This is a genomic window from Microcoleus sp. Pol1C5 (assembly GCF_036701115.1).
In the GTDB taxonomy this organism is placed as follows: Bacteria; Cyanobacteriota; Cyanobacteriia; order Cyanobacteriales; family Microcoleaceae; genus Microcoleus.
The window spans coordinates 1-57671 of record NZ_JAUBQE010000026.1 but is presented as its reverse complement, the minus strand read 5'-3'; the positions used below and the strand labels follow the sequence as shown (position 1 = coordinate 57671).

Genomic DNA, 57671 nt, shown 5'->3' with positions numbered 1-57671 from the left:
AAATTTCCTGATCGTGGTATTTTCATTGACCGAAAGCATCCAGGATACAAGCCGCCGGATTCATCCGTAGAGAAATAAAAAACCTGTATCCGATAAACAAGGCCCCGAATTGATCCGTGGGGTCAATGCTTCAATTCTTTAATCTCAAATCTCAAATCTCAAATCGATTGACCTCCTGCCGAATACCTCCTGCCTTCACAAGGGTCAATCTCAGGTAAAATTCATGATTAAGTCGATCGCTCAACGGTTAACCAATAACCGTTAACCGCCATCTGTCAGGAGTATACAGAAAATGGGTCTTAAGATTATTGAAAGCTACGATAGCAGTTTTGTCCTCGAACCAGATGCTAAAACTGCACTGTTCGGTTTGTTAACCGGTGAAAGCTTTGTCAAACAAGTAGCGCTACAATTGCAATGCTCGCGCATTGAGTTTGCCGAGTTACTTTTTCAGCCAGTCCCTTACAGCAGCGAGACGCCGAAGGGAATGCCTGCGGAATTTGAAAAGTATCACGAATCGAGCGATTTTGCGATCGTCAACGTCCCGCCTAATTTCATGTTCCAAGCCAAAATATTTAAACCCAGCCGCCTCTGTGCAATTTATCGAGTTTTTAAGAGTTAGGTAAAGGCTGGTTAATCTGTGGTTTAATCTAAAATCTAAAATCTAAAATCTAAAATCGGATGACAGAAGACATTCAATCTCTCGCCAGCTTAGAATTCATTCCCTACATAGACTCCGAGGGAAAATTGCCCGATTTTGTCCAGGGAAAAATCGGCGTTTACGCGATTTTTGACAACGAAAAAGTCCTGCAATTTGTCGGCTATTCTCGCGACATTTACCTCAGCCTTAAACAGCATTTGGTACGCCAAACCCAATATTGCTACTGGCTGAAAGTCCAAACTATTGACAAGCCCAGCCGCACTATTCTAGAAAGCATTAGAGAAAGTTGGATTGCCGAAAACGGTTCCCAACCCCAGGGTAACGGTGCCGATGCTGCCAAGTGGAACGATCCCATCGACACAAAAACAGTAATGACGGCCCAAGAAACGGCAAGTTATGAAGGTATCTTCGCCGATGAAATTGCCAAAGATAAATTGTTGAAAAATGTCGCGCGGCGCGTGGAAAATGAAATTTTTGCGCTGCTGAAAGCTCGCGGCGTAACTGAAGAAATCCGGTTTAATCCGAAGCTAAAAACTAGCGGATTGCTGGATTTAAAGTAAATACGCTCTCTGGTCACTTCCCCACAATCAGCCCCTGTTTGTAATGAGGAATCCTATCAAATCCGATAGCATCGGAATTAATTAATATTACCCACAGCTTTCAAGACGGCGCCATGCCCATTGGTCTCAACTTAAGCTTTTAGTCCGCCAGTCCTCCCGCTCACCGGGCTGTCTGCCAGGAAAGGAATTCCACGGGGCTTATAGCGAAAGTCCTCTACAAGAGGACTGGATAATTTATTAGTCCTATGCAAGAGGAATTTCGCTTTGAGGCTCTTGTTTCAACCCCTGACGGACTGACAGACTATCAGTTTTCCCTTAAGTGGACACCAATAGCCCTTGCCCTGTCCATAATCCCCACGCCGGAAACGGCACTGCCGTTTCCCTACAGATGCTCGCGTACAATCTATCTGATATCATGTCCGGTTGAATAGTTATAATACTTTTGTCCCATCATGCCCGATGCCCGATGCCCGATGCCCGTATAGGATTTATAAGTAATTAACCGGGCTTGATATGATATATCCTCTGGGTCTGTTAAATTTTAAACTGAACTTCCCCCGGCAAATATACTTACACAGGCTCAAAAGCATCTCATCACAAAGGTTTCAATTGTTGAGTAAAAAATTGTGTACCCATGTAGATGATTGATATCTGTTTGTGATCTGCAATTATATTGAATCTACAACAATTGAGCGCGAGATCCTGCGTCAGCTATTGCTGATAAATGGGTACAATTTTTCAGCTCAACAGTTGCATCCATTGTTGACTAATAGTTTGAGGACTGTTAGTACATTTCTATGGGGGAAGTCCAGGTTAAAACAGCCCAAAGCTAGACTGGGCATGGGTTTGAAGCACTTTGGTTGCTACAGGGTATTTTCCGCGCCACAAAGCAGTGAAGTTCAGGGCTATCGATAAACCACTGTTCTTCTGTAAGCGGTTCGAGATAGTTTCGTTAGCCATTTGATTACTGTATTAGCTTTTCTTACAAAATACTGTAACTTTATCGGAATACTTTACTAGAAGATCAAGCAGAATCTTCTCATAATCAATTGCAAAAAGCAAGCTAATTTTTATTTAGTTCCGAAAAAGTGAAATAATCGAAGCCGGGTACTAAACTTTTGATGTTCTTGATAAATAGCGCTAATGCCTAAAATTTTCCATCTAGCAATACGTCTTTAGTTAGAAAAAATAGACTTATTTCGGAAAAATCTCGGAGTTTATATCAGTCTTTTGTTAGTTACTACTGTAACTCGATAGGTTTACCGTATTTTAATGATTACGAAAACTGTATAGGAGATTAGCTGAGCAATCACGTATATCAACCTGACTTTTCAAGCGGCAGGCGCACCGTTACTTTATGTTGCCAGTTTGCCTCATAATCCGAAGGGTCAAGCAAATTTGAGTTCAAAGGTTTTTTCAGTTCAAACTATTACTGACTTAAAAGGCAAAAAGTTTGCGATGTGAAGTAATGGCAACCGCCTAGATAACCCAGTGTTACTCAAGCTGCCGATGGAGTAGCCAAAGCCTGCTCCAGAGGTAAGTTTTCTTAACTTCCTATACAGAATGCTCTAGTGTAAACACCTACCTAACTACCTAATCAGGAGATGTCATGAGCCAAAAAAATAATTCAATAGATAGCAGTTTGGGTACCACCTTCAACGCTGCACAAGCTGAATCTAACAAAACTAAAAAAGCGGCAGCCCAGGCCACAAGCGACTTTGCCGAAGAGATGGCACCTGAGAAAATCGTAGTGGAGGAGCCACCACCCAAACCAGATTATCCCCGCTATCGGGTTCACCCTGGACAGCCCATCAGTTTAGCAACTCTAGATCCTAACGCCTCTGAGAATTACAAGAAAAAGAAGTCTGTTGAAGAAGAACTGGAACAACAGCGCCAGCGTTTGCAAAATTTACAAGAGCGATTGTATGCCGAACACAAACGCAGTTTGCTAGTTGTGCTGCAAGCGATGGACACGGGTGGTAAAGATGGCACCATTAAACATGTATTTGGTGGTCTCAATCCGCAAGGTTGCCAAGTTTGGTCTTTTAAAAAGCCTAGCGATGAAGAATTGAACCACGATTTTCTGTGGCGCTACCACCAGCGAACACCTCAGCGGGGTATGATTTCGATCTTCAATCGTTCGCATTACGAAGATGTGTTGGTTGTGCGCGTGAAACAGCTAGTACCAGAGAGCGTTTGGCGGGAACGTTATCACTTAATTAACGAGTTCGAGCATATGCTCACTCTGAACAACATCGCTGTTATTAAGTTCTTCTTACATATTTCTAAAGACGAACAAAAACGGCGATTGGAAAGTCGGCTACAAGACCCAGATAAGCATTGGAAATTTTCCAGCAACGACTTGAAAGAGCGCCTGTTTTGGGATGACTATCAAGCAGCGTTTGAGGATATGATAAACAATTGCTCAACTGCTCATGCCCCTTGGTACGTGGTACCTGCTAACAATAAGTGGTACCGCAATTTAGTGGTTGCGCGGACGATCGCAGATACTTTAGAGGCTATGAACTCACAATATCCTCCAGCAGAAAGTGGTTTAGAAAATATTGTGGTTCCCGATTAAACGGGACTTCCCCCATAGAAATGTACTAACAGTCCTCAAACTATTAGTCAACAATGGATGCAACTGTTGAGCTGAAAAATTGTACCCATTTATCAGCAATAGCTGACGCAGGATCTCGCGCTCAATTGTTGTAGATTCAATATAATTGCAGATCACAAACAGATATCAATCATCTACATGGGTACACAATTTTTTACTCAACAATTGAAACCTTTGTGATGAGATGCTTTTGAGCCTGTGTAAGTATATTTGCCGGGGAAGTTCAGTTTAAAATTTTGAAATTTATTAAAATTTAACAGATATCGGAATCTGCACAATTAATTTGGTTCCTAGGCCCGGAGCAGAAATACAACTGATTTGACCTCGATGTTTTTCCACTACAATATCGTGACTGATTGCCAACCCTAATCCAGTACCGCGGCCTACAGGCTTCGTAGTAAAAAATGGGTCAAATATCTGGTGGCGCACTTCCTCACTCATCCCACAACCGTTATCGGCAATGTTAATCACAACGGATTGATTGTTTGGAGTGGCTAATATTGAATCGTGATTGTGCAGCGCAGCTTCTGACTCAAAATCTACTGAAGTGCTGATGGTAATTTTTCGGGGAGAAGGTTGAGTTTCCAGGGCATCAATAGCATTACTTAGCAGGTTCATGAACACCTGATTTAACTCACTGGCGTAACAAGTGACTCTTGGCAGTTGGCTGTAGTTTTTAATGACCTCTATCTCACCAGCTTTGTTTGCTCCCTTCAACCGATGCTGCAAAATAACTAAAGTATTGTCAATGCCTTCATGAATATCCACTGGTTTGTACTTTTGTTCGCCAAGGCGGGAGAAGTTCCGCAAAGACATGACAATTTCGCTAATCCGAGAAGCACCTTCTGTCATCGAATTCAGCAGTTTTGGATAATCCTCTGCGATGAATTCGGGTTGAATCTCGTCCAATTCCCCAATAATTTCTGCAACGGGGTGGGGGTAGTAATGTCGGTACAATTCAACGAGGCGAAGCAAATCTCGCGCATACTCCGCTGCTAGAGCAATATTGCCGTAGATAAAGCTGACGGGATTGTTGATTTCGTGAGCAATTCCTGCCGCTAGCTGACCTAAAGAAGCCATTTTTTCCTTCTGTATTAACTGAGCTTGAGTTTTCTTGAGTTCAGTTACGGTTTGTTCGAGTTCTTTGGCATAGGATTGTGTTTGTTGGAACAACTGGCGTTGCACGAGTTGATTTGAGACGCGGGCGAGAACTTCTTGTTCGTGAAACGGTTTTGTAATATAATCTATACCACCAACTTCAAATGCTTTGACTTTATCTAATACTTCATTCAAAGCACTGATAAAAATAACTGGAATATCTTTGGTTGTGGGAGAAGCTTTCAATGCTTCGCAGACTTTGTAGCCGTCCATACCGGGCATCATGATGTCGAGCAAAATCAAGTCAGGAGGAGTTAACTCGATCGACCGCAGCGCTAGTTTGCCGTCGGGTGCTGTGCGTGTTTTGTACCCTTGCTTCGAGAGTATTTGAGCTAAAAGTTGCAAATTAGCCGGAATATCATCAACAATTAAAATATTCCCTTTTAAGACGGGAGTTGGTTCGGAATTCATATTTAGTTCGGTAAAATAACCTTTATAGGTTTGTAGTGAGTACGATCGCCAGATGGGGTTTTATGAGGACGATCGTACTCACTACAAACCTATCTCATATCCTTATTATTTTGGTTCGGGATGGATGAGATCTAGTATTTGATTGAACTGAAACTCGTTAGCCAATGTGGCTAGAGCGCTAGCTAAAGCGTCATTGCGATCGCGAATTTGCTCAATGTGGATCAGAATTAACTCTAAATCGCACTCAATTGTGGCTTTCTCTAAAGCTGCCAGCCAATCTGCGGGTAAAACTGCCAGAGTCTCTGGAGTAGGAGCCTCGATTTGATTTGACGCGGGAACACTCTCCGGTTCATCGTAAATGTAACGCACTCCCAGATGTTTGTGCAGGGTGGCAAAAATTTCTGTATCTCGGAAGGGTTTGTGGATAAAGTCATCGCAATCATCTGATACAGTAACGCTTTGCGCTTCCTCGGCGTTACCGGCACTCACGGCAATAATTGCCGTAGCTTGACCTTTAACGGTGGCTTTAATGCGTTTGGTTGCTTCATGTCCATCCATCACGGGCATCCACATATCCATAAAAATTAAGTGTGGCTCAAAACTCGACCACATTTCAATAGCTTCCATGCCATTGCTGGCTTCTTGGAGTTCAAAGTTAAAGCCACCGAGGAGTTTGATCAGCAGTTGGCGGTTGTCCGATTGATCGTCCACAATCAAAATACGATAGCGTGGCTGGTTGCGTTCCATGGCTATCACTCGACGCGGTGGCTCTACGGGTTGAGTCGCCGGGGCACCAACGGCACTGACGGGGATATCAAACGCAAAGGTGGTGCCGCGTCCTACTTCACTGCGTACAGTAATCACGCCGCCCATCAGCTTGACAAACTGTTGGCTGATAGCCAGCCCCAAGCCTGTTCCTTGCTGAGATTTGGTTCCTGTTTTGGTTTGCACAAAGGCTTGAAAAAGCTTATCTAACTCATCAGGATCCATGCCGGAGCCAGTGTCTTCTATTTCAAAATGTAATTGGTAATTACTGATTGGTATTTGCTGATTTTCACTCTCCCTCACCGCACTTACTCTTACCGCAATACTTCCTTGTTTGGTAAACTTGATCGCGTTAGAAAGCAGATTAATTAAAACTTGACGCAACTTAAGTTGATCGGTTTGCACGTAGTCGGGAACTTCGCTAGAGCAGTCAAATATTAACTGCAATTGTTGCTCCATTGCCTGGAGTTGAAACATCTCTTTCAGATCGTTCAACAGGCTGCTTAATTGAAAGTCTGTTGGGTTGATTGTAATGCGCCCCGCCTCTATTTTGGCTAAATCTAATATTTGATTGATTAGAGCGAGCAAGTGTTCTCCGCTGCGGTTGATAATGCGGATATTTTCCTGTTGTTCGCGAGTGAGGTTGGTAGAGCGCTGCATCAATTGGGAGAATCCCAGAATTGCGTTTAGCGGGGTGCGAAGTTCGTGGCTCATATTTGCTAGGAAAGTGCTTTTGGCAAGGTTGGCGGCTTCTGCGGCCCAGGCGGCTTGTTGAAGCTGTACTGCTTGCTGTTGAGTGGCTTCGAGCAATTGAGCTTGTTGTAAGGCGACTCCCAATTGGGTGCTAATTTGCAGCCCAATATTGATTTCTGCTTCGCGCCAAGTGCGGGGTCCAGAATTTTGATAGCTGGCGAGCAAACCCCAAAGTTGACTGCCGCAAAATATGGGGAAAATAGCGTAGGCTTGAGCTTGAAATTGTTTTAACAGTTCTAGGTAACAAGGACTCAAGCCAGCGCTGTATATGTCTTCAATTATGCGGTAAGGAACGCCTCTAGCGTACATACCGCCTTGATTTTTTTGTAGATAGGTATCCAGGACTGGTGTACCGCCGGCTTGGATAGTTTTCACGGTACAGCGAGAGTCTTCGACGAGAGTGTTTGGCACATTAAAATCGTCAGGTTGCATCAGAGATATCCAGCCGGCAGCCATTGATTCGGCAACAAATTCCCCGCTCCAATCAGGATTAAAGCGATAGATACCGACACGATCGCATTTTAGGGTTTGTCGCAGTTCCGAGGTTGTGGTTTTGAATATTGTGTCAATATCTAAGGATTGACGGATGCGATCGATCGATCGGGCGATGGCTTGTTCTCCCAGGGCGCTTTCTCGCAAAGCTGACTCGGCTTGTTTGCGATCGCTAATATCCAAGACAGTGCCGAACCAACGGAGCAACTGCCCTTTTTCATCATAAACAGGTTTCCCTCGAACTTCAATGTAACTGAGCGAGCCATCTCTTCGGATCAGCCGCAGATCAATTTCAAAGCTTTGCCCCGACATAGCTTGAGCGCGCACCATTGCCAAATAGCGCGATCGATCTTCTGGATGAAAACGTTCGATTAATTGTTCGGTTGGCAGCGGTTTTTGAGTAGGATCGAGCTGATAAATGCGATATAGTTCCTCACTCCAAGTAGTTCTTTTTGTGGCGATATCGTGTTCCCAACTGCCAATACGGGCAATTTTTTGGGCTTCCAGCAGTCGGGCTTCCGCCAACTGGCGATCGCTAATGTCGCGCGCTACCCAAACCGCAGAGCTATCCGACAGCGGCGAAATTTTAGCAGCAAACCAAACTTCTTGGTTATTAATCTGCAGACTGTAATCAAAACTAATAGTTTGTTGAGCTTCCAATGCCTGTAGAACTTGAGCGAAATAAATCTCCTCGCTTTCCTCATCAAAAAATTGTTCGATGATGGAGTCGATCTGATTCGTGTGATAGTTGTATTGAAAAATCCCTTTTGTAGGTATAATTTGGATAGTTTTTTCTTGCACATTAAAAATCAATACAATATCTGTAATAGACTCAAATATTTTCACAAATTGCTCAGTAGAACTGTAAAGTTTTTGTTCGAGCAATTTGCGATATGCAATTTCAGATTGTAATATTTCGTTAGCACCAGCTAAGGCGTAGCTACGTTCGGCAACTTCGGTTTCTAAAGTGCGATTGCAGTCGCTTAAGATTTTTTCATATTGTTTGCGCTGTGTGATGTTATAAAAAGCATTGATGGCATAAATAATGTTTCCGCCTTCGTCGAAAATGGGTGTGGCGCGCACCTCAAAAGGAATAAATTTCCCCTCTCGATAAAGTTCTATATCTTCAAGGAATACCGTTTCGCCGCGCAGTGCTCGGAATGCGGGCAGTTCTTCAATTGGATACGGCTGGTTTTGGCGGTACATTTGATAAACTTCTACGGCTTCTTCTAAAGTCGCATCGGGGATAGTTTCTACGCCGAGCCAATGCTTGGCAGTTTCGTTGAAGTACACGACTTTACCGGAGGCATCGTGAATAGATACCCCTGCTGGTATGGCTTCGATAAATTGCTTGAGTTGGCTCTCGCTGTGCGCTAAAGCTTCATTTAAAGATTTTTGGTCTGCAAAAGCCTGTTGCAGTTGCGCTGCCATAAGATTGAAGGAATTGGCGAGTTCTCCGACTTCATCCAAGCGTTTAATTTCTAAAGGTCGATCCCATTCTCCTTTTGCAACATTTTTGGCAGCGGTATTCAAACGCATAATTGGCTTTGTCACCCAACGGGAAGTCAACAATCCGGTCGCGATCGCCAGCGGCAGTGTACCGGCCAATAACCACAATCTGTTGCGCGTATTTGCTTGAATCGGAGCCATGAAATCAGACTCTGGCACAACCACCACAATCAACCAATCCAAACCACGGACATCTCGATAGGGAGTGAGGCGGACAAACTGCCTATCGCCCTTGTTCGCCAGGGTCAATTTCTCGGTTGTTTGCAACGTGCGGAAGTTGCCAAAGCGGTTGGTGAGTTGTCGAGCAATATCTCGCGTTCGGGCATCCTTGCTGTTGGTGGCTAGTAATGGCGCCGGTTGCTTTTTTGCAGGCGTCACCAAGGGTGTTTCTAGTGTGGATGTGGCAATCAGATTACCCGATCGATCCATAATAAAAGTTTGTCCCGATGCAGAGAAGTGCAGCCCAGCCAGAAAGGTATTGATTGCCGACAGTCCGTTATTATCGGTGAGGCGATCGCTAATTCGCTCTCCTACTTGTTCGATTAACTGATGCGCTACATCTTCGACTGATTCCTGACTACTTTTGAAAGAAAGATAGCCCACTAGCCCAACTACACTTACCGTTTGCAAAACTAACGGAACAATCAGAACCGTTCGCAGCGGAAGCTTGCTGAAAAATTTGGCGGTTAGGCGGTTGAAGTGATAAATGGGCATGGGCGTAAACCAATTGCGCTGATAATCGTATTTTAACTTCTGTAGCGTGCCTTTCCCAGCAATTGGCGCGCCCTAAAAACTTGGAAAATTGCCGCCCGGTTCAATACAGCCAACTACTAGCGAAGATTGGACGCGGATGGGAAAATTTGCTTCTGTTAGTTCTGTTTCTAGCTGTTGGAAATTTGATTCATTTTTACTGGCAAAAACTGTGATAAGTTTTCTAATTGCTTTGTGTGTATCGGTCATCATGTTGTTAATAAAAAGCCAGCGGTGGCGGGTTTATAAGATTGTAGATTATGGGCAATTATTATTGGTGAACCCACCCCTACAAGATTTAACATCATACAAATCCGCATCAAACAGAAACGATCTTATTTGTGCGTTCATCGAACCCGATCGCCCTAATGCAAATTTGTTAACTTGGCTAAAACGGTGGCTAAGAGAGCGGGTTCGATCGGCTTTGTTAAGTGTTCGTTGTAACCAGTGGCGATCGCCCGATCGCGGTCTTCTTCGCTAGCATAAGCTGTTAGTGCCACGGCCGGCAAGCGCTTGATTTGGTCTGATGCGGACGATCGCACTTTGCGGATCAGCGAGTAGCCGTCCTCAACGGGCATACCGATATCGCTGACTAAAATATCCGGCGGCGACTGCTGTAAAATGTCGATCGCCTCCGCAGCCGAAGCAACCGCCGTCGCAGTCGCCCCGCACTGTTCGAGGGCAACCATCAAAAACTCGCGGTTGTCGGGTTCGTCGTCAACTACCAACACCTTTAAACCAGCCAAAATACCCGCAGGCGTTGGATGGAATTTCCTTTCTCCTCTCAACTGCGGCTGCTTACTACGAGGCTGTTTGAATGGCAGTGTCACCGTAAATGTCGCACCCTGGTCTTTACCGGGACTTTCCGCAGTCACAGTGCCCCCGTGAAGTTGCACCAAATGCTCAACGATCGCCAATCCCAGTCCCAAACCGCCCTCAGCCTTAGTTTTCGAGGCGTCTGCTTGTCGGAAGCGATCGAACACGTAGGGCAGAAAATCAGCAGGAATGCCCTTTCCGGTATCGCTGACAGTAATTTGCACGTAATTGGGTGATGAGGAATCGCTAACAGCCACCGCAGACAAGCGCAGTTCGACATTTCCCCCCGAAGGCGTAAACTTCACGGCGTTAATCAGCAAATTCCACACTACCTGCTGCAACCTCTGGGCGTCGCCCCACATCAAGCCGACTGCGGGGTCAAGTTCTAACGAAACGGTGATAGACTTGGTTTCGGCTGCCGAACGAACTGAATTATGAGCCGCCTCGATCGTCCTTACCATGTAGAACCAGCCGGGTTTCAGGGCCAGCTTGCCTTGAATAATCCGGGAAACGTCGAGCAAATCTTCCACTAGCTGGATCTGCACCTTCGACTGACGCTCGATGGCTTCCAAACCCGAAGCTAATTTATCTTGGTTGTACGGGTGGCCGCGCAGGATCTGTGCCCACCCCTGAATCACATTTATAGGCGTTCGCAATTCGTGGGAAAGAGAGTCTAGAAACTCGTCTTTCCGGCGGCTGATCGCTTCTGCTTCCGCCCGCGCGGCCTGTTCGCGATCGAGCAACTGAGCGCGTTGGGCCTCGACTTGCTTGCGATCGCTGATGTCGGCGACGATCGACATACAGTTGATGTTGCCGTTGCTGTCGCGGACTGGAGTTGCCCACAAACTGATGTCGATCGAGCTGCCGTCTTTCCTTTGGCGGTGGGTTTCCATGCCGGCGATCGCGTGTCCTTCGCGAATTTTTTTCAAATTAGCGGTGAATTCCTCCCGCTTGTCTGCGGGAACGCAGGGCACAAATTGACCTACCGCTTCTGATTCATGCCAGCCAAAAATCCTCTCGGCGGCTGGGTTCCACATTTTCACAGTCCCGTCGTCGCAGTCCAAAACGGTAATTGCTAGGGGACAAGCCTGAATCAAGGCTTCTAAAGTTTGATGGATGTGAGATCGCGCGGCTTCTGCTTGTTTGCGATCGCTGATATCGACGTTCACCCCGATCATCCGCGCAGGCAAACCCCGATCGTCCTGAAACACCTTCGCCCTGCAAGCAATCCAGCCCACGCTTTTGTCCGGGCGGCAAATGCGAAACTCTATGTTTAATTCCTCCCCGGACACCGCCGCAGCTTTTACCTGCTGTTGAGTCAAAGCGCGATCGTCTGGATGCAGCATTTCCACCCAACTTTGATAGCTGTCGATACCACCGGCCGGCAGCCCGTACAAAGCCTCTAACTCCCGCGTACACGCGATCTCGCCGGTTTGGATGTTCCATTCAAAAGTTCCGATTTTCCCTGCTTGCTGAGCGATTTGCAGCCGTTCTTGATTGTGTTTCAGTTCTGCTTCCACCCGCGATATCTCAGTCAAGTCGATGTAGAATGCGACGAGCGTCTCTGGTTCGCGATCGTCCGGGCACAGAGTGGTTCCGCCGATCAGAACCGGCACGCGGCTGCCATCTTTGCGGATGTACTCTTTCTTGAAAGGAGTTGCGACTCCCTTAGCCCGCAGTTCTTGCGCCGCCTGGGCATCTAGGTGCAGGTATTCGGGGGGGGTCATAATGTCCCACCGCATTTGACCGGAGAGCAGGTCTGAGCGGGTGTAGCCGACCATGTTGAGCAGGGATTGGTTGGCGTAGGCGATGCGGCCGCTAAAATCGCCGATCGCGACTCCGAAAATATTTGACTCGAACAGCCGCCGGAATATCGCTTCGCTTTGCTGCATTACCCGTTTTGCTTGTTTGCGATCGGTGATTTCGGCAACCACCGTGCTAACTCCCAGCAGTGTTCCTGATTCATCGCTTACTGGGTAAAAGCTGATTTGCCAATCCCGCAAAACTCCCGGCTGTTGCTTGGTTTCGGCCTTAATTTCCAAGTCGAGTACGGGGGTTTGCGTCGCCAGCACTTGGCGGTAAATCGGCTCTACCATATCGGCAATTTCGGGAATCACTTCTCTGAGGGTGCGCCCGATGTGATCTGCGATCGCGCGGCCGTTGATCGCAGCAAGGCATTGGTTCATGCGGATGTAGCGCAAATTGGTATCGAGAAAGCACAGCCCGACTGGTGTTGTGTTGTAAACTAAGTCGAGTTCTGCTAGTTGGCGGCGAATGCGTATTTCGTTTTCTCGAAGTTGGTTTTGAGCTTGTTTGCGATCGGTGATATCGAGTACGAAGAATGCTCCTTTGTCTGTGCATCCTTGGAAGCTTCCGCCGCCGACTAAAACGGGGAAGCGCGTGCTGTTTTTGCGGATCAATTCTTTTTCATAAGGCGCGCAACTTCCTGATGCTGCGACTTGCGCGAGGGCGATGCGATCTAGTTCTAGATATTCCGGCGCCGTAAATTCGTTCCAGCGAATCTGTCCCGAAACTAATTCTTCTCTCGTATATCCGATCATTTCCAGCAAGGCGTCGTTAGCGTCCCTAACTTCGCCGCTGGCATCCCAGAAACCGATGCCCATCATGTTAGATTCTACCACGCTGCGGCAGCGCATTTCGCTTTCCCGCAAAGCTAATTCGGTTTGTTTGGCTGCGGTAATATCTGTGATAATTAGGCCGACTCCGATTATTTCTTCTCTTTCATTTTTCACTGGGTAGTAGTTGGCGAGCCAGTAGCCAAAGTCTCCCGCTTTTCCCGGAGGTTCGCCGCTAATTTCTAGGTTTAAAACAGGCTGACCAGTTTCTAAGACTTGCTGAATTATTGGGGCGAATTGGGCGGCGCATTCTGGCAACAATTCCCGGAAGTCTTTACCAATATGCTGTTCTGCGGGCAAACCGTGGAGTTCGGCTAAAACTTGATTGATACGGATGAAGCGCATTTCGATATCGAGAAAGCAAATTGCTAAGGGAGATGCTTCTAATAGCGAATCAATTAAGGCAAAGGATTGCGAAGTTTGAGATAGTGCTTCCTGCGCTTCTGTGTAAAGTCTGGCGTTGTCTAGGGCGATCGCCACGCGATATGCTAAATCTTCTAGCATTGCCAAGTCTTCTGCACTGTAGCGGCGGCCAAACTTTGACGTAAAGCAAGTGATGGAACCCATTACTCGCCCGCGGGCTTTCAGCGGTACGCAAGCGTGAGATCCGATATTGAGCGATCGCAATATTTCCATTTCTGCGGAATTTTCCGCTCCTGCTGCTAGAATCTCCTCATCCACTTCGGTAATTAGTTCGGATTTCCCGCTGCGGATTACCAGCGGATAGCCGTTAACAGCATTGTCGGCGCTCAAACTTCTGATTCTCAAGTTATTCAGAGTATCAACTATAGAGGCTTCTGCGTGAGCCGCAGCGACTCGACGCACTTTTGAGTCGGTTTCGGTCAAATGAATGCAGCACCCGTCGGCGATCGAATTTATTGCTAATTCTGCTACCTTTTGCAGCACCGTTTCCCCGTCAAACGCATCAGCCAGCATTTTGCTGACTTCTGCTAAAAATGCCGAGCGCTGCTGTTCTATTTCCGCTTTTTCCCTTGCTGTTTGCTCGATTGTTAACTGCAATCTTTGAGTTTCTGCAAGTTTTATTTCTGTGATATCGCGGGCGACAATTAAGGCCGATTCTGGTACGCCATTTTTGTCCAATTCTGGAACTACGCGGGATTGGTAACTTCGGATGCCGTTAGTTGAGAAAGCCTGAAATTCGACAATTTCTTCTTGACCTGTTTCTAACACTTTGTGCAGGGTTTCATCCCACATCTGGCACATTTCTGGCGACATTCCTATTTCTTGACAGGTTTTACCCAGGAAGAATGAAAGCGGTTTTCCTTGGCTTCTTTCAACTGCTTGATTGACATAAATATAACGCTGTTCTTTGTCAGCGCGGATAATGATGTCTGGCGTATTTTCTAGCAGCCTTCTCAGTTGCTGTTCGCTGCTTGCCAATGCTGCTTGCGCTTGTTGTCTTTCCGTGACATCTCTCACCGTGCCCACGTATCCGATGAGTTCGCCGGAGTCCGAGTACATCGGCGAGGAACAAACGTTAATCCAGCGCACAATCCCCTGTGGTGTTTGCAGGCGATACTCGATCGCATATTCCCCACCTTGCCGAGTATAATCCAGCCATCGGCTCAACACGCGATCGCTGTCTTCCGGGTGAATGCAATTCTCCCAACCGTCTCCTAAAAGTTGTGTCAAACTTAAGCCGCAAATAGCCTGACAGCGAGGGTTTGCATAGGTGTAGCGCCCCTCAAAATCTGCCATAAAAATGCCGACAGGCGAACAGGAACTTAAACAGCGAAATCGTTCTTCTTGAGCTTGCAGCGCTTCTTTAGCTACTGTTAGTTCTGCTGTGCGTTGTTTGACGCGGCTTTCTAGCTTAGTGTAGGATAAAGCTAGGGCTATTTCTGCTTCTTTGCGCTCAGTAATATCAATGCCAGTTGCTATCACATATTCTACCACCCCCTCGCCATCTGTCGTCACAGTATTCGACCAATAAATTAAGCGCTTCTCGCCGTTTTTAGTACGCCAATAGTTTTGATATTCGCTGTTATAATTTTCGACTTTTAGCTTGGTAAAAACAGTTTTAACTGGAGCTATTTCTTCGGGGATTAAGAACAAATCCCACACATATTTATTGATTACTTCTTCTGTCGAGTAGCCTGTAGTTTTTTCGCAAGCTTGGTTAAAGCGGACAATCCGTCCTTGGCTGTCGAGAACTACAATTAAGCAAGCCGTCGTGTCAATTACTTTGGAAATAATATTACGTTCTATTTCTAGTTCTTGTGCTGCGGACTTTAAGCCAGCATACCAAGCGCTAACCATTGCAGCGGCCAAAAGTAATATTGCAGGAGCTGCCTGGAAGGAAAACAGTAACAGAGTTGTCAGCAGTAAAGCGGTGCCGGCACTAAATGTAGCAATACTGTAAGATTTAATGGGTAAGGGCAAGACCTCAAACTCGCTCATTTTTGTTGACCTGTAGCGATGGCGCGATCGCACTATTGCTGATGTCGATGAAACAACCTGGTTAAAACTTAGTTAAAACTAAGTATTTATTTTCTCTATACAAAACCACATTTGTCGGTCCTCTGCCATCTTCCCAGAGACAGATTGGCAGGGGGATTTCTGCTGAATCAACTGCTATCATAAGATTCAGGGAAAAATTAGATAATCTAATTTCTAGGAGCAATAAGCGAGTGAATCACAAGCTGGCAAAAATTATCGGGTTATTTTTCGCAGCGGCCACCCTCTTTGGATTCGTCGGTTACGCGCTGCAAAATCCCAACTTCGCCAGCAACTCAGCGATATCGATCGGCTTCCCCAATCTTACCACGCTGGCCGCCGGGGCGATCGACAACAAACGATCCCAAATCTATCTCAACGGAACTTGGCAATTTGTCCCCGCAGTTGGCAACCCCCAAAACCCCCCCGTCTCCCCAAATTGGGGTTCCATCCAAGTACCCGGAGACTGGCAAAAAGAAAACAACGAATCCGTACCCGGAATCATCACTCGCGGCAGCGGCAAAGATTGGGAAAACTTCAACAGTAAACAACTATCAAAAGCTTGGTATCAGAGAAATATAGACATTCCCGGCGACTGGACAAACCGCCGAATTTTTCTCGACTTAGCCAGAGTCAGCACCGATGCAGTCATCTTTGTCAACGACATTAGCTGCGGTGAAATCCCCTGGCCCTACGGCACTATTGAAATTACCAAAGTAGCAAAACCAGGTCAAAACACCCTATCTATTTTAGTGGTGGCAGTATCCGATGAAAAGGAAAAAGCCGTCATCATGGGCCCCACAGAAATCTACACAGAAAAAGCCAACTTGCAATCGCGGGGAATTATCGGCGAGGTACGACTTCTGAGCCTTCCCCCCGGCCCGCTGATTAGCGACGTATTCGTCCAAACTTCCACCCGAAAAAAGCAAGTTAAATTAGATGTAGAACTCAAAGACGTTGCCCAAAACGGTCAAGTTGAATTAATCGCGGAAATGCTCGACGAAAAAGGCAAAGTACAACAAAAATTCACCGCAAATGCCAAGGTTCAAGCTAAACCCATTCAAACCCTACAAGTTCAGTGGAATTGGCCAAATCCCCGTCTTTGGGATGTCGGGCAACCAAACCTTTACACCCTGCAATTAGAAGTAAAAGGCAGCGGCATAGACACGCAATACCACCAACCTTTTGGCTTCCGCGAATTTTGGATAGAAGGGCGCGAATTTTTCTTAAACGGAACTAAATTTCGGCTGCGACCAATCTTGCACTCGGATACTTGGCAAGGCGGGACATTAGAAGTTGCTGATAGCCTAATTGACAGCTACGTCAAAGCCGGTTTTAACATAACAGAAATGTGGCCTTGGAATCACGACGAACGGGGTAAGTGGCACTTCCGAGAGTTATTTTCCGAAAGAGCAGACCTCAAAGGTTTTCCCATTATGGCTCCCGCTTTAGACATTAGTCCTATCGCTTGGAACGGCAAGTGGAAGAATCCCCTCTGGAAAAACCGCTGGAAAGACCGAATGGTGACTGAAATGCGTCGCTACCGCAATCATCCATCAGTATTAATGTGGGCGACAAGTCCTAATTTTTTCGGCAACGCTGACGACCTAAATCCCCGTCGCATCGGCAAAAGCAAAGTAGAAGGAACTCTCAGTCCCTCCGAAAACCAGCGTTTGCGGGTCAACACTCCCCTAGGAAATGACGCTATAGCTGCGATTAAATCGGCCGACCCAACCAGGCCTGTGATGGTACACCAAGGCGCACACTTCGGCGATGTTTATGCGCTGAATTCTTATTTAAATATAATTCCCTTGCAAGAACGGGAAGAGTGGATTTCTGAGTGGAGTAAAACCGGCGAAAGGCCCTACATGGCAGTCGAGTTTGGGACTCCTCTGCACGCAACGATGATGCGGGCCCGCAAAGGTTTCGGTCAGGCGATTGTCAGCGAACCTTGGATGACTGAGTTTACGGCAATTTATTTGGGCAAGCAGGCTTACGAGTTGGAAACGGCGGCTTATAAATCTAAAATTCGGGAGCAGTTTGTCAAGGGTCAGGAGTATCAAAACTGGCATTTAAAAAAAGAGTTGGATTTTGCACCAGCTTTTCAAAAGTTGCAGCAGTTATTCAGTACAAATACTTGGCGGAGTTGGCGGACTTTTGGAATGTCTGGGGGGATGATTCCTTGGAATGACGGACATGGTTGGGAAGTTTCGGAAGCTGGCAAAAAAAAGGTAGATATTTGGGCATTTCAACCGGGGCGCCGGGGAGTTTATTTGAAGCAAGTCTCGAATAATCTTTTGAATTATTTGCAGCCCGAAGCTTACACTGTTCATCCTGGGGGCGAGGCAATTATGAATAATAATAGCTCGACTTTGGCTTGGATTGCTGGTGCTAGCCCGGTTTTTACTGCGAAAGATCACAATTTGTTGGTGGGCGGAAAACTGGCAAAGCAAGTAGTGTTAATTAACGATTCGCGGGCGGCGCAAGAATTTTCGTTGGATTGGCGGGTTTTGGTGGGGGGGAAAGAAGTAAAAAAAGGCGATAACAAAGGGATAATTGCTCCGGCAGCCACGCTGTTTTTCCCAATAGACGTAAATTTGCCAAATACCATTTCTAGCAAGGCTGACGGCGAAATACGCTTGACTGCACGGGTGGGCGAGCGATCGCATTCTGATACATTTGCTTTCCGGGTTTTTCCCAAACAATCTAACATCAAAGATACGCTGACAATCTTCGATCCAGCGGGCAAAACATCGGCTATGTTAAAACAATTAGGTTATCAGCTTGTACCGTGGAATGGTTCGCAAGTTTCATCGCTATTAATTATTGGTAGGGAAGCGTTTTCTAGCGGGGAAAACTTGCCGGGAAGTTTAGAAAGTTTTGTCCGAAACGGTGGCAAAGCAATTGTGTTTCCTCAGCGCAGGGAATGGCTGCAAAATACGGGTTTCCGGGTTGCTGCCCACGTCAGCCGCCGCGCTTATCCAGTTGACAGCAACCATCCGGCAATTAGCGGTTTAGACAGTGAAGATTTGCGGGATTGGGTTGGGGAAAGCACGCTGGTTGAAGCTTATCCAGATACGATCAAAACTGGCCCTAATTTGAGTCCGGCAAATAAACCTTGGTACGGCTGGCGTTGGGGAAATCGTGGCGGTGTCAGTAGCGCTTCAATTGAGAAACCGCACCGCAGCGGTTGGCGTCCCATTTTGGAATCTGAGTTTGATTTAGCTTATTCGCCGCTGATGGAATTGGATTACGGAAAAGGGCGCCTGATTTTAAACGAGTTGGATTTGGAAGACCATTATTCTGTAGATGCTGGGGCGGCGCAGTTAGTGCAACAAATTGTGAGTTACGGCATAAATTCTCCGGTGGTTGGAAAGCCGGATCAAGTGGTTTTAATTGGGGGAGATGAGGATGCCCAAAAGTTGGACAGTTTGGGGGTAATTTATCAGCGCGCTAGTTCGCTTTCTAATGATGTTGGTTTGGTCATTGTGGGGAGAGAAGCGAATCTGAAAGATGCAGATTTGCGCGGTTATTTGAATGCTGGTGGGAAGGCGTTTTTCTTGCCGCGTCAAGTGCCTGCTGCGGGTTTGGGCGTGGGTTTGCAGCAAGCGCAGGATTTTGGTGGTTCGCTGGCGGTTCCGAGTTGGGATGAGGTGAAGGGGGTTAGCGCCTCAGATTTGCGATCGCGCTCTTTTTATGATACTTGGTTGATTAAGTCTGGCGGAGAAATCGGTGCTGACGGTTTGTTAAGTCGGGTAAAAGTGGGCAAGGGTGTGGCGATTTTTTCTCAGATTGAACCGGACAGTTTGAATGCTGATACTAAGACTTATTTGCGTTTTACTCGCTGGCGGCAAACCAGGGCAAATGCTCAGATTTTGGCTAATTTAGGGGCGAGTTTTAAGGCGGATGGTTCTGTGTTTAACGGTTCGAGTCGGGAGTTTTATCACTGGGATTACAAAACGGATTTTGAGTATGGGGACGATCCTTATCGGTATTATAGATGGTAGGAATAAGGAAGTTTAGCAACGGATTCGCTCCACGGATGTAACTGAGATGTTGCACCATTCTCAATTACTTGCGGGTTCTTGACAATGGTGCAAGATGTGAGATGTAACGGATGGAAGGAAGAAGGAATAATGTATGAGTATCCAGCTGTAGTTTCATAGATTCCCTGTCCCAAATTCGTCTGATAACGGTTCATCAAAATCATTACTTGTCCAGATTGCTCCTGCGTGCAATCCTGCTGTACGCTGCTTAGTTGGGGAGGCGATCGGCGCTAAACGGACAAGGGGAATGCCGCCTTCTGTGAGAACAACCTCTATGCCTTTAAGTGCTAGAGATAATAACTCTTTTAAATTTGTCTGTGCTTCTTGCACGTCAACTGTTTTTGTCAGCATTGCAGTTATCCGAGCTAGGGATTAAAAGTGCGATCGAACAGAGATTAGCAATTTCAAGCTTAAATTGCTGATTTTATTATACTGTTAAATATCAAAGGTCAAAGTGTCGCCTGAAGCGCGGGTCTAATTTGTCTGTTTTCTTTTGGTTGCAGGTGCCGCAGAGGGTTTGCAAGTTGCTGATGTCGTTGCTGCCGCCGCGGGCTAAGGGGATGATATGATCGATCGTCAGTTGGGTTTCTAGTTTGGTTTGGCCGCAGCTTTGGCATTGGTATTTATTGCGATCGAATACGTATTTTCTGACTTCGGGGGGAATGGGAATTCTTGGGGTTTTAGACATGATGATTTTTAACCGCAGATGAACGCGAATTAACGCGGATGTTTGATGAATTAACTGGGTGAGTTTTCTTGATTGAGAAGTTGGCGGCGCAAATCGTCCAGGGGAGATTCTGGTTTGCTAGTTTCTGACTCGTTGTTTTCTGGTGTTTCTTCGACTTCGGGTTCGTCGGGGCAAAACTCTATAGTGACATTGAGTTTGAGCTTAATCTTTCCTTTCTTCCAGCCCTGAGCACCCACTCTGAGAATTTCACAATCTATACCTTGACCAAACCATTTATCATATGAAAAACGCTTTCGGTTATTATCAAAATTTACCTCGATAGTTAGTTGCTGTTCGATTAACGACTTATTGAGTGTCTCTCCTAACCCATACTCAGGCAAAACTCTATTTACTGTTTCCTTGAGCTTTTCTACTTTAAGCATTGCGTTACCGAAAGATAAAGCATCCTCATTACCGCAGTTGTGAAAATCAAATTTATCTTCCATATTGATATCTAACCTAATAGGTTTTTTGGTAATGAGTTTTAACCGCAGATGAACGCGAATTAACGCGGATGTTTGATAGCTCAGTCGGCAAATATTTCGTCATAAATGTCATTTTCCGCACTCAGCCAATCTTGATAAGCTTGGGATACAAGCATCGGTTGAACAGATTCTTTCCCACTTTTAAAGAAGAGGGCTAGGTTCAGAAGTATTTCTAACTTATCCTCTGGAAGTTGTTCGATTATTGTTAAAAGTTTTTGGCGAATGTTCATAGGATTAAAGTCGCTCTTTGTTGGCTATTATAACACAATAAACAGAATAAAGAAACCGGGCGAATAGAATTCGCCCGCCTTTCAATCATTCACCATCCACCGAACCACCATCATTTTGTCCAATTACAGGCAACAAATGCTCGTGCAACTTCATCGCCTGCAAACAACTATTAATCCCAGAAACTGCCCGATCGTACTCTTGAATTTTCTGCTCGTTTTCAGCTTGCCGCCGCAGATTCCCAGCAATCTTTTCCTCAGCCTCCTGTGCCAAAGTTTGCTCCAAATAATCGCGGGCTTGACTGTATTTCTGCAAAATATCATCAGCTTGCTTTTGGGCCAGCGGCAACAAATGCTCTTTCAGCGTTTGGTTGACAGTTTGACGGAAAGTTTGCCGAATAGTTCTAGATACTTTAGGCTCAAAATCCAGCCGCAATAATTGCCGAATTGCCGGTTGGGCATCCACCATGTTTTCGCAGTCGAAACCTTGGGATGTTTGCTGCACTGTTTCCCGGAATTGATAAATCGAAAATGTGCCTTCGTCGTAAAAACGGGGACTTTCTCGCACGTAGCGATCGCACTCAACGCCCGCCGCATTTACCAAAGCATCCGAAACCCGCTTTGATAACTCCTCTAACTGCTGTTCAATTCCCCCGTCGTTCCCCAACAACCGATAAAGTAATCGATAGTATTCTGACTTGCGAACGCTATCTTTCAAATACTGAAAATAATTATCAACCAGTGACTTAGTAGCCTCTACTAAAATATCTTCCAACTGATTCGCTAAATAGTAAAGTGCCTCAACTAAAACAGCAATTAAAGGTGCTGTCGCATTGCGGGGATGATTCCGCAAAGTGCGTCCGTAAGCAGCCTCAACAGAAAATCCATCTAATAATTCATCCAAGCGGCGGATCATCCGAGATTGCAGTTGCCGAAAGTCTATATCGAAAATATCGCATCTGTTCATAATCATTTCATTGACTTCTTCGGCGATATGTTCCCGAAAATCCTGTCCGACTTGCTGCAACTCTTGATTTAGCCGCAAAAGTTCCTGTGCTTTCATTGCTTCAATTTCGCGGGGCTGGCTGTCCAAATTCCGCTGAATTGTTTGGTAATGTTTCCGCAGTTGAATGCACAAGTCTTCTAAATCGTCAGCTAGATTTTTGAACAGTTGCGGGCGTTTTTCTTCGGTGAGGTAACGGGTGATGGCTGTGCGAAAATCTTCGATACCGCTATCTTGAATCAATTGACCAATTAATGGTTGTCCTTGCTCTGCCAGAATCCGCACGTAGTTTTCATTGGGGGTTTCGTAGCTGTTAACTGAAATGCGAAATTTGCTCGGAGATAGCTTGCCAGAATTTGCACAGTATCGGTTAAACTCGCTGACAAATTGCGGTGTTTCTTCACTATTACCGAGAAACTCTGAATCTAATTTATCATCTCCAGAAACTCGCCCTTGACTGCTGGCAAAGATTGTATTTAAACCAAAGCGATCGCGCCCTGTTGTCCCTCGAATCAAACTCCCGTAAAATCCCAACAATCCGCTAGTTTTGTAAACTCTCGCAGTATCGCGAAAGTCAGAATTAATCAGATTTTCTAACCGCTGTCGCAGTTGCGTGTTGTACCAAGTTTCGTCGATGCGGTTGAAAATGTAAAACAGTCGATCGCGAATTCCCGGATTTCCCCGTGTCTTTTCCATCAACTCGGTTTCTTCCGTCGTCATTTCCCCAGACGAAGCTGCTTTCAAAACGCAGACAACCGCCGAAGTATCGGGGCTTTCAATCTTATCATAAGTCAATTCTGCATCTCGCTGCACCGGCGCATCAATTCCCGGCGTGTCGATAATAATATTGCCATCTTGTAGCAAGGGATGATAACAGTAATATTCTACTCGCTTGAGTACAGCACTGTTGCTACCGCGACGGGCATAACTAGCAGCTTCCTTGAGATTGGAAAAGTTAAACTGTTCCATCGAATAGGTAGCGTTTTCGAGAGTTTGGATGCGATCGCGATTCGCCTCAAAACCTTCTAACAGCAGCATCAAAGCCTTAGCTTTTTTGGCTAGTTCCGATTTATTTTCGCCGCCTTCCGTTTCAATAATTATGTTACATCCCTGAGACAACAGCGACACTACATCTGTTTGATTAATATTAAGTTCAGTAGCTAAACCTAACTGATGGCAAAGCACAGAAGCTTGCTGGCTAATCTCAAACTCGCTCAAAAAAGTGAGAACTACGCGCTCTTTTTCCGGCTCAGCAAAGGCGATATAACATTCCGTACCTGTTGCGTGTCCTTCTGCACTGTAGAGCAATTCCCGCTCCAACAAAGCATTAATTAACATAGATTTTCCCGCACTGAAAGCGCCAGCAAACACAATTTCAAACTCAGGAGAAATTGCCTTTTTCAGAGAAGCTTGTACCGCCGTGATATCTTGTTGTCGCAAAGAAGATTCCTGACGCAGCAGTTGCAGTAAAGAGTCAACTTGCTCTTGCAGATTGTTGCATTGAGGGGGCATTTGAGTCATCGCTGCAGACTGCTCCTGATTGTGGGAAAATTACCTTATTGTTAATTCTCTGCTAGTTCAGGAATAATCACAACAGTAATTTTACTTATGCGATTCAGGATTGCTGAAAGTGCGATCGGCTATTCTGGCGACAAATCCTATCGTTTACGGTTGTTTCGGAATTATTAAACCGCAGAGGCCGCAGAGGGCGCTGAGTTAGAGAAGAGAGAGAGGAATAAGAGGAATAATTGGTATACCCACGGATTTGAGATCATCTATTTACAGTCAAGTGGCTAAATGTGATATGTCAGTAAAATTTAGCCAAGCATCTCCTAATTTTTCGTACACAATTAGTAGTAAGGCGCGCATTATTGCCCCCCTACAAAATTAAACTGGCGCCTTGCTTACTCTACATTAAACCGATAAATCCTGACGCGGTTTAAAAGACTCAACCTGCCGCAACTTTTCGTATAATTCCCGTTCCTCCTCACTAATTTCTTTGGGAATTAACACCTGAATTTCTACCAATTGATCGCCCCGATCGCCATTTCCTGTCGGATAGCCCTTATTAGCCAGCCGCAACCGCTTTCCAGACGTTACTCCCGGTGGCAATTTCATCTTTACCAAACCATCCAGCGTCGGCACTTCAATATCTCCGCCTAACACCGCTTCGCTGGGAGTCAGAGGCAATTCGCAGCAAACATCCGACATTTCCAATCGAAAAAATTGATGGGGAGAAACCGTGATTTTCAAATATAAATCTCCCCCGCCCATACCTTGATTGCGCAAGCGAATCCGCTGGCCTGATACCATAGCAGGAGGCAGATTCACCTCGATCGCTCGCCCATCTTCCAGACGAATTCGCTCGGTACCGCCCGAATAAGCCCTTTCCAAAGGCAGAGTTAGCCTGGCCTCAATGTCTCTTCTCGTTTCGCGATCGGCTGTTTCCCTAATTTCCCGTCGCATTTCGCGATCGGCTATATCCCTTCTGATTTCGCGATCGACTATCTCCCGTCGCATTTCTCGATCGACTGTTTCCCGTCGCATTTCGCGATCGTCTGTTTCTCGTCGCATTTCGCGATCGTCTGTTTCTCGTCGCATTTCGCGATCGTCCACATCCCTTCTATCTTCCCTAGAATTAGCTACATAACTCGTTTTCTTAGAAGCCGTACTCCACGGTTCATAGGAGTCTACTCGCGGTGCATCATTCGCTGTCGCCATCCTCACTTCCCGGCGCCTTCCGAGCACTTGATCGAGAAATTTATTAAAATCAGAGTAATCGCTAAAATCGACATCTTCGGCCGATTTTTTGCGGGTAGCTTTACCATTTCCCCAAGTTTTGAAATTGGGAAGTCGCACCCCTTGCTTCCCTTGAAATCCCTTTTGTTTCCAGAACTTACTAAACTGATCGTATTGAGCTCGCTTGTCAATATCGGAAAGAATATCGTAAGCTTCATTAATATCCTTAAACCTATCTTCAGCCGATTTATCCCCCGGATTTACGTCAGGGTGCAACTGTCTGGCTAGCCGTCGATAGGCTTTCTTAATCTCATCAGCCGTGGCATCTTTGGGCACTCCCAAAATTAGATAGTAGTTGCGAAAATTCTGCATAATTAGTCATTAGTTATTAGTCATTAGTCATTAGTCATTAGTTATTAATTATTAGTCATTAGTCATTAGTCATGCTGCTTCCCTGCTTCAAACTAGGGACTAATGACTAGGGACTAATGACTAACCACTAATTAGAGCCAATCGTCGTCATCATCCCAATCGTCGCTTTGATTTTGATAAGGGCGAGTGGGGCGATTAGCACTGCTTCTACGATCGCCCATACGATCGCCCATACGATCGCCCATACGATCGCCGGTGCGATCATAGGGTCGATCGGGAATTGGATCGACAGTCGATCGCCTGTACGGCTTAGCATTGGTATAATAGCTGCTGTCATCGCTGCGCCGCTTGGTACCGTCGCCCGTAAAAGTCCGCTTCACAGACTCAAAGAAATCGTCATCATCGTCATCCATCGCAAACGCGGAAACTTCCCTGCTCAAATCGTAAAGAGCATCCTGCAAATCCGAACCAACTTGGTCAACTCCGCGCTCATCATTGCGTTCCAAACTGTCTCGCAATTCCCGAATTAAAGTTTCAATTCGCTGGCGGCTTCTTTGAGCAAACTGCATTCCGCGATCGAGCGCAACTTCCCGCAACTGCCGCTCGGCTTGATAAGCTAAAGCTTCAGCGCGATTGCGTTTTTCCACCTTTTCCCGCTGCAACTTATCAGCTTGAGCAAACTGTTCCGCATCGCGAATCATTTGATTCACTTCCTGCTGAGTCAGCGTCGAAGCACCTTGCACAGTAATGCTTTGTTCCCTGCCAGTAGTTTTGTCCAAAGCAGTCACCAACAGCATCCCGTTAGCGTCAATATCAAAAGCTACTTGCACCTGCGGAATCCCTCGCGGTGCCGGCGGAATTCCAGTTAGTTTAAACCGTCCCAAAGACTTATTATCTCTGCCTAATTCCCGTTCCCCCTGGATTACGTGAATTTCTACCACAGTTTGGTTGTTTTCAGCAGTAGAAAAAATGTCCGATCGCCTGACGGGAATAGTAGTATTGCGAGGAATCAGTTTTTTCATCACACCGCCGATGGTTTCCAAACCCAGCGACAGCGGCGTCACATCCAACAGCAGCACATCGCGGACATCGCCACCCAAAATCCCCGCCTGAATTGCCGCACCCACCGCCACAACTTCATCGGGATTCACATTTTGATTCGGCTCTCGATCGATCAAACTGCGAACCACTTCCTGAACTAAAGGAATGCGAGTCGAACCCCCGACCAATACAACTTCATCAATGCGAGAAGGACTCAAACTTGCATCAGCCAAAGCTTGTTTGACTGGCCGCCGCAACCGCTGCACCAAATCTGTACACAGCCCCTCAAATTGACCGCGAGTCAGTCGCGTTTCCAGATGCAAAGGTCCATCTTCATTCGCATCGATAAACGGTAAATTAATCTCCGTGACACCGACTCCCGACAGCTCAATCTTGGCTTTTTCTGCCGCTTCGATCAAGCGCTGCAAAGCTTGGCGGTTGCGACGCAAATCAATTCCTTCTTTTTCTAAGAATTGATCTGCCAACCAGTCAACAATTTTAGAGTCAAAATCATTGCCACCTAATTGAGTGTCGCCGCTAGTTGCTTTAACTTCAAATACTCCGTCTCCTACGTCTAAAATCGACACATCAAAAGTACCGCCGCCCAAATCAAACACTAAAATAGTTTGACTTTCTCGCCTCTCCAAACCGTAAGCCAAAGAAGCCGCCGTCGGCTCATTTAAAATCCGCTTGACATCAAGTCCGGCAATTCGTCCCGCATCGCGCGTCGCCTGTCGCTGCGAGTCGTTGAAATAAGCGGGAACAGTAATTACAGCCCCCGTTACCTCTTGTCCCAGATAGCGGCTGGCTTCATCAGCCAGTTTCCGCAAAACCATCGCCGAAATTTCCTCTGGGGCAAAATCTTTTTTCAGGCGGGGACACTTGATTTTGATGTTCCCGTTTTCGTCGCGGCGAGTTGTGTAAGGGACGCGCTTTGATTCTGGAGTCAGTTCGGTATATTTGCGTCCGATGTACCGCTTGACGGCGTAAAAGGTGTTTTGCGGGTTGAGAACAGTCTGGCGTCTGGCCATCTGTCCCACCAGGCGTTCTCCTTCCTTTGTGAAAGCGACTACCGAGGGAGTTGTCCGCATCCCTTCTGCATTGGCAATCACAACCGGTTTGCCGCCTTCCATGACGGCTACTACTGAGTTTGTTGTTCCGAGGTCAATGCCAACTACTTTACCCATGCGTCAGTTGTCTCCTGTGGCGTTGTGTGTAGCCTTTTCAATATAAGCGTTAAGTATGATTGCATTTATTGTACCGCGTCGAGAAGCGGGGGCTGCGGGGGGATTGCCTCACTTTGGTCAAGCGGTTGCGGTTGGCTGGGTGCGATCGCTCCGCTGGTGGATGCCAGATCCTGCGAGGAGTAGGAGTGTCAACTTGGGAAAGCAGTGTATGTTCATCTTTTGACAGCCAAAAAATTTTCCGAATAGATTAACTAATGCGTTTTGCTAAACTAAAAGCAGCTAGCAGGATTGTTGAGCAAACAGGAACATACAAATATGACTGTCAACTCTGTTCAAAATTCAGAATCCTCTCAAGAACACTCGATCGTTGACGTGCAACAGACAAGCTGCTGCATTGTCGGAGGTGGGCCTGCGGGTGCTGTTTTAGCATTACTTTTAGCGAGGCAAAACATTCCAGTCATCCTGCTAGAACTACACAAAGATTTCGATCGAGAATTTCGCGGCGATACGCTGCATCCGTCTGTAATGGAAATTATGGAGCAATTGGGTTTAGCAGAAAAATTGCTAGAATTGCCCCATACAAAAATGCACAAACTCACCATCCAAGCTGCTGGAAATACCGCCACACTCGTAGATTTGACCTGTCTTAAAACCAAGTATCCTTACATCACTATCCTTCCCCAAGTCAAGTTTCTCGAATTCATCATTGCCGAAGCGCAGCGCTACCCCAGTTTTCAGCTAGTAATGGGAGCTAATGTCCAAGAAACTATCGTAGAAAATGGGGTTGTGTGCGGAATTCGATACCGGGGACGAGGGGGATGGCATGAAGTGCGATCGACCCTCACTGTCGGTGCAGACGGTCGCTTTTCCCGCCTTCGCCAATTAGCAGGTTTTGAACCCATTAAAACTTCCCCGCCGATGGATGTCCTGTGGTTTCGTTTGCCGCGCAGTCCCGATGATGTCAAAGATTTAGGCGTGGTAGGGCGAGCTGTTGGAGGTCATTTATTAGCCATAATTGACCGCTTGGATTATTGGCAACTCGGTTACATTATTCTGAAAGGCAGCTATCAGAAATTGCGCGACTCAGGAATAGAAACTTTGCAAAAATCTGTTGCTGAATTAGCACCAGAATTTGCAGATAGGGTCGAGCAACTGAAAGATTGGTCCCAAATTTCTTTTCTGTCCGTTGAATCGAGTCGCCTTCCCCGCTGGTATCGTCCCGGTTTGCTCTTAATTGGGGATGCCGCTCACGTCATGTCGCCCGTAGGGGGTGTGGGAATTAACTATGCTATTCAAGATGCTGTCGTCGCGGCCAATGTACTCAGCGCCCCCCTGAAAAACGATCGCGTGCATCTGTGGGATTTGGCAGAGGTGCAGCGACAGCGGGAGTTACCCACACGCATCATTCAAGCATTTCAGTCGTTTGTACAGGAGCGAATTATTAAAGGCGCATTAGATACAAATCGACCGTTTACACCGCCACTTTTGTTGCAGTTACCAATTTTGCGAAATATTCCAGCGCGATTAATTGGTTTTGGATTAAACCGGGTTCGGGTGGGAAATCAATGAGATAAATCACTCCTAAATATAGATTTACAATGACGCACGGGTGGTCAGAAACCGGGTTTTTTGACGAAAATCTTTCGCACTCACCCACATATTCGGTAAAAAACCCGGTTTCTTTGGCATAGATGAGTAATTCCTGACCAGATTGAATTTCAGTACCAACTTAATGAGGCCACAGTTATGCAAAGTATTAAAGTACGATCGCGCGTTGGTGCAGACAGAATTACTTCTTGAGAAATATTGTTTGCAGACTTAGAGGAAAACGATGATCGAACAACTGACCCCGCAACAAAAAGCCCTGATTCCAGTTTATCGAGAAAAATGGCGAAAAATTGCACTCTCTACTGAGCCCATCGAGCGCGAAGCAGCAGCAAAATCCGTAAGATTTGCCTATGCAGCCCTCGGCTATAAAGAGCCGCAGATAATAATCTGTGATAGCCCCCGTGCAGCTTTCGATCGCATCTTTATCCCAATTTTTGAAAGCTGCCAAAAATCTCCATCTGGGAGAAATATCAAACAGGAAATAACCGCAGTTTTAGGCCATGATCTGACAGACAAAATGCTGACTCAAATAGTGACCAGAAAAGAGGAGTTTTTTTTTCTCTGCTGAATACAGAGGTATATAGATTTCTAAGATACCAATTGGTAGACTATTTTAACCTGCTGCTGTGGTCAGCATTTGGCAGTTTAGAAAGCTGTATCAATTTTCGCAGGCAAATCACCGGAATTTATACATGGCACGAAAGATGGCGTAAATTCGATAGGTTTGCCAGACACCAACACAATGACATCAATAAATTTTTTTTTGCATCGATATCTCGCGGCGCGTTAAGTGATTTCTATATTTCAGTATTAAACGGCGATCGCGATCCAGTTAAATGGAGAGCATTTCAGTTGCTAGTTGCCAACTGTGGGTGGATTTATCCTTTTGAAAAGACTTGTATTGTGTGCGATCGCCCCCGCATCCTCTCCTTCGACAGTGAATACCGCCTCCACGCCGAAGGAGGGCCCGCCATTCAATTTGCTGACGGATACAGCCTCTATGCTTATCACGGCGTCACCTTACCCGAAAAATACGGCAAAATCCATCCGAACGAATGGCGATCGGAATGGCTTTTAGAGGAAGAAAATACCGAATTCAAGAAATTCCTAATTCAAACAATTGGTGATAACTGATATCTGGCATCAATAGTTATAATTTCAGTTAAAACCTCCATTGCTCTCCCTATCAAAAACACCTACAATCTAAATAAAACTATGAAATTTACCCTAGATGTAGAAAACAACCCTACAGGCTGGCCAGACCACACTCAGCTACCCGAATCAGACGGTACTTTTGTGAAAAACTTTCAAGAACATCCCCAAAGCATTCTGCTAACAGATTCAATTACTCCCGTGTTGCAAAGAATTCACGCTGACGGGAACTATTGTATCGGTCAAGACAGCGGCATTTACTGGCGATTAACTGAGCCGCTAGAACGGGGTGCGGAAGCACCGGACTGGTTTTATGTGCCTAATGTCCCGCCAACTATTGACGGTCAATTGCGCCGTTCTTATGTGATGTGGCAAGAATTTGTATCGCCGTTAATTGTGTTAGAGTTTGTATCCGGGAATGGTGCAGAAGAACGGGACAGAACGCCTTTGTTGCGATCGGGTCAACAGGAAACTAAGCCGGGAAAATTCTGGATTTATGAAAATGTCATCCATCCGGCATTTTACGGAATTTATGAAGTAACAAAGGCTAGTGTTGAAGTCTATCACCTGATCGAAGATAGGTATCGATTAGTTGCTGTAAATGAGCGCGGTCATTATCCGATCGCACCGTTAGGAGTGGAATTGGGAATTTGGCAAGGAATGTATCAAAATGTGGAATTACCTTGGTTGCGCTGGTGGGATAGTGAAGGGAATCTGTTGTTATCTGGATCTGAAAGAGCAGAACAAGAGCGGCAAAGAGCCGATCGCGCCGAAGACCAATTAGAGCAACTGCGCGCTCAGTTGCGATCGGCTGGAATTGAACCGCAATTGTGAATTGTCTGCAAGGGCGATCGCGCCCCTCGCCAGCGATCGCACGTAAAAACTTTACAATGGCGATCGGGAACATCGATCGCTCCTATTGAAGCTAAAATCAAACAACAACCCCAAATAAATCTATGGGACTCTTTGACAAGATTCGCGGCGAATTTGTCGATATCATCGAATGGTTGGACAATACCAGCGACACCATTGCCTATCGATTCGAGCGTCACCAAAACGAAATTAAACAAGGTGCTAAACTAACTGTACGGCCAGGACAAATAGCAGTCTTTGTCAGCGAAGGCCAAGTTGCCGATGTCTTCGATCCGGGAATGCACGAACTGTACACCCGCAACTTACCCGTTCTGAGTACCTTAAAAGGTTGGCCCTACGGTTTCAACTCTCCCTTTAAAGCAGAAGTCTACTTTTTTAACACCAAAATATTTACCAACCTGAGATGGGGAACATCTAACCCTGTAATTATCCGCGATCCAGAACTCGGTCCAGTGAGAATGCGGGCTTTTGGCACATACAACATCAAAGTTTCCCATCCACAAAAGCTCTTAAAACAACTAATCAGCACTGACGGACTATTTCAAGTAGATGAAATCACCGATCAACTCCGCAATACAATAGTCAGTGCCTTTGCCAATTGGGTTGGCAATTCCCGCGTTCCCCTGCTGGACTTTGCAGCCAACTACACGCAGATGGGCGAACAGGTACGAGTTGCCATAGAGCCAAGTATCCAGCAGTTCGGGTTAGAATTAACTCAGATATTAATTGAAAATATCTCGATGCCTCCAGAAGTTGAAGAAGCACTCGACAAACGAGCCTCGATCGGACTTCTGGGAAATATGCAGCAATATACCCAATATCAAGCTGCTAACGCCGTAGAAGCATCAGCAAATAACCCCAGCGGCGGCAATCAAGGATTAGAATTGGGCATGGGAATGGCACTAGGTCAGCAAATGACAAATATGATGCAGCCGCCAGCATCGCAGACTCCGCCGCCACCTCCCCCGCCAATACAAACTCAGTGGTATATTGCCCAAAACGGTCAACAATTAGGCCCTTTTGAATTGCATCAACTTCTGCAAAATGGTTTGACACATCAGGTAATGGTGTGGCGTGCGGGTTTTGACGGCTGGAAGTTAGCATCGCAAGTGCCGGAATTAGCATCTTTGTTGGCGACAGTACCGCCGCCTCCCCCGCCAGCCGCTGCGTAAAATTTTGCATATTTAGTTAATTAGTAATTGGTAATTGGTATGGTTTCCCGATTACCAATTATTAATTACATCACCAATTAACCATTATGAATACTTCTGAACCTGCTGTTAAACGTTTTCCTTGTCCTAGCTGCGGGGCTTATTTAGAGTTCAACCCCCAAGCAGGAAAGCTCAAGTGTGCTTACTGCGGCTGGGAGGATGCAATTCCCCAAACTGCTGAAGAGGTAAAGGAGAACTCTTACGAACAATATCTCCAACTCGATCGCACAACGCTGACAACTTTATCAACAACAGCCCTTGAAGTAAAATGCAAGGATTGCGGAGCAAGTGTTACTTTTGAACCGCCGAAAGTAGCGGGTAAATGCCCATTTTGTGCTTCGCCAATTGTGACGCAACCTGAAAAAGCTAGCCCTAGCGTGCACCCAGAGGGAATTGTACCCTTTGAAGTTAGTGATAAACAGGCCAGAGAAAGCATTCAGAAGTGGCTCAGCAATCGCTGGTTTGCTCCCTCTGCTTTGAAATCCCTAGCCCAACAGGAGAAAATTCAAGGGGTTTATTTGCCGTTTTGGACTTACGACACTTATACGGTTAGTTACTATCAAGGTTCTCGCGGAGAACACTACTATGTGACTGAAACTTATACGGAAACAAACTCGCAGGGCGAAACAGAAACTAAAACTCGCCAAGTGCAACATACCAGGTGGTGGCCTGCTTCTGGCAGAGTCGATCGCTTTTTTGACGATATTCTGATTCCCGCTACAACTTCAGTCGATCGCCCGCGCCTGGATGCGTTAGAACCTTGGCATCTCAAGAAGTCGCTGCGCGCTTACAATTCATCTTATTTAGCTGGGTTTGAAGCGCAGCGATCGCAAGTTTCTCTGACTCAAGGATTTGAATCTGCTAAAAATGTCATGGCCCCTACTATTCACTCGGATGTTTGTAGGAATATTGGTGGCGACGAGCAGCGGGTTCACAGCATTTCTACTGATTACAGTGGTATCACTTTTAAGCATATTCTGCTACCTGTGTGGCTGTGTGCCTATCGCTATCAAAACCAACGATATCAAGTAATGGTTAATGCGCGCACCGCTGAAGTTCAAGGCGAGCGTCCCTACAGTGTTTGGAAAATTACTGCTGCTGTGGTTAGTGGTGTCGTCCTTGCGGGTGTTATGTACCTCTTGTTTACTGGTAATTGGAAATATATCCGTGTTCCCGGTTTGCCTCAACCCCAACCCCAACCAACTTCCTTACCTGTACCGAGCCAAAAATTACCGCCAGCGCCTGTTCCCTCTACCGCACCTGTACCGAGCCAAAAATTACCGCCAGCGCCTGTTCCCTCTTCACTCTAGTAATTCTGGATGGAGCAGTCACCGGAGGCCGCGGAGGCATCGTCGTCGGTGTAGTAGTCGCGATCGATGTCAGTAAAATTAACTAAATTATTATTTCGTCGCAATCAATAAATTTAATGTAAATCTGCCTTAAGGAGTACACAACAGTGTTTGTACGTGTATTTTTTAAAACACCTAAATTAAAGAGGACAACCTCTCTTTAATTTAGGTGTTGCTTTAAGGATAGATTATGGGTACAGTCGATTTAATTCTACTGAGGATTTTAATAAAAACCAATCCTTTTTTCATAAATAATAGATAAAATACCAAATATTTATCTTTAAAAACCTATCTAAAAACTGCACTTTATAGCATATCAAAGATACAGATAAAGCGAAAATTAGTATATACTTTTTCTAAATTTTAAACAAGTATTTACTAATTAGTACAATGAACGAAGTTTTAATAACATAATTTGAGGATAAATTGTATGAATCAAAATCAAATTAAATGGTTGGCCGCCGTTCTAATGCTAATAGACCACATCGGATTTATGCTTGAAGCAGAGCCGATGCGTATCGTCGGCCGCCTCAGTTTTCCGTTGTTTAGTTGGGTGTTTGCTCAAAATTGGAAACGACCGGGGGACAAAAATCCTCTAATTACTCGACTGATATTATTTGGGGTACTTTCTCAAATACCTCATATGTTACTTTTTGGCAATTTACAGTTAAACATCATGTTTAGCTTTGCCGTAGCAGCACTAACTTTGAGCTATATCCGACGCTTCGATCGCAAAATTGCAGTTTTAAGCACAGGTCTAGTAAGTGCTCAAATTTTAGGAGTGAGTTACGGCTGGTATGCAGTGGCTTGCCCGCTATTGATGATTAGGTGGAAAGGAGGAGGATCTCGCCTTTGGTGGTTCGGCTGGACTATAGCAAATATCGGATATACAATTAGTTGCAACAGCGAGATTCAAATTTTCGCCATATTCGCGCCGCTAGTTCTGGCATACTACGATACCTCTAAAGACCAAAAACCCACGGCTATAGAAAAAAGATTTTTCTATTATTTTTACCCCCTACACCTTGGGGGGCTAGCGGCACTGCGAACAATTGTCTAAATAAGACTGCGGATTCTAATTAGTTCATTGTTGATTTTTTATTTAAACGAAGTACAACCGCGTCTCTGAGCGATCGCCTCCAGAAGAGCGCGATCGCTTTCTAAACTATATTGCCCACATTCAACTGACCGAGGCGCTTCAAAATACTCAGCACACTGTACAAATCATTCCCCGGATTGAACATAGAAAACCAGCGAGAAAAAGCGTACTGCGGTGTTTCCCGCTTAACTAACTTGACAAATAAAAAACTACAGCCATTCATTAACAATCCGTAAGTAGGTCGATCTGCACTCAGATTAGCTAACATATAAGCTAGTAACTGCGGAATCCCGACCTCCAAAGAAAACGCAGCCTTCTTGGACTCGATCACCACTACCCAAAACTCCTGAAACAAAGCCAAAACATCCAACTGTCCTCTGACAATCATTCCTTCATCTTCGTCAATAATTTCTACAGACTTTTCTGAAGTAACATGAAAAGGAGCCAGATAAAAATCAGCTAAATCCAAAAAAGGAGACAGCACAACCATTTTGACTGTATTTTCTAGAAGTGGCGGATGTTTGAGCAAATTCCTGTAACTTGCCTTCACTCTGTCCAGCCACTCTTTTTCATAATCGCTGATTTGTGGCAAATCATCTTGCCACTCGCGAAAGAATTGGTCATCCTCAACCCACTCAATTTTGAATTGGGTTTCCAAATCGTTCAGCGCGAGATTTGTAACTTGAATTGTTTGTACCATAACTTTAAGCAAGTTATCAAAATTTGCTCTTGATTTATGATAGCAATAATTGCTAAATTTCCGTTAATACTGAAGTATTGCGTCTTTTAAAACAGGACATCGCTGAATGCTGCATAACGATATTGCCCGCAGTTCGCTTAGTCCGGCAGGGGTTTAAACCCCTGCCTCAAAGCAAAAGTCCTTTGAAAGAGGACAAATGTATTCTTCAGTCCTCTTTCAGAGGACTTGCGCTATGAGACAGGGACTGAAAGTCCCTGGCGGACTTTCGGGCTAAGCCGACACCTCCAAGCACTGCCGTGTCCCTACAGATTTCCCAAAAAAATGTAACGAGTTGTAAAGTATAATTAAACCGAAGCGAACACAGAGGCCAAGTAGTATCAAATGCGAGTTGCGATCGCCGGAGCCGGCTTAGCAGGACTTTCCTGCGCTAAATATCTTACCGACGCGGGCCACACCCCCATCCTCCTAGAAAGTCGGGACGTACTCGGCGGCAAAGTAGCCGCCTGGAAAGATGCGGACGGCGACTGGTACGAAACCGGCCTCCACATATTCTTCGGCGCATACCCGAATATGCTCCAACTCTTCAAAGAACTTGACATTGAAGACCGGCTGCAATGGAAAGAACACAGCATGATTTTCAATCAGCCGGAAACCCCCGGAACCTATTCCCGCTTTGACTTTCCCGACCTTCCGGCCCCCTTCAACGGCGTCGCAGCCATCTTGAGCAACAACGATATGCTCACCTGGCCCGAAAAAATCCGCTTTGGCATCGGTTTGATTCCGGCGATGCTTCAGGGTCAAAACTATGTCGAAGCAATGGACAAATACTCGTTTTCCGACTGGCTGAAAAAGCAAAACGTCCCCCCCAGAGTCGAAAAAGAAGTATTCATCGCCATGTCCAAGGCGCTCAACTTCATCGACCCCCACGAAATATCTGCAACCATACTGCTGACAGCCCTCAACCGCTTCTTGCAAGAGAAAAACGGCTCGAAAATGGCCTTTTTAGACGGTTCCCCCACAGAGAGGTTGTGTCAGCCGATGGTAGACTACATAACTGAGCGCGGCGGTGAAGTACGGCTGAATGCACCCATCGGGGAGTTTTTGCTCAACGATGACAACACGGTGCGCGGCTTCCAGATTCGGGGAGTAAAAGGGGCAGAGTCAGAAATTCTGACGGCCGATATTTACGTTTCCGCGATGCCGGTTGACCCGCTGAAGCTGATGATGCCGAAACCTTGGGGCGAAATGGATTATTTCAAACAGCTCGAAGGCTTGGAGGGAGTACCCGTCATTAATGTACACTTGTGGTTCGATCGCAAATTAACTGACATCGACCATTTGCTGTTCTCGCGATCGCCCCTGCTGAGCGTCTACGCCGACATGAGCAACACCTGCCGCGAATATGCCAACCCAGACAAATCCATGCTGGAACTGGTTTTAGCACCGGCAAAAGACTGGATAGGCAAGTCTGACGAAGATATCGTCGCAGCCACAATGGTCGAGTTAGAAAAACTCTTTCCCGATCAAATCCCAGAACCAGCCAAACTGCTCAAATATCACGTAGTCAAAACCCCTCGTTCCGTCTACAAAGCCACTCCCGGACGCCAGCAGTGCCGTCCCACACAAACAACTCCCATTAGCAATTTCTATCTAACGGGGGATTATACGATGCAGCGTTATCTTGCGAGTATGGAAGGTGCCGTGCTTTCTGGTAAGCTGACAGCGCAGGCTATTTCGACGGCCAATAACAAATGAAAAATTAAGAATTTTTCATAAAAAGGTAAAAGAATCTCCCGTTTTCTAAACGGGGGAAAATCAGTTCTAATCTTTAAATTTCTTATTCTCGGATGCTGCAACTGTCAAAACTCCAGTGCATGAGAACTCTGGCTTCTGTGGATGACTCTTACGAACTGTGCCGCCAAGTCACGGCGAGTTATGCCAAAAATTTTTATTTAGGCACTCAACTCATGCCCGAAGCGAAGCGTCGGGCGATTTGGGCGATTTACGTCTGGTGCCGCCGCACCGACGAACTCGTAGACGGGCCGGGTTCTGAGGCAACGACCCCTGAAACCCTCAATCTGTGGGAAAAACGGCTAGAATCTGTGTTTGCCGGCCATCCTCACGACGACTACGACGTAGCGTTGGTGGATACGCTGTCTCGTTTCCCGATCGACATTCAGCCGTTTCGAGAGATGATTGCGGGCCAGCAAATGGACTTGTACCGTAGCCGCTACGAAACTTTTGAAGAGCTCAATCTTTACTGTTATCGAGTAGCGGGTACTGTAGGCCTAATGTCGATGTCTGTCATGGGTGTAGACGAATCGAATCCCGCTGCTAACTGGAATTGGCACTGGGGTAATAAAATTCCCAAAGAAGAAGCCATCTCCCTCGGTATTGCCAAGCAGTTGACTAATATTCTGCGCGATGTCGGAGAAGACGCCCGCCGCGGCCGCATTTACATTCCCTTAGAAGATTTAGCCTTGTTTAACTACACCGAAGAAGATTTATTCAACGGTGTCATTGACAACCGCTGGCGGGAATTAATGCGGTTTCAAATTCAGCGAGCTCGCAAATTATACGCCAGCGCCGAACCGGGAATTAAAGTGCTCAGCCCCGATATCCGCTGGACAGTTTGGGCGGCTACAATGCTGTACAGCAGAATCTTAAATGCGATCGAACGCAATCAATATGATGTGTTTCAGAAGCGGGCTTATGTTAGCAATTCTCAGAAACTGCTGTGTCTCCCCGCCGCTTGGCTGAAGTCAAAAGTGCTTTAGCCATAGGCAATTTTGCTGGCGATCAGGCAACGGTTAAGGGGTATTTGTCAAGTTACAAATTATATGATGTCCAGCAAATTGCATATTAGGTTTGTGGGGACGCGGTAGTGGCGTGTCCCTACGTTTGGTGTGTTAATTGTAGTCAAAGTGGTGGTGTAGCGGGTGAAATTTTCAATTGGGCGATCGAACTTTCCAACAATTGCTTTTCCTGCTGGAGTTTTGCTTCTAAATTTTGAATTTGTTCCCGCCGGGCTTCAACTTCAATCAAGCGGCGAGACAATTCTTGACTCTGCAAAGTGAGAGATTGCCGCCAATCTTCTGCTTTCTGGGCTTCTTGCTGCAAAAAATCGGGGGTAAAGCCTGTTGTTAAATATTTTTCAACTAATTGTAGTACCCAGTTTGTAGCTGCTTGAATATTTAAAACCTGGTTATTTTCGCCAATATCTGCTAATACTAGCATCCCTTCATTTAAAACATTAGTTGCAGAGTTAATTGGAGTTTGAGCAAAATCTGGCGGTAGGGTCAAGATAGTTTCTTCAAAAAGCATAGCCCAAGTATCCTCAGCATTTTGGCAAGCCAGCAATTGCAGACTTATCTCGCCTAAAATTTCCTGATTTTGTACTTTGGCTAAATATAACATGAGGGTAATTAGTGATGGCTTATTAGTTATTCATAACTGGTAATTGGTAAAAACAGCTATCCGTGTATCCCTGCATTCCGTGTCTTGCTATTAGTTATTAGTAATTGTATGATTTACGATCTCCTAGGGGCGGGTTTTACAAACAATTTATGCTTGAAACTAACTATTTCGTAAACCCGCCCCGGCCACAGTCAACAGTCAATTCTCAACTGTCAACTCTTAAAACAACTTTAGCCGATCGCGCAAAATCTCCGCTTGTTTTTCGGCTTCCGCCAAAGCATCCCTCGCCCCCTGAACCACATCCGGAGTAGCCTTATCCACAAACTTCTGATTAGTCAAGCGCGCCGCAGTATGCTTAATTTCAGCTTCCACTTTGCTCAACTTCTTCTCTAATTTAGCACGTAAAGCAGCCAAATCCACCACCCCAGCCAGAGGAATCAATACTTGCACAGTACCGACAACCCCAGCAATTGTCTGTCCCAACTCTGCATCCAAACTAGCAGTAACTGTCAGATTTTCGACTTTTGCCAAATCCTGAATGTAAACACCTCCATCTGAGATTATTTGGCGTTCTTTCTCGCTTTCGCTTTGCAAAATCGCCGTCACCTTCACACTGGGTTTGATATCAGCATCTGCCCGCAAATTGCGAATAGTGCGAATTGTACCGAACAACAACTCAAACTGATGTTCTAATTCAGCATCAATTAGCGAGATATCAGCTTCAGGATAAGCTTGCAAAGCCAAACATTCACCATCACCTGTTTGAGTCAGAGTGTGCCAAATCTCCTCAGTAATGTGCGGCATAAAAGGATGCAGCAGTTTCAGAATCCCTTCCAACACAAAAGCAAAAGTTTGCTGTGCCACTTTCTTAGAATTTGGTTCAGCATCCTGCTGCAAGCGAGACTTGACTATCTCAATATACCAGTCACAGAAATCGCCCCAAATAAACTCATAAAGTCCCTTAGCTGCTTCTCCCAAACCGTAATTTTCCAAACAATTGCGGCTTTCTTGCACAACTTGATAATATCGAGAAAGAATCCAGCGATCGCACAATTCCAAACCAGCTTCCACAGAAGGGCTTCCCAACTGCTGCGGCGTCTGTCCCTCCAAATTCATCATCACAAACCTGGCCGCATTCCACAACTTATTCGTGAAATTCCGCGAAGCTTCCACCGATTTCGATTCATCAGTTTTGCGATCGTACTCCATGCGAATATTTTGACCGGCCCCAACCACTTCCTTAACCAAAGTGTAGCGCAAAGCATCAGTACCGTACTTGCCAATCAACAGCAGCGGGTCGATACCGTTGTTTTTACTCTTAGACATTTTCTGACCGTTTTCATCCAACACCAAACCGTGAATGTAAACAGTATCAAAAGGCATCTTTCCAGTAAAATGTCCGGCCATCATCGTCATTCTAGCAACCCAGAAAAAGATGATATCAAAACCAGTAACCAAAGTAGTTGTGGGATAGTAAAAATCCAAATCTTTAGTTTCGTCAGGCCATCCCAAAGTTGAGAAAGGCCACAAACCAGACGAAAACCAAGTATCCAATACGTCGGGATCTCTTGCTAGCTGCACGTCATTACCAAATTTAGCCGTTGCTTTTTCCTTAGCTTCAGCTTCAGTTTTCGCAACTATAAAAGGTGTTGTATCAGTAATTTCTCCTTGGGTTTCGCTAACAGCATACCAAGCCGGGATTTGGTGTCCCCACCACAATTGTCTGGAGATACACCAATCCTTCAGCTTCACCAACCAATCGCGATAAACCTTTGTCCATCTGTCAGGAACAAAGACTGGTGAGTTACTTTGATCTAATGCTTCTAAAGCGCGTTGAGAAAGAGGGTCGATCTTCACAAACCATTGAGTAGATATCAACGGTTCGACCGGAACTTTGCCGCGTTCGCTGTAGGGAACAGTATGCTTGTAATCTTCTATTTTAACCAAAACCCCGTCACTTTCTAACCGCTGCACCACATTTTTTCGGGCAACAAATCGGTCTTGTCCCTGGAACTCTCCGGCATTTTCATTTAAAGTGCCGTCCTTATTCATGATGTTAATAAACGGCAAATTGTGACGCTTACCCATCTCGAAGTCATTCGGATCGTGGGCGGGTGTCACCTTGACACAACCAGTTCCGAAAGTCGGATCGACAAACTCATCAGCAATGATTGGGATTTCGCGATTCACGATCGGCAAAGTCACAGTTTGACCGATAAGATGCTTGTAGCGATCGTCCTGTGGATTCACCGCCACCCCTGTATCGCCCAACATCGTTTCCGGCCGAGTCGTCGCCACCTCCAAATAACCAGAACCATCCGTCAAAGGATAGCGGAAATGCCACAAATGCCCGTCAACTTCCTGCTGGTCTACCTCCAAATCCGACACAGCAGACTGACTCGCCGGACACCAATTCACCAAGTAATTGCCGCGATAAATCAGCCCCTCATCGTACAGACGGACAAACGCTTCTAAAACCGCAGCGGATAAGCCTTCATCCATCGTAAAGCGTTCGCGCGACCAATCAACAGACACGCCCAAACTGCGTAATTGATTAGTAATAGTATTGCCCGATTCCACTTTCCACTCCCAGGCCCGTTCCAAAAATTTTTCTCGACCTAAATCGTGGCGAGTTTTGCCTTGTGCTTTGAGTTGCTTTTCGAGAATAGTTTGAACTGCGATGCTAGCATGATCCGTTCCCGGCAACCACAGCGTATTGCGTCCAGTCATGCGGTGATAGCGGACGAGGACATCAATCAGCGTCTCTTCAAAAGCGTGTCCCATGTGGAGACTGCCTGTCACGTTGGGCGGCGGGATGACGACGCAGTAAGGTTCGCCGCCTTTTTCGGGGTCAGCTTTGAAGGTTTGGTTGTCTTCCCAGTATTTTTGCCACTTGGCTTCGGTGGCTTGGGGGTCGTATTGGGGGGGTAGGTTTGCGGTCATGGTGGCTTGAGAGTTTGATCTTATTTAAGATTGTGCCACAGGAGAGGGAGGAGAAGATGTTTGAACCGCATCCGCGTCAGAGACAGAGGGAATAGCGATATTCAGGGCGGGGCGGGTTTACGTTAAAATGAAGGTAAAATTAAAAGGTTTGATGGCATTATGAATGTAGCTGCACTTCGACATCAAATCGATCGATGGCTCGATCGACTCTCTCCAGAACATCTGGCATTAGTTGCGAGTTTTATAGAGTTTCTAAGCCAAAAGCAACGTCAGGGGGTAATCATTTCGCAAAATAATCTGCCAGAGGTTTTCTCAGCAGAAATCCAAGAGATGCCTCCTGCTAATTCTTTTAGTATTCCAGAACCCTCAGAAATTGACGGAGAGGGCCAATCTAAAGCAGCGCTTATACAAGATTTTCGGCAAGCTTGGCACGAAGCCATAACTGGGCAAACCATTTCGGTTGCTCAAATGTGGGAAGGAATTGAAGAGGTTTCTACATCTTCAGTGGTAAAATCCTTTTAATATCTTATTTGACAGAAATCCCTAATCCAAAACCCGCATTCTCTCGGAGAAAGCCACGATTTTGCAGACAAACCGATTTTCTTTTTGCCTTAGTCCTACTGGTAAAACAACTGGCAATAATTAAGGATCGCAATGAATAACAGATATCAACCTCCAGGAATTGCGTTTTTTGTTCTCAAACTCAAACAAAAGTTTGTAGTTTGTAGGCGGGGTTGAAAATAGTATAGCAACACGGGCGACAGCTATATCTCGATTACTTCACCTCCTTATAATCAACTCCATAACTCGTATCTCTCCCCGACAAATACGTAGTTTTCCCGGTTAAAGTCTCCAGAGTTTTTTTCGTTTCAGCCGAAGTAATCGAATTCAGAGGTACGCCGAACTTGCTAGCCAAGGCAGCCGCCACGCCCACACCTTGTCCTTGATAAATATTCACTGTCGCAATTCGCCCGACGGATACAGCCATACCCACATAACCGGACGATCGCCCGACAATTGCTAAATTCTTGACTTTGCTAGCTAAAGCGCTTTCTATCCCGAAATTATAGACTGGCAGCGGCGGAATTCTCGCAGATAAATTCTTGACTCCGCCTCGCATATCGAAATCGTAGGAAAAACTGCCGATCGACTTTTCGGGTACTGTTCCCCCTTTGATAATCTCCTGCCCCGTCAGCGGATCTACCACATCGCGAACGTTCAAAGTTTGCCTGATATAAATTTCGTCTGGAAGAAATACTCTCACATCTTTACCAGACTTCTTTTGTAGCCAGTATTGGAGATGTGACATTTCTTTAATCATTTCAGGAGTCGGTTTTCTGCCGTTAGCTTCCATCTTCATGATTTGGTGAACTTGGTATTTAAACAGAAACCCGTTCCAGGACAGCACATTTCTGTTATAAACGCAGACATTGCCTTTATCAAAAAAGAATCCTTTATTTTGACTGAATGGCAGATTTCTGTCTATGTGATACGCTGCACCTATAGCTACACTTCTGATGTCGTAGCCGTCTGTATATGGCTGATAAATCGTACTCCAGAAATTCCTCATCCAGAATTTTGTACTAGCCGGATCTTTAGATTTCATAATGCTTTCTTTAATCTTTTTTACCAAAGACCTGTTGTAAAGAATTTCATCTTCTATTCTGCGGAACTCGGACATCGTTATACCTGTAATTCTTGGAACTATAGATACAGCTAAAGTTTCATTTTTGGATTTTATATTTTGAGATTCATATCCTGTATAATAAGATAACCCTGCTTTTCTTGCCAATTCGGCGTCTTGAGTTACGTCAATAAAAGAGTTAGCTTTAATTATGAGATTGCTGCCTTTTACTTCGGCATATTCAATTTTTTTATCTACGACGCGGGGAGTAAGAGTTGAGTTGGAAATAACTTTGATTCCGGCTGCTGAAAGCATCTGTTTGAGAGCTCTATCTGCCTTTTTTGGGTCTAAGCAAGATTCGGGCGCATCCGCTTTATCTAAGAATTCCTTAAAACATTGCGCGTAAGGTTGGCGATACCAACCGGGGATTTTATCTACATCGATGTAAGCTAAACCGCCGCGGGTGAGTAAGCCGCCCAAAGGAGCACTTCCGTAGTTCGATCGCACGATCGCAACTTTGCCCTTTGCGCCTAAAGTTTTCTTAGCCCATATCGCCGCACATATCCCCGGTACTTCATCACCATATACTACTACATCAAACTTTTGCTCCGGTGATTTTTTGCGAACTACCGGAGGCGGGCTGCTGGATTTTTGCTGCTGAGTTCCAGCGTCTAAGGTAGCACTTGCTGGGTCTCTATTTGCGATATAATTTTCTATCTCTCTGAAAGCCGGATAATTAAGTAAAAGTTTTAGGGCGGCAAAGATGATTGCAATTGAAGCTAATTTCTTAAAAGTAGAGAGCATTCAGTTGACTCGTTTGTAAATTTGCATTACCTGAAAGCGCAGTTCAGGGTTGACGGAATTGAATATAGCACGTTTAGATAATTTCAACACAAGTTTAACTTTTCCGGGAAGCGTGGTAAACGAATCTTCTCAACCCAAACCTGGTGATGCTGTCCTTGGCAGCCAAAATGCTACAATTACATCAATCACAAATTGAAACATAAAAACATGACTTTTGAGGCGGTTTTAAATCTTGTTAAGCACTTGTCTCTCGCCGAAAAGTTACGATTGATTAAGTGGATAGTTCCTGAAATAGAACGAGAATTAGTTGTTCGGCCCGCTCCCCGCAAATCGTTGTGGGGTTTATGTGCTGAGTTGGGAATTGCACCTTCTGCCACTGATATAGATGAAGCTCGCAGCGAAGAATGGGCGAATTTCCCAAGGGATGATTTCTAATGCTTCGTGTTGTAGCTGATACTCATGCTGTAATCTGGTATATATTTGCCTAGAAAGCGACTTTCAGTGACTGCTAGAACGACAATAGAACAGATAGCTGCCGAAGGAAATCAGGTGGCTTTTTCATCAATTACATTAGCAGAAATTGTCTATCTGAGCGAGAGAGGGCGGATTAATTCAACTACTCTCGATCTATTATTGAGAGAAGTTGAGAGCGATGATGCCTTATTGGTTGAAATTCCTTTCGATCGCAATATAGCTTTGACTTTAAGGCAACTTGACCGATCGCAAATTCCCGATATACCCGATCGCATTATTGCTGCTACTGCTTTGTATCTTAATGTACCCGTTATTAGTCGCGATCGCCGGATTCAATTATCTAGTATAGACACAATTTGGTAAATCTGAGTCACTCGGCGCAAGTTTAAATTTTCCGGGAACTGTTGTTAGCGGTTTTGCCAGTGTTACTGGTTTGGCAGGGCTATTGATGAGAGTAAGGATGGGGAGTGCGATCGTATTTCAGATATCTGGTGTCGAGAAGGGCGATCGGCTACAATAATTTAAGAACAACAATTGAGTCACCTTAAACATACAGAAAAAATGGAAAAAGTTTTTGTACATCCTGAATGTCCTTTTTCAGTAGAGACATTTAACCTATTATCAAAAAAATATGCAGGTCAAAGCCCTGATTTTTACATAGCACACACAAAAGATAGATTAAAATATGTAGAAGAGCCATTAAACTATATTTTAAGCCAGGTAGAAGAGCAGTTGCCTGATTTTATCAAAGAATATATAAATATCAAATATGAGGGCTTTGGATCTCGTACTGCAATAGGTGATTTGAAACCGACAGGCTACAGTATAGTTTTTTATTTAAAAAATATCATTTCTACTGGGCGTTGTATAAGTCGTGCTCAGTTAATGCTGAATCTTGAAAACCAGAAATTAACGTTGGGGTTTTATTCCCAAACTGACAATTTTGAGGTGTTGAAAAAAAAACGCATCTACCCTTATATATTTCATAAAAATCTAATCGAACCCCTTACACGTTATCACCTTCCAAATAATTATAGCTTCTCTTTGACTCAGCAAACAACTGATTTTAAATTTAACAAGTGGGATTGTGATTCCATAATTGCACCCGAAAAGAATTTCCATGGACTATTAATAGATATAATTTGTTCAGATGATCCTGATATTATATTGTCTGGACTTAAAATAAAAGATACTAAAATTCAGATTGAAACATCACTTAAATCACAAGAACTATTAAGATATTCTGCTAAAAAAATAATTATAAAAATAGCACAAGCATTTAAAAAACTATTCCCATTATTTTTTATATTTAATTTTTACGATGACAACAAGTATTTTACTCCAATTATTCTAGGTGAATATTTTTCAGTATATGAAAAAGAATTTAATCCAGTGTATCAACTAGAACAAATTTCACAAACTACTGGTCTTAAAACAACCCAACTAACCCAATGGATACACACCATTAACCGCAAAGGCCAAACCATCATCCAAGGCCCGCCCGGAACAGGAAAAACCTTCCTTGCCCAACAACTCGCCCAACACTTAATAAGCGACGGTGACGGTTTCTCAGACATTATCCAATTTCATCCAGCTTATACTTATGAAGACTTTATTCAAGGCATCCGTCCCCAAAGTCAAAATGGGCAATTAACTTATCCAATAGTTCCCGGTAGGTTCCTTGAATTTTGCGAAAAAGCCGAAGTCTGTGAAGACATTTGTGTTCTCATTATTGATGAAATTAATCGCGCAAATTTATCTCAAGTCTTTGGCGAATTAATGTATCTCCTAGATGACCGACAAAACACAAAACGCTCTATTACACTAGCCAGCGGTACACCCTTTAAAATTCCTACAAATGTCCGCATTATCGGCACAATGAATACAGCAGACCGTTCTATTGCCTTAGTCGATAATGCACTCCGTCGCCGCTTCGCATTCATTCCCGTCGAGCCAAACCTTGAAGTCCTGCGACAGTATCACCAAAGAGAGAAAACAGGTTTTCCAGTTAATAAATTAATTAGTATTCTAAAAATATTAAATAAAGATGAGATTAAAAACAAACACTATGAACTAGGCATCTCTTTCTTTTTGACTAACCCATTAAATGAAAATATTATAAAAGATATTTGGCAAATGGAAATTGAGCCATATCTAGAAGAATACTTCTTTAATGACCCGGCAACAATGAATAAGTTTATATGGGATAAAATCAAGGAAGAATTGGGCTATTGATAATCTAACGCTACACTTATTACCCAAAACACGGCTTTACAGCATCTATGAAACGAGAATCACCCCCCATCGAACTGACAGAATATGAATTACGAATTTTAGATCGAGACTTAATCCCCGAATCAGTAGGAAAAAAAATACACCATAATTATGCCAAGGAAATCGAGATAGAATTTCCCAACCCTAAAACACAAGATAAATGGCACTTAAAATCTAAAGGCAGAGTTGGCAACATTCCCATCTCTCCAGAATTTCACATTGCCATCCGCCCCAAGGTTCCCATAAAGGACCTCTTCGGAATGATTGACTATGCCTACAACCTTAAGATAAAATTTCCCCAAGGCTCGATTCAGTGCCAATCTTTAGAACAAAGTTACGAGAGATTAGCTAACATTCTTGCCCAAAAAATTCTAGAACGCTGTCGCAAAGGATTATATCGCGATTACTTATCCAAAACCGAAAGACTCGCCTACATTCGCGGTCGCGTCGATTTGCGATCAGCCCTGCAAAAACCTTGGGATGTTAAACTCAAATGCCACTACAACGAACAAACAGGCGACATCGAAGATAATCAAATACTCGCTTGGACACTTTTCATCATTGGCCGCAGCGGTTTGTGCGGTGAATCTGTTTCATCCACTGTGCGAAAAGCCTTTCACGCACTCCAAGGATTTGTCACATTAAAACCTTTTAAATCAGAAGCTTGTATTGATAGAAATTATCACCGTTTAAATCAAGATTATCAACTTTTACACGCCTTATGTCGATTCTTTTTAGATAACACAGGGCCTAGTCACGAAACAGGCGATCGCGAAATGTTCCCTTTTCTGATAGACATGGCTAAGTTATATGAACAATTTGTCGCTGAATGGCTCAAAGCAAATACACCAAAACGCTTTAATGTCAAACCACAATACCTAGTTAAACATGACAAAAATTATTTCGATGAGATTGACTTAATTATACGCGATATTGAAACAAATGAAATCCTGTACGTCCTCGATACAAAATACAAAGCTCCCAATAAAGTAGACAATACGGATCGTAATCAAGTAGTTACCTACGCAACGCTACTAAACTGTAAAAATGCAATTCTCATCTACCCTCAAACTCTCAAAGAGCTCGACCAACAAATTGGCGATATCCGAGTTCGCAGTCTAACTTTTTCCCTAGATAGCGACCTGCATGAAGCCGGAAAAACCTTCTTAACCTCTCTACTTCCAAACACCTTCCCCTAACTCTACTCTGCGCCCTCTGCGGTTCATTTCTCCACAAAAAAAGAGGCGCAATTGCGCCTCCCAAATCTTTCATGTCTGCGTTTTAAACACTAACAGCCACTTTCGCTTCCTTTGCAGTCAACTTCTCGTAAGTCGCCCGCATCTTCAATCCGACTAACACTTGGAACAAACCAGTACCATTGTTGGAACCAGGATATTCGCGGTGCTGAAGCAACAGGTGAGTTAACTCGCCTTCATACTTCGTAGAAGTCTTGCTCAAATGGCTTTCGATGTAAATAACTTCTTCGAGATTCTCGAATTGACCATCTACTTCCAAAATCGAGACTTCGTGACCGTAGAAAGCATCGGGCCCGTAGTACATCTTAATTCCGGGATAAGAACAAGTCAGCTTGCGGCCGCAAGGAACCCAGTTAATTGTTGAACCTTCGTCAAACAAATACGCAGGCTCAAAATTGGCGATGCCTTCGCGCTGGATCATCTGCACGCGCAGAACTTTCCGCTCTTTGTCATCTTTGATCAAGTTGGTCGGCAATACTTGAATTACCACATCAGCATATTGCTTTTGCGGGTCGATGTAGGCGGTAAAATCGGGTTTGCGAGCATTGATCGCAAACAGCACGTCTTCGTAACGGTGGCCCCGTTCCGCCATGTCGCGCTGGATTTTCCAAGCAATTTTTACCTCGTCGCTGATGTCGAGGTAGACGCTGAAGTCGAGGAGCGATCGAACTCGCTCGTCGTACAGGGGATGCAGCCCCTCAATCACAATCACGTGATTCGGCTCTACCCTTTCGGGCGGGTCGATCATACCGGTTTCGTGGTTGTAGATCGGCTTGTCGATCGCGTGACCTTCTTTGAGCGCCTTCATTTGCTCGGCCATCAGGTCAAAATTGTTGGCTCTGGGGTCAAGGGCAGTAATCCCTGTTTCCTTGCGCTGCTTGCGATCGAGACTGTGATAGTCGTCGAGGCAGATTACAGTCACGAAATCTTCCCCGAATAAATCTGTCAATCGGCGTAAAAAAGTAGATTTTCCGCATCCGGAATCTCCGGCAACGCCAATTAAAACCACGCGATCCGGCTTACTGGTCATAGTTTCCCTCTAACAAAATCACTGTTTACTAACTAACTCAAGTCTAGATTCCACAAAATTTCAGCCCGCAGGTAGCCGCAAGCAGGCTTTGTGCTGCTTTGCTACCCCGAGAGGATCGAGTTCTCACCAGCATACAGCAGTGAGTTGACTGCCTGCCCGGAAAGACCCAAGCAATCTTCAAGGCAAGTAATTAATACTAACTTTAGCGGTTAATCTTACCAGAATGCGTCCGCCCCCTACAAGCTCAACCTCATTAAACTGCTCGAATCTTCCTTTCTCTGGTGGGGCGCTCCCCAAATCAGAAGGACTTATCGGGGCAGATCCCCCGATCGGGTAAAATATTGGCAGTACGCAGACAACAATAGCTATAGGTCAACAGCCGAACGCAATAGGGCTCGGTGAGCGCGGCGTTCGGCTAGTAGGGATTTGATACGCGAGCGATCGCAACTTCAACCTTCCCGCCGGCGTGGCGAGGCCCAAAAATTGGCGCGGCCAATTAGTCCCGATGGCCTTAAGAAAAAAGTAAATTGAGTCTAACGTCACATTCTCTTTCTTTATAACTCTGTATCGTGAAGGAAAATCAACCAATGTACAGCCCAAGCATATCTGGTGTGGCGGCCAACTCAGAATCAGGCAGCCGCATCTTTGTTTACGAAGTGGAGGGTATGCGTCAGAGCCAAGCAACTGACCAAATAAGTAACCCGATTCGCCGTAGCGGCAGCGTATTTATCTCCGTGCCGTACGATCGCATGAATCAGGAAATGCGTAGAATTGCTCGCATGGGTGGAAGAATTGTCAGCATCCGCCCCTCAAACAGCGCTCCCGAAACAAATGGCAAAGTCGCACCAGAAGCAGGGCTACAGAGTCAGAAATCTGGAGAAGAAACTAAGCCCATGACTCAAGCCAAGGAAAAAGTTCAGGTTCCTGTTAACCTCTACAAACCGGCCAATCCCTATATTGGTAAGTGCATTTCTACAGAAGAATTGGTCAGAGAAGGCGGCGAGGGTACAGTCCGTCACGTCAAATTTGACATTTCTGGAGGCAATTTGCACTATCTCGAAGGTCAAAGTATCGGGATTATTCCCGATGGCACGGATAAAAACGGCAAACCTCACAAAATTCGGCTGTATTCGATCGCCTCCACCCGTCACGGAGACGATGTAGACGACAAAACAGTCTCTCTGTGCGTCCGCCGCCTAGAGTACAAAAGCCCAGAAACCGGTGAAAAAGTCTTTGGTGTTTGTTCAACTTTTCTCACCGGTTTGCAACCTGGAGATGATGTCAAAATCACCGGCCCCGTAGGCAAAGAAATGCTGTTGCCCGACGACGAGGAAGCCACCGTGATTATGATGGGTACCGGTACGGGTATTGCTCCTTTCCGGGCTTATTTGTGGCGGATGTTTAAAGAAAACAACCCCGATTACAAATTCAGAGGTTTAGCTTGGTTGTTCTTTGGAGTTGCTTACACTCCCAACATTCTTTATAAGGAAGAGTTGGAGCAATTGCAGCGCGAGTTCCCCGATAATTTCCGCTTGACTTATGCAATTAGCCGCGAGCAAAAGAATGCTGACGGCGGCAAGATGTACATTCAAAACCGGATTCAAGAGAACGCAGACCAATTGTGGGAATTGGTTCAAAAGCCGAATACTCACACTTATATCTGCGGTTTGAAGGGTATGGAAGGCGGAATTGATGAGGGAATGTCGGCCGCGGCTGGCAAGTACGGCGTTGACTGGGCTGCCTATCAAAAACAGTTGAAGAAAGAGCACCGTTGGCACGTTGAAACTTATTAATGTGTTACCTGATTTAATCTGATTTGTAGGGTGGGCTGGGCTCGCCCTACAATTGTTTTTATGGCAATTGTATCCGACTTGTAATATCATTTCCGGTTACAGCGGAATGATGTTGACGGTTCAGTGTTCACTGTCAACAGTGAACACTGAACCGTCAACAGTGAATAGTGAACTCGAATTTACTATTCGGATGCTAACGGATTTGATATAAGGTAGGGAATGCGTACCCTACAATACTATTTTCATTGATCCGGTACGCCAATAGCCTACAATGGTTGTGGCTTAATTGAGTTTCTACGGGTCAAAGTCGTGGCTTTCAAAATTGGTTTGTTAGGTTTGGGTACAGTTGGCGCGGGAACAGCAGAGATTTTGCTCTCCCCAGACGGCCGCCATCCGCTGTTGCAGGAATTGGAAATCTATCGGGTGGGAGTGCGCGATATTTCTCGAACTCGGTCTTTACAATTGCCAGAAAATGTGCTGACAACTGACCTAGAAGCGATCGCAACTGACCCGGAAATTGATATTGTAGTAGAACTGATTGGCGGATTGGAACCGGCGCGATCGCTCATTCTGCAAGCTATTGCCAGCGGCAAGCACGTCGTCACTGCCAACAAAGCAGTTATCGCCCGCTACGGGAATGAAATCTTCGAGGCCGCCAACAAAAAAGGCGTTTACGTAATGCTAGAAGCTGCTGTCGGCGGCGGCATTCCGGTCATTCAAAGCCTCAAACAATCTTTAGGTGCAAACCGCATTCAAACTGTCACCGGCATTGTCAACGGCACAACTAATTACATCCTGACGCGGATGCAAACAGAAGGCGCAGACTTTGCCGAAGTGCTCGCCGACGCTCAGCAATTAGGTTATGCTGAAGCTGACCCCACAGCAGATGTAGATGGATTAGATGCTGCCGATAAAATTGCTATTTTAGCCTCGCTAGCTTTTGGCGGACGCATCAAATTAGCAGATGTTCACTGCGAAGGTATTAGAAAAGTTAGTGCGGCTGATATTAACTACGCCGACAAGCTGGGATTTGTGATTAAATTGTTGGCTATTGCTCAAGAAACCTCCCGCTACAATGGCAAGCAAGCGGAGGCCGAAAGCGAACTGCTATCAATTCGAGTGCATCCTACTTTTGTGCCAAAAACTCATCCGCTGGCGAGTGTCAACGGGGTTTACAATGCAATTTTAGTCGAAGGAGAGCCGATCGGGCAATTGATGCTGTACGGGCGCGGCGCCGGTGCAGGCCCAACAGCTAGCGCCGTAGTATCTGACATAATGAATGTGGCGGCAATCCTGAAAACCGAAACTGTTCCGATTCCCCATCCTTTGCTGAGTTGCAGTCACCAACACTACTGCAAAATTGCTCCGATGCAGGAACTTGTTACTCGCTTTTACGCCCGTTTTCTGACGCGCGATACTCCGGGGGTAATTGGCAAACTCGGCACTTGTTTCGGCAACCACAAAGTTAGTTTGGAATCTGTTGTGCAGACGGGAATTCGCGGCGATTTAGCAGAAATTGTCGTCGTGACTCACGATGTTAGGGAAGGTAATTTTCAACAAGCACTCGATGAAATTCGCGCGCTGGAAGCAGTCGATAGTATTGCTAGCACGTTGCGAGTTTTGTAAAAGTGATTTGCTAAGGGCGGGCGGGTTTAACATACAATATTTGTTAATAATTGACAATATCTAAAACTCGCCCTATCACTCCCCCAACGGTAAATGTCATGTAGATTTTTGCTATCTGATACAAGTAAAAGTTAATTTAGATTATTCGTTGTCCGGTGGCGGGTTTATGTAGATGTTTTGTACTTATTAAATATTGTTGGGAACACCCGCCCTACCAGATAATGAAAAAAACAGAATTTGATTTTGTCGATCGCCAAACGGGAAGGCACTTGCTAGATTCCCTGTATGAAAAGTTTGCCAAACCCCAACTGCACGATACTTTTAAACCCAATAATCCTTCAATTTACATTCGACACGAGGAAGGGCAAGTTATTGATGGAAATTATATCATAAAAAAAGTGTTTGAAGACTCTCGCACTGGTTTTTATGCTGAAAGTCGCCTCCCCATTTCTGGCAATAATCCGCCTGTTTTAGTAATTCGCGGATACGGTTCTTGGTATCCTTTCGAGCGCGTTTTGGAAGATACGCCCGATGTATTTATGGCCAAACTAGAACGCCAGTTAAAATCGGCGCAAACTGTGGGTGTTATTGATTGGATAAAGCAGCAATTTCACAGCGGGAATCCGCCGGATGTCATCGGAGAAAGTTTGGGCGGCAAAGTTGCTCAGCAAATAGCAGCAAAATACCCGGATTATATTAGATCGACTGTAACTTTTAATTCTTTGGGGCTTTCGGAAAAGTTAGCTCAAACTTCCACCGCTAACAATGTTTTTCACTATTTTACTTTAGGCGAAAGGTATGCTTTCTGGGCAAATCAAGGCGATTACATACCGGGAACGATTTTTGTGATTTCCCAGAAAGGCCACAACTGTTGTTATAAAATCGAAGAGGCGATCGTCCGAATGGCGCGTTTTGAAGGCAAGTTTCTCAAAAGACGCGCGATTGTGGCAATATTGGCTCAGTGGCTTTTGCTAAACAGACACAATGCGATCGTCCTCAACAAGCGGCGGCCAGTAGTCGTTCAGATCGATCGCACTCAATTGCAAATTTTCCGAAAAAAGCGCTTTGTCTAAACTCAGACACAATTGCTTCAGGCCGCAGATGGCTGATTTTCCCGCGCTGCGACTGCCAGAAGCAGACAAAGTGCTGCGATCGCTTTTTCCCATTCTTGCTTTACAGCGGTGGGTTGAACTTTATCAAAGGCGCTAACTAAACGAGGGATCGCTCGTTCTAATGCCTGTCTGGGAATTGATTTGTGCAGATCGACTAAACGAGTTAAACTTTCTTGATTCTTCAAAAAACCGACTACCCATTTCGTAGTATGATCGGGACTCTCAGGGACGTTTTTAATTCCTAGTTCTGTTTGCAACCAGTCGTAAAAAGGCGGCAGCTTTTGAGCTAAAACAGTTCCTGCTGTTGGCAAAGTTTCTTTGAGTAAAGCAGTATCGAGACTTCCTAATAATTGATTGAATTCCGGTGAATCGAGCAAGCTGGTTAATGGCAGTGAAAGCAGGGCTTCAGAAGCGTCAGGGGATACATTTAAAGTCCGCGAAAATGTTTGCAGCATTGGAAAGTCTCTGGTAGTGATGACTTTTTTAGCCTAACAATCACGCGAATCAATGAATATGAGCTACCTCATATTAGCAAAATTGTAAGATATCGATCGCCAAAGAAGCCTCTAAATCTAGCTGCGTCCCTCTGCGGTTAATAATTTGCCATTAAATATTCTACACAAATTCTCCCTTAGCAACCATCACCACCTTACCACCCACCAAAACTGTTATTTCCCCTTCATTCTTAGCGGCTTGTAACAACAGCAAAGAAGGCCGATCGATTTCATAACCCTGCTCAACTCTGACATCAATCTTTGCTGACCCATAATAATCATGTTCTACCAAATATCCCGCCAAGCAGCCGTTAGCACTGCCAGTCGCCGGATCTTCTGGAATTCCTAATGAATGGGCAAAAACTCGCACGCTTAAATCATTAATGTCGCTGTAAGTTTCTGGGCAAAATATTAAAATTTCTTTCGCTTCCATTGTATTAACTAGCTCAAAATATTTATCTAAGTTGACTTGAGCTTTTTTGAGCGAGGCGAGAGTTTTTAACGGTACAATAATAAACGGCACTCCGGTCGAAACTTCTTGAATTGGGAAGTTGGCATCAATTTCATCGGGTTGTAAATTCAAGACATTTGCCAGAGTCTCGGCTGATAAAACTTGACCAAAACTAGGCGCGTTTTGTCGCATCCATAAAATATCGGCCGATTCATTGTGATAATTAAAAGTGACGGGGATTTGACCGACGGCTAGATTGAGAATTACTCGATCGACCTTTTCGCGAATAATCTCTTGCTGCAACACAAACGCAGTGCCTAAAGTCGGATGACCGGCAAAGGGCAATTCCTTCTTGGGCGTGAATATCCGCACGTCATAGCCACCATCTCGCGGATCGGGCGAGCGAATAAACGTAGTTTCTGAATAATTGATTTCCCTCGCTATCAGCAGCATTTGGTCCTCAGATAGTTCGGCAACTTCAGCCCCGCAAAATACAGCGAGTTGATTGCCAGCATATTTTGACTCCGCAAACACGTCAACTATATAAAAATTCATAATTATGCCTTTGGTAAAAGTCGATAATTGATATTTTACATCCAGCGTTACAAAGCAGATTTATTTTATCGATCGAGTCACTGCAACGATTTGGCGCAGTTAAAAGAATCGCTTAAAATTGGAAATATTTAATAGAAACAGCGATTTGTAATAATTTGTTGCGGGATTTATACGGATGAGTGAGTTTAAACAACAGTTGGGGAAAATGCCGTGGCAAAAACGGCTTGATACTTTGGAAACTCTGCCAAGGCATTTAGTAGAGAGTGCGGCATGGGAACGACTGTACCAGTTGTTAACTGATTTCGATTTTATTGAGGCAAAACTGGATGAGTTGGGAGTACAAGCGTTAATTGAGGATTACGATTTACCGATCAATTCTAATATGTGGCTGTCGCAGGAGCAAAGTGAAACACTGAAATTGATTCAGGGAGCCATTCGCGAGTCAGCGCACATTTTGATTCATGATAAAACGCAATTAGCAGGGCAATTATTGGGGAGATTGCTAGATTGTGAAATAGCTGAGCTTCAGGGGATGTTGGAACAGGTCAAGCAGTGGAAAGATAGTCCTTGGCTGCGACCTTTGAGGGCTAATTTATGGCCGCCGGGGCAAGGATGTGTGCGATTATTGATCGCGGGTCATAGGTTCTGGGTATTGGGAGTCGCGATCGCACCCGATGGCCTGACAGCAATTTCGGCTTCATGGGATAAAAGCCTCAGACTCTGGGACACCGAGACAGGTAGAGAACTTCAAACCCTCACCGGTCATACTAAGCCTGTATTGGGAGTCGCGATCGCACCAGAGGGCAAACGAGCGATTTCGGCTTCACTCGATTGTACGCTAAAAATCTGGGACACCGAGACAGGCAGAGAACTGAGAACTCTCACCGGTCATACTAAAGGAGTAAAAGCAGTGGCGATCGCACCCGATGGCCTCACAGCGATTTCCGCTTCACAAGATGAAACTCTGAAAACCTGGGATTTGCTCAGTGGCACCGAACTTACAACCCTCACCGGTCATACTGACAAGGTAACAGCAGTGGCGATCGCACCCGATGGCCGCACAGCGATTTCCACTTCAGTGGATCGAACCCTAAAAATCTGGGACACCGAGACAGCCAGAGAACTGATAACCCTCACCGGTCATACTGACAAGGTAACAGCAGTGGCGATCGCACCCGATGGCCGCACAGCGATTTCCGCTTCACGGGATCGCACCCTCAAAATCTGGGACACAAACAGCGGTAGGGAACTGAGAACTCTCACCGGTCATAGTGGGGGGGTAAATGCAGTGGCGATCGCCCCTAACGGCCTGATAGCGGTTTCCGGTTCATTGGATCGCAACCTCAAAATCTGGGATCTGCTTAGCGGCAAAGAAATTGCTAGTTTCAGCGGAGGTAGTGTGTTTGGCTGTGCGATCGCCCCTGATGGGGTGACAGTGGTAGCGGGCGATCGATCGGGCCAGGTGCATTTCCTGAGATTGGAGGGAGTTAGCGGCGGGGGATAGGAGTTTTAAGCGCGATCGAGTCTTCAAGCGGCTTTCGTCGGGTTTTGTTTGACAAGACGCGGTTTCAACCGCCCGGCGCGAGCGAAAAAATTCGTTTCATAGGCGATCGCGTATAAAATCAGAATAAAAACATAGGAGTAATCGCTGTGAGTGTCACGACTGTAAAATGGACGGTTGCAGACTACCACCGCATCATTGCAGCCGGCATTCTGGAAGGGCGAAATGCTGAATTAATAGATGGAGAAATAATCGAAATAGCTCCCGAAGGAGAATCTCATGCTTACTCTAGCGATGAGGCTGGAGAGTACCTAATTTTTTTGCTGGGCGATCGAGCTAAAATCCGCCAAGGTAAACCGATTATCTTGCCACCAAGCAACTCCGAGCCACAACCCGATATCGCTGTAATTCAACGTTTGGGACAAGATTATCGAGAACATCATCCCTATCCAGAAAACATCTTTTGGCTGATAGAATACTCGGATTATACTCTTAGCAAAGACTTGGAAATCAAGAGCAAGATTTACGCGGAGGCCGGCATTTCTGAGTATTGGGTTGTCAATTTGCGAACTATGGAATTAATAGTATTTCGAGAGCCTACCAATGAAGGATATCAATCGAGAGAAACTCTGACTCAGGGTAATATTAATCCGCTGGCTTTTCCTGATATTGCAGTTTGGGTCGCTCGAATATTAGGGGCTTAGCTAAATAGGCTCAAGGGGTGACAAGGAGGCTGCAAATCAGGTAGAATAAGGGTTTTAGCCAATCGTAATCCCCAAAAATTGGGGGTCGCTGCGACCCCCACACAAAATATATGTTCCCTCAATTATACCAAAAAGTTTTCGAGACGCATCTAAATCCTCGCCAGTATCTAACGCTACAATTGTTAGTGTTAATGTTACAAAGCTATCGA

General features: G+C 45.4%; 42 protein-coding genes. 24 read left to right on the top strand and 18 right to left on the bottom strand.

What is annotated here, in order from left to right; all coding sequences use genetic code 11:
- Nucleotides 1-292 precede the first annotated feature (292 nt).
- The 3 genes from QUA23_RS15900 to QUA23_RS15890 all read left to right on the top strand — a co-directional run bounded on the left by QUA23_RS15900 (nt 293) and on the right by QUA23_RS15890 (nt 3799).
- Entirely contained in the window at nt 293-619 is a 327-nt protein-coding gene (locus QUA23_RS15900) for a hypothetical protein (protein WP_333077206.1), read from the top strand.
- 59 nt (nt 620-678) lie between these two features.
- A complete protein-coding gene (locus QUA23_RS15895; protein ID WP_333077205.1) occupies nt 679-1218 on the top strand; it encodes a GIY-YIG nuclease family protein in 540 nt (179 codons plus the stop codon).
- A gap of 1609 nt (nt 1219-2827) precedes the next feature.
- The gene (locus tag QUA23_RS15890) at nt 2828-3799 is read left to right on the top strand and encodes a polyphosphate kinase 2 family protein (RefSeq protein ID WP_333077203.1); all 972 of its coding nucleotides are present in this window, start codon (nt 2828-2830) and stop codon (nt 3797-3799) included.
- Between the two features lie 285 nt (nt 3800-4084).
- Here QUA23_RS15890 and QUA23_RS15885 read toward each other — a convergent pair whose 3' ends face one another.
- The 4 genes from QUA23_RS15885 to QUA23_RS15870 form a co-directional block, all read right to left on the bottom strand.
- Nucleotides 4085-5407 carry a response regulator gene (locus tag QUA23_RS15885; protein WP_333077202.1) on the bottom strand — a complete coding sequence of 441 codons (1323 nt, stop codon included), beginning with the start codon at nt 5405-5407 and terminating at the stop codon, nt 4085-4087.
- A gap of 105 nt (nt 5408-5512) precedes the next feature.
- A complete protein-coding gene (locus QUA23_RS15880) occupies nt 5513-9640 on the bottom strand; it encodes an ATP-binding protein (protein ID WP_333077201.1) in 4128 nt (1375 codons plus the stop codon).
- Nucleotides 9641-9712: 72 nt separating this feature from the next.
- Entirely contained in the window at nt 9713-9889 is a 177-nt protein-coding gene (locus QUA23_RS15875; RefSeq protein WP_333077200.1) for a hypothetical protein, read from the bottom strand.
- Nucleotides 9890-10041: 152 nt separating this feature from the next.
- On the bottom strand, nt 10042-15549 hold the full coding sequence (locus QUA23_RS15870; RefSeq protein ID WP_333077199.1) for a PAS domain S-box protein: 5508 nt from the start codon (nt 15547-15549) through the stop codon (nt 10042-10044).
- Nucleotides 15550-15779: 230 nt separating this feature from the next.
- Between QUA23_RS15870 and QUA23_RS15865 the strand changes: the two genes are divergently transcribed.
- Nucleotides 15780-19592, top strand: coding sequence for a glycoside hydrolase family 2 TIM barrel-domain containing protein (locus QUA23_RS15865; RefSeq protein ID WP_333077197.1), 3813 nt, complete (start codon nt 15780-15782; stop codon nt 19590-19592).
- A 153-nt stretch (nt 19593-19745) separates the two neighbouring features.
- Here QUA23_RS15865 and QUA23_RS15860 read toward each other — a convergent pair whose 3' ends face one another.
- The 7 genes from QUA23_RS15860 to dnaK all read right to left on the bottom strand — a co-directional run bounded on the left by QUA23_RS15860 (nt 19746) and on the right by dnaK (nt 27412).
- Nucleotides 19746-19982 carry a toxin-antitoxin (TA) system antitoxin gene (locus QUA23_RS15860; protein ID WP_333077196.1) on the bottom strand — a complete coding sequence of 79 codons (237 nt, stop codon included), beginning with the start codon at nt 19980-19982 and terminating at the stop codon, nt 19746-19748.
- Between the two features lie 91 nt (nt 19983-20073).
- Nucleotides 20074-20319 (bottom strand): HNH endonuclease, encoded by a 246-nt coding sequence (locus QUA23_RS15855; protein WP_190745880.1) that lies wholly within the window; start codon nt 20317-20319, stop codon nt 20074-20076.
- Between the two features lie 50 nt (nt 20320-20369).
- The gene (locus QUA23_RS15850) at nt 20370-20804 is read right to left on the bottom strand and encodes a KGK domain-containing protein (RefSeq protein WP_333077194.1); all 435 of its coding nucleotides are present in this window, start codon (nt 20802-20804) and stop codon (nt 20370-20372) included.
- Nucleotides 20805-20884: 80 nt separating this feature from the next.
- Nucleotides 20885-21073, bottom strand: a complete 189-nt coding sequence (locus QUA23_RS15845) for a hypothetical protein (protein ID WP_333077193.1) — start codon at nt 21071-21073, stop codon at nt 20885-20887.
- An 85-nt stretch (nt 21074-21158) separates the two neighbouring features.
- A complete protein-coding gene (locus QUA23_RS15840; protein ID WP_333077192.1) occupies nt 21159-23594 on the bottom strand; it encodes a dynamin-like GTPase family protein in 2436 nt (811 codons plus the stop codon).
- Nucleotides 23595-23987: 393 nt separating this feature from the next.
- Nucleotides 23988-25184, bottom strand: a complete 1197-nt coding sequence (locus tag QUA23_RS15835; protein ID WP_333077190.1) for a J domain-containing protein — start codon at nt 25182-25184, stop codon at nt 23988-23990.
- Between the two features lie 131 nt (nt 25185-25315).
- Nucleotides 25316-27412: a molecular chaperone DnaK gene (dnaK, locus tag QUA23_RS15830; RefSeq protein WP_333077189.1), complete on the bottom strand. Its 2097-nt coding sequence runs from the start codon at nt 27410-27412 to the stop codon at nt 25316-25318.
- A 55-nt stretch (nt 27413-27467) separates the two neighbouring features.
- On the opposite strand from dnaK, the gene QUA23_RS15825 reads away from it, so the two are divergent.
- The 8 genes from QUA23_RS15825 to QUA23_RS15790 all read left to right on the top strand — a co-directional run bounded on the left by QUA23_RS15825 (nt 27468) and on the right by QUA23_RS15790 (nt 34665).
- Nucleotides 27468-27635 carry a hypothetical protein gene (locus tag QUA23_RS15825; RefSeq protein WP_333077188.1) on the top strand — a complete coding sequence of 56 codons (168 nt, stop codon included), beginning with the start codon at nt 27468-27470 and terminating at the stop codon, nt 27633-27635.
- Between the two features lie 92 nt (nt 27636-27727).
- A complete protein-coding gene (locus QUA23_RS15820; RefSeq protein WP_333077186.1) occupies nt 27728-28981 on the top strand; it encodes an FAD-dependent oxidoreductase in 1254 nt (417 codons plus the stop codon).
- Nucleotides 28982-29243: 262 nt separating this feature from the next.
- Entirely contained in the window at nt 29244-29588 is a 345-nt protein-coding gene (locus QUA23_RS15815; protein ID WP_333077185.1) for a hypothetical protein, read from the top strand.
- Between the two features lie 32 nt (nt 29589-29620).
- On the top strand, nt 29621-30154 hold the full coding sequence (locus QUA23_RS15810; protein WP_333077184.1) for a DUF6745 domain-containing protein: 534 nt from the start codon (nt 29621-29623) through the stop codon (nt 30152-30154).
- 81 nt (nt 30155-30235) lie between these two features.
- A complete protein-coding gene (locus QUA23_RS15805; protein WP_333077182.1) occupies nt 30236-31006 on the top strand; it encodes a Uma2 family endonuclease in 771 nt (256 codons plus the stop codon).
- Nucleotides 31007-31128: 122 nt separating this feature from the next.
- Complete coding sequence (locus tag QUA23_RS15800) at nt 31129-32217, top strand: SPFH domain-containing protein (protein ID WP_333077181.1); 1089 nt, start codon at nt 31129-31131, stop codon at nt 32215-32217.
- A gap of 86 nt (nt 32218-32303) precedes the next feature.
- Nucleotides 32304-33566, top strand: coding sequence for a hypothetical protein (locus tag QUA23_RS15795; protein WP_333077179.1), 1263 nt, complete (start codon nt 32304-32306; stop codon nt 33564-33566).
- Nucleotides 33567-34035: 469 nt separating this feature from the next.
- Nucleotides 34036-34665 carry a TraX family protein gene (locus QUA23_RS15790; protein ID WP_333077178.1) on the top strand — a complete coding sequence of 210 codons (630 nt, stop codon included), beginning with the start codon at nt 34036-34038 and terminating at the stop codon, nt 34663-34665.
- A gap of 100 nt (nt 34666-34765) precedes the next feature.
- Here QUA23_RS15790 and QUA23_RS15785 read toward each other — a convergent pair whose 3' ends face one another.
- Complete coding sequence (locus tag QUA23_RS15785; RefSeq protein ID WP_333077176.1) at nt 34766-35404, bottom strand: restriction endonuclease subunit R; 639 nt, start codon at nt 35402-35404, stop codon at nt 34766-34768.
- A gap of 381 nt (nt 35405-35785) precedes the next feature.
- Between QUA23_RS15785 and pds the strand changes: the two genes are divergently transcribed.
- Both pds and crtB read left to right on the top strand, forming a co-directional pair.
- Nucleotides 35786-37159, top strand: a complete 1374-nt coding sequence (pds, locus tag QUA23_RS15780; RefSeq protein WP_333077175.1) for a 15-cis-phytoene desaturase — start codon at nt 35786-35788, stop codon at nt 37157-37159.
- A gap of 92 nt (nt 37160-37251) precedes the next feature.
- Nucleotides 37252-38181 (top strand): 15-cis-phytoene synthase CrtB, encoded by a 930-nt coding sequence (gene crtB, locus QUA23_RS15775; protein ID WP_333077174.1) that lies wholly within the window; start codon nt 37252-37254, stop codon nt 38179-38181.
- Nucleotides 38182-38323: 142 nt separating this feature from the next.
- Here the strand turns inward: crtB and QUA23_RS15770 are convergent, their stop codons facing one another.
- Complete coding sequence (locus QUA23_RS15770) at nt 38324-38821, bottom strand: hypothetical protein (protein ID WP_333077173.1); 498 nt, start codon at nt 38819-38821, stop codon at nt 38324-38326.
- Between the two features lie 219 nt (nt 38822-39040).
- Nucleotides 39041-41764, bottom strand: a complete 2724-nt coding sequence (locus QUA23_RS15765; protein WP_333077171.1) for a valine--tRNA ligase — start codon at nt 41762-41764, stop codon at nt 39041-39043.
- A gap of 159 nt (nt 41765-41923) precedes the next feature.
- Here QUA23_RS15765 and QUA23_RS15760 point away from each other — a divergent pair, with 159 nt between their 5' ends.
- On the top strand, nt 41924-42286 hold the full coding sequence (locus tag QUA23_RS15760; protein ID WP_333077170.1) for a hypothetical protein: 363 nt from the start codon (nt 41924-41926) through the stop codon (nt 42284-42286).
- A 253-nt stretch (nt 42287-42539) separates the two neighbouring features.
- On the opposite strand, the gene QUA23_RS15755 is transcribed toward QUA23_RS15760, so the two are convergent.
- On the bottom strand, nt 42540-44192 hold the full coding sequence (locus tag QUA23_RS15755) for an FAD-dependent oxidoreductase (protein WP_333077169.1): 1653 nt from the start codon (nt 44190-44192) through the stop codon (nt 42540-42542).
- Between the two features lie 192 nt (nt 44193-44384).
- On the opposite strand from QUA23_RS15755, the gene QUA23_RS15750 reads away from it, so the two are divergent.
- The 4 genes from QUA23_RS15750 to QUA23_RS15735 all read left to right on the top strand — a co-directional run bounded on the left by QUA23_RS15750 (nt 44385) and on the right by QUA23_RS15735 (nt 48139).
- Nucleotides 44385-44627, top strand: a complete 243-nt coding sequence (locus QUA23_RS15750) for a hypothetical protein (RefSeq protein ID WP_333077168.1) — start codon at nt 44385-44387, stop codon at nt 44625-44627.
- Between the two features lie 66 nt (nt 44628-44693).
- Complete coding sequence (locus QUA23_RS15745; RefSeq protein ID WP_333077167.1) at nt 44694-45029, top strand: PIN domain-containing protein; 336 nt, start codon at nt 44694-44696, stop codon at nt 45027-45029.
- A 198-nt stretch (nt 45030-45227) separates the two neighbouring features.
- Complete coding sequence (locus QUA23_RS15740) at nt 45228-46901, top strand: AAA family ATPase (RefSeq protein ID WP_333077166.1); 1674 nt, start codon at nt 45228-45230, stop codon at nt 46899-46901.
- 47 nt (nt 46902-46948) lie between these two features.
- Entirely contained in the window at nt 46949-48139 is a 1191-nt protein-coding gene (locus QUA23_RS15735; RefSeq protein ID WP_333077164.1) for a 5-methylcytosine restriction system specificity protein McrC, read from the top strand.
- Nucleotides 48140-48221: 82 nt separating this feature from the next.
- On the opposite strand, the gene QUA23_RS15730 is transcribed toward QUA23_RS15735, so the two are convergent.
- Nucleotides 48222-49226, bottom strand: a complete 1005-nt coding sequence (locus QUA23_RS15730) for a phosphoribulokinase (RefSeq protein WP_015179263.1) — start codon at nt 49224-49226, stop codon at nt 48222-48224.
- 587 nt (nt 49227-49813) lie between these two features.
- Here QUA23_RS15730 and petH point away from each other — a divergent pair.
- The 3 genes from petH to QUA23_RS15715 all read left to right on the top strand — a co-directional run bounded on the left by petH (nt 49814) and on the right by QUA23_RS15715 (nt 53718).
- The gene (gene petH / locus QUA23_RS15725) at nt 49814-51019 is read left to right on the top strand and encodes a ferredoxin--NADP reductase (RefSeq protein WP_333077163.1); all 1206 of its coding nucleotides are present in this window, start codon (nt 49814-49816) and stop codon (nt 51017-51019) included.
- Between the two features lie 309 nt (nt 51020-51328).
- A complete protein-coding gene (locus QUA23_RS15720; RefSeq protein ID WP_333077162.1) occupies nt 51329-52645 on the top strand; it encodes a homoserine dehydrogenase in 1317 nt (438 codons plus the stop codon).
- A gap of 221 nt (nt 52646-52866) precedes the next feature.
- Nucleotides 52867-53718 (top strand): hypothetical protein, encoded by an 852-nt coding sequence (locus QUA23_RS15715; RefSeq protein ID WP_333077161.1) that lies wholly within the window; start codon nt 52867-52869, stop codon nt 53716-53718.
- 17 nt (nt 53719-53735) lie between these two features.
- On the opposite strand, the gene QUA23_RS15710 is transcribed toward QUA23_RS15715, so the two are convergent.
- Together QUA23_RS15710 and QUA23_RS15705 are read right to left on the bottom strand one after the other, a co-directional pair.
- Entirely contained in the window at nt 53736-54212 is a 477-nt protein-coding gene (locus QUA23_RS15710) for a hypothetical protein (protein ID WP_333077160.1), read from the bottom strand.
- A gap of 160 nt (nt 54213-54372) precedes the next feature.
- The gene (locus tag QUA23_RS15705) at nt 54373-55257 is read right to left on the bottom strand and encodes a PhzF family phenazine biosynthesis protein (RefSeq protein WP_333077158.1); all 885 of its coding nucleotides are present in this window, start codon (nt 55255-55257) and stop codon (nt 54373-54375) included.
- 175 nt (nt 55258-55432) lie between these two features.
- On the opposite strand from QUA23_RS15705, the gene QUA23_RS15700 reads away from it, so the two are divergent.
- On the top strand, nt 55433-56761 hold the full coding sequence (locus QUA23_RS15700; RefSeq protein ID WP_333077157.1) for a WD40 repeat domain-containing protein: 1329 nt from the start codon (nt 55433-55435) through the stop codon (nt 56759-56761).
- A gap of 146 nt (nt 56762-56907) precedes the next feature.
- Nucleotides 56908-57462 (top strand): Uma2 family endonuclease, encoded by a 555-nt coding sequence (locus QUA23_RS15695; RefSeq protein WP_333077156.1) that lies wholly within the window; start codon nt 56908-56910, stop codon nt 57460-57462.
- The last annotated feature ends 209 nt before the right edge of the window (nt 57463-57671 follow it).

What these genes read in the sequence shown, in the direction of transcription:
- QUA23_RS15900 (WP_333077206.1), top strand. Translation starts at nt 293, where the DNA reads ATGGGTCTTAAGATTATTGAAAGCTACGATAGCAGTTTTGTCCTCGAA.
- QUA23_RS15895 (WP_333077205.1), top strand. Translation starts at nt 679, where the DNA reads ATGACAGAAGACATTCAATCTCTCGCCAGCTTAGAATTCATTCCCTAC.
- QUA23_RS15890 (WP_333077203.1), top strand. Translation starts at nt 2,828, where the DNA reads ATGAGCCAAAAAAATAATTCAATAGATAGCAGTTTGGGTACCACCTTC.
- QUA23_RS15885 (WP_333077202.1), bottom strand. Translation starts at nt 5,407, where the DNA reads ATGAATTCCGAACCAACTCCCGTCTTAAAAGGGAATATTTTAATTGTT.
- QUA23_RS15880 (WP_333077201.1), bottom strand. Translation starts at nt 9,640, where the DNA reads ATGCCCATTTATCACTTCAACCGCCTAACCGCCAAATTTTTCAGCAAG.
- QUA23_RS15875 (WP_333077200.1), bottom strand. Translation starts at nt 9,889, where the DNA reads ATGATGACCGATACACACAAAGCAATTAGAAAACTTATCACAGTTTTT.
- QUA23_RS15870 (WP_333077199.1), bottom strand. Translation starts at nt 15,549, where the DNA reads ATGAGCGAGTTTGAGGTCTTGCCCTTACCCATTAAATCTTACAGTATT.
- QUA23_RS15860 (WP_333077196.1), bottom strand. Translation starts at nt 19,982, where the DNA reads ATGCTGACAAAAACAGTTGACGTGCAAGAAGCACAGACAAATTTAAAA.
- QUA23_RS15855 (WP_190745880.1), bottom strand. Translation starts at nt 20,319, where the DNA reads ATGTCTAAAACCCCAAGAATTCCCATTCCCCCCGAAGTCAGAAAATAC.
- QUA23_RS15850 (WP_333077194.1), bottom strand. Translation starts at nt 20,804, where the DNA reads ATGGAAGATAAATTTGATTTTCACAACTGCGGTAATGAGGATGCTTTA.
- QUA23_RS15845 (WP_333077193.1), bottom strand. Translation starts at nt 21,073, where the DNA reads ATGAACATTCGCCAAAAACTTTTAACAATAATCGAACAACTTCCAGAG.
- QUA23_RS15840 (WP_333077192.1), bottom strand. Translation starts at nt 23,594, where the DNA reads ATGACTCAAATGCCCCCTCAATGCAACAATCTGCAAGAGCAAGTTGAC.
- QUA23_RS15835 (WP_333077190.1), bottom strand. Translation starts at nt 25,184, where the DNA reads ATGCAGAATTTTCGCAACTACTATCTAATTTTGGGAGTGCCCAAAGAT.
- dnaK (WP_333077189.1), bottom strand. Translation starts at nt 27,412, where the DNA reads ATGGGTAAAGTAGTTGGCATTGACCTCGGAACAACAAACTCAGTAGTA.
- QUA23_RS15825 (WP_333077188.1), top strand. Translation starts at nt 27,468, where the DNA reads ATGATTGCATTTATTGTACCGCGTCGAGAAGCGGGGGCTGCGGGGGGA.
- QUA23_RS15820 (WP_333077186.1), top strand. Translation starts at nt 27,728, where the DNA reads ATGACTGTCAACTCTGTTCAAAATTCAGAATCCTCTCAAGAACACTCG.
- QUA23_RS15815 (WP_333077185.1), top strand. Translation starts at nt 29,244, where the DNA reads ATGATCGAACAACTGACCCCGCAACAAAAAGCCCTGATTCCAGTTTAT.
- QUA23_RS15805 (WP_333077182.1), top strand. Translation starts at nt 30,236, where the DNA reads ATGAAATTTACCCTAGATGTAGAAAACAACCCTACAGGCTGGCCAGAC.
- QUA23_RS15800 (WP_333077181.1), top strand. Translation starts at nt 31,129, where the DNA reads ATGGGACTCTTTGACAAGATTCGCGGCGAATTTGTCGATATCATCGAA.
- QUA23_RS15795 (WP_333077179.1), top strand. Translation starts at nt 32,304, where the DNA reads ATGAATACTTCTGAACCTGCTGTTAAACGTTTTCCTTGTCCTAGCTGC.
- QUA23_RS15790 (WP_333077178.1), top strand. Translation starts at nt 34,036, where the DNA reads ATGAATCAAAATCAAATTAAATGGTTGGCCGCCGTTCTAATGCTAATA.
- QUA23_RS15785 (WP_333077176.1), bottom strand. Translation starts at nt 35,404, where the DNA reads ATGGTACAAACAATTCAAGTTACAAATCTCGCGCTGAACGATTTGGAA.
- pds (WP_333077175.1), top strand. Translation starts at nt 35,786, where the DNA reads ATGCGAGTTGCGATCGCCGGAGCCGGCTTAGCAGGACTTTCCTGCGCT.
- crtB (WP_333077174.1), top strand. Translation starts at nt 37,252, where the DNA reads ATGCTGCAACTGTCAAAACTCCAGTGCATGAGAACTCTGGCTTCTGTG.
- QUA23_RS15770 (WP_333077173.1), bottom strand. Translation starts at nt 38,821, where the DNA reads ATGTTATATTTAGCCAAAGTACAAAATCAGGAAATTTTAGGCGAGATA.
- QUA23_RS15765 (WP_333077171.1), bottom strand. Translation starts at nt 41,764, where the DNA reads ATGACCGCAAACCTACCCCCCCAATACGACCCCCAAGCCACCGAAGCC.
- QUA23_RS15760 (WP_333077170.1), top strand. Translation starts at nt 41,924, where the DNA reads ATGAATGTAGCTGCACTTCGACATCAAATCGATCGATGGCTCGATCGA.
- QUA23_RS15755 (WP_333077169.1), bottom strand. Translation starts at nt 44,192, where the DNA reads ATGCTCTCTACTTTTAAGAAATTAGCTTCAATTGCAATCATCTTTGCC.
- QUA23_RS15740 (WP_333077166.1), top strand. Translation starts at nt 45,228, where the DNA reads ATGGAAAAAGTTTTTGTACATCCTGAATGTCCTTTTTCAGTAGAGACA.
- QUA23_RS15735 (WP_333077164.1), top strand. Translation starts at nt 46,949, where the DNA reads ATGAAACGAGAATCACCCCCCATCGAACTGACAGAATATGAATTACGA.
- QUA23_RS15730 (WP_015179263.1), bottom strand. Translation starts at nt 49,226, where the DNA reads ATGACCAGTAAGCCGGATCGCGTGGTTTTAATTGGCGTTGCCGGAGAT.
- petH (WP_333077163.1), top strand. Translation starts at nt 49,814, where the DNA reads ATGTACAGCCCAAGCATATCTGGTGTGGCGGCCAACTCAGAATCAGGC.
- QUA23_RS15715 (WP_333077161.1), top strand. Translation starts at nt 52,867, where the DNA reads ATGAAAAAAACAGAATTTGATTTTGTCGATCGCCAAACGGGAAGGCAC.
- QUA23_RS15710 (WP_333077160.1), bottom strand. Translation starts at nt 54,212, where the DNA reads ATGCTGCAAACATTTTCGCGGACTTTAAATGTATCCCCTGACGCTTCT.
- QUA23_RS15705 (WP_333077158.1), bottom strand. Translation starts at nt 55,257, where the DNA reads ATGAATTTTTATATAGTTGACGTGTTTGCGGAGTCAAAATATGCTGGC.
- QUA23_RS15700 (WP_333077157.1), top strand. Translation starts at nt 55,433, where the DNA reads ATGAGTGAGTTTAAACAACAGTTGGGGAAAATGCCGTGGCAAAAACGG.